Consider the following 56,420-nt stretch of genomic DNA (forward strand, 5'->3'; position numbering starts at 1 on the left):
GCCGCCGAGGTGCCGGTGGCGGCGGTCCGCCGGGCACTGCTGCTCGCCGGTGATCTCCGGGCCGTGGCGGTGGCCGCGCTGGCCGGAGGGGCCGCCGAGTTGGCCGGGTTCGGTCTGCAGGTCGGCCGCCCACTGGCGCCGATGCTCGCGCAGAGCGCCCCCTCGGTCGACGAGGCGCTCGCCGCGACCGGCACGCCGGCGGTGGTCGACGTGAAGCTCGACGGCATCCGCATCCAGGTGCACCGCTCCGGCACCGACATCGCCGTGTTCACCCGCAGCCTCGACGAGATCACCACCCGGGTGCCCGAGGTGGTCGCCGCGGTCCGTGCCCTGCCGGGTCGGGAGTTGGTCCTCGACGGCGAGGCGATCGGCCTGGACGAGACCGGCCGCCCACTGCCGTTCCAGCAGACGTCGAGCCGGGCCGCCCGACGCACCACCCCCAGCACCACCGGGCGCACACCTGTCGCTCCGGCGGTGCTCGCGGCGGCCGCCAGCACGGGCGCGACGGTGCTCACCCCGTACTTCTTCGACCTGCTGCACCTCGACGGCCAGGATCTGATCGACCTTCCCGGCCGGGAGCGGTGGGCCGCCCTCGCCGGTTCGGTGGATTCGTCGCTGCTGGTCGGCCGGATGGAGGTCGACGGCCCGGAGCAGGCCGCCGCCGCGTTCGCCGCCGCGCTCGACGCCGGGCAGGAGGGCGTGGTGGTCAAGGCGCCGGACGCCCCCTACGACGCCGGCCGGCGCGGTGCCGCCTGGGTCAAGGTGAAACCGCGGCACACCCTCGACCTGGTGGTGCTCGCCGTCGAGTGGGGCAGCGGCCGACGCAAGGGCTGGCTGTCCAACCTGCATCTGGGTGCGCGTGACGCGCGCACCGGTGACTTCGTGATGCTCGGCAAGACGTTCAAGGGGCTCACCGACGAGTTGCTGCGGTGGCAGACCGAACGGTTCCTCGGCCTCGCCGTGGAACGCGGCGACTGGGTGGTCCGGGTCCGGCCCGAGCAGGTGGTGGAGATCGCCTTCGACGGGGTGCAGACGAGTTCGCGTTATCCCGGCGGGATGGCGCTGCGGTTCGCCCGGGTGGTGCGCTACCGCGATGACAAGTCCGCCGCGGAGGCGGACACCATCGACGCGGTCCGCGCCATCCACGCCGGCCGCGTGACTGGCTGACCGGGCGAGGTCAGGCGGAAGCGGTCGGCGTCGGCTCGGCGGCCCGGTCCAGGGGAGCCGGGGTGGTGCCGATGCCGGCGGCCCGGCGAGCCTCCCGACGGGCCACCCAGCCATAGCCGAAGAGGGCCATCACCGCGAACAGCCACCACTGCACGACGTAGCCGAAGTTCTGCCAGTTGTTGGCGTGCCCGACCGGCACCGCCTTGAACACCGGATCGGCTGCCGGGGTCTGCTCGTCGAGCAGCAGATACGCACCGTAGACCGGGTAGGGAAGCTCGCCGGCCAGCCGCGACACCCCGATCCGCCGGATCTCCAGCAGCCCGTCGCGTCGGGCCACCGCGCCGGCGCCGCTCTCGGTCTCGTGAACCCGGCCGACCACCGTCACGTCGCCGGTCGGCGCGGCCGGCACCGACGGCTGGGCGGTCGCCCCACCGGGCGCCGGCGGGATCCAGCCCCGGTCCACCAGCAGCGCCGTGCCGTCGGCGAGCACCAGCGGGGTGAGCACCTCGAAACCGACCCGGCTGTCCACCGTCCGGCCGCGGACCAGCACGGTGTTCGTGGGGTCGTACCGGCCGGTGACGGTGACCCGGGTCCAGACCTTGTCCTCGGCGGGGGCCGGACCGGCCGTCCCCGCGCCGCCGGCGGGCGCGCGCAGCGCGTCGGCGAGCGGCACGGGAGCCATCCGCTGGCCCGCGTCGATCCGCTCGTTGACCTCGGTGCGCCCCCGGTAGCGGTCCAGCTGCCAGTTGCCGAGGAACACCATGACGGCGGCCGCGACCAGGGTCAGCGCGAGAGCGCCCAGCCAGCGTGGGCTCAGCAGGAACCGGTACACGGCACCGAGGCTACTCGTATGACCGGCGCCACTGACCTGGACCGGGCCGGACCGGGCCGAGGCCGACGCCCCCGGGGGCACTGCCAGGGCCGGGCCGCCCACCCCGGTTGGCGGTGCTCGCGCCTTCAGCCGGGCGGGTATCGTCACGCCGACGGATCGGCCTCGGTCGTCCCGTCGCGTACCCGCCGCCGCTCGCGAGGAGTCGATGATGACCGTCGTGCCGCGCCTGGTGCTCAGCGCGCCGTCCTCCGGGCACGGTAAGAACGCGCTGGCGATCGGGCTGCTCGCCGCCCTGGCCGAGCGAGGGGTCGACGTCGCCGGGTTCAAGCTCGGGCCGGACCACGTCGACGCCGCCTACCTCGGCCTCGCCTCCGGTCGGCCGGGCCGGGTGATCGACCCCCGACTGGTCGGCCTGGACCGGCTCGCCCCGCTGGTGGCGCACGGTGCCGCCGGTGCCGGGCTGGCCGTGGTGCAGGGCAGCATGGGGCTGTACGACTCGGTCGGTGGCCGTCCCGAGCAGGAGTCCACGGCGGCAGCGGCAGCCGCGCTGCGCAGCCCGGTGGTGCTCGTTGTCGACGTGGCCGCGATGGGTCAGTCGGTGGCGGCCCTGGTGCACGGTTTCCGCTCGTACGACGAGCAGTTGTGGCTCGGCGGGGTGATCCTCAACCGGGTGGCGTCGTCGCGACACGAGGCGATGCTGCGCGAGGCGTTGGACGACGTGGGCGTGCCGGTCTACGGCGCGCTGCGTCGACAGGACCTGCCGGCGGTGCTGCCGTCGCGGCGGCACGGGGTGGCGCCGGTGGTTGACGACTCGGCCGATGCCGTCCGTGCGGTCCGCCGGCTGGGCGAGGCCGTCGCCGCCACTGTCGACCTGGAACGGCTGCTCGGGCTGGCCCGCTCCGCTCCGCCGCTGCCGGCGCCGGCCTGGTCTCCCGAGGAGGCCCTCGGCACGTTCACACCCCCGGCGAACCGCCCACTGGTGGCGGTGGCCGGTGGGCCGGGCGGCAGCTTCAGCCACCCGGAGACCACCGAGTTGCTCCGGGCCGCCGGCGCCGAGGTCGTCGTCGTCGACCCGCTGCGCGACGAGGCGCTGCCGGTCGGCACCCGCGCGCTGGTCGTCGGCGGCGCGTTGCCCGAGGCGTACGCCGAGCAGTTGTCGGCCAACCGGCGGCTCTGCATCGCGGTGGCCGAGTTGGCGCGGACCGGGCGTCCGGTGATCGCCGAGGGCGCCGGGCTGCTCTGGCTGGCCCGGGAGTTGGACGGGCTGCCCATGTGCGGTGTCCTGGACGCGGTCGGCGTCAGCCGCGAAGGTGTGGTGGCCGGCTACCGGGAGGCGACCGCCCAGACCGACAGCGTGGTCGCCGCCACCGGCACGGTGCTGGTCGGGCACAAGGCGCACCGTGCGGTGCTCACCCCCCGCGCTGGTCAGCGCCCGGCCTGGAGCTGGGACGGCGGCGCGCCGGAGGGCTTCGTCTGGCGCAACGTGCACGCCTCGCAGCTCACCCTGCACTGGGCGAGCCATCCGGCGACGGCGGCCCGGTTGGTCGCCGCGGCGGCGGCCGACCCGACGAGCGAGGTGGTACCGGCGCAGCCGGGCGAGGTGTCGGTGTGATCGGTCAGGTGGCGGTGCGCCGGTTCCCGGCGTTGACCGTCTCCACCCCGCGTACCGAGGTGCGTCAGCTCACGGCGGCCGACGCGGCGGCGGCCGGGGAGATCTTCGCCGACAAGCTGACCCGGCGTTGGCTGCCGCTGCCCGACGACTCCGGCCCGATCGACGGGCTGGCCTGGTGCACGGATCTGGCCCGGCAGCGGCGCGACAGCGGGGAGGGCGACCACTACGCGGTGCTCCGGCGCGAGGACGACCAGGTGGTGGGCTCGCTGTGGACCCGGCGCACCGACTGGGGCGCCCGCCTCACCGAGATCTCCTACGCGATGGCGGCGCACGCGCGGGGCTTCGGCTTCGCCGCCGAGGCGGTCGACGCGGTGGCCATCGCGCTGATCCTGGAGCACGGCTTCCAGCGGGTCGAGCTGCGGGTGGCTCCCGGCAACCTGGCCTCGCGCCGGGTCGCCGAGAAGGCCGGGTTCAGCTACGAGGGTCTGCTGCGTAACGCAGGTTTCGTCAGCGGCGGCCGGGTGGATTTGGAGCTGTGGTCGTTCGTCGCCGCCGACCTGCGCTGACTCTCGCGCCGGGTCAGCCGACGATGGCGTCCGACGGTGGGGTGAACTGGCGGGTCGGGGTGCCTTTCAGGCCGTCGCGCAGGGTCTCCGAAACCGCCTTGATCGGGATCTGGGACTGCCCGTCACCGACCGCGTTGAACGGGTTGTCCGGGTCGGAGATGAAGCTCGCCGCGGCCAACTCCGGGGTGTAGCCCACGAACCAGGCCGACCGGGTGCTGTCGGTCGTACCGGTCTTGCCGGCAACCGGGCGTCCGACGGTGCCGCGCACGCTGTCGGCGGTGGACCATCCGCCGCAGCTGCCGCGCGCCGGGGTGTCTCCGGTCGGGCAGCGGGCCGCGTCGGTGGCCGCCCGCGCGGCGTCCGCGTTGACCACCTGCCGGCAGCGTGGCTTGGCCACCTCTCGTTGCAGGCCGCCCGCGGTGGCGTAGGTGGCGGGTGTGCCGTCCCGGTTCATGATCGCTTGCACCGGGATGGCCTCGCAGTAGCGGCCGTCGGCCGCGATGGCGGCGTACGCGTTCGCCATCTCCAGTGGGGTGGCGTCGGAGACACCCAGGGTGAACGCGCCCCACTTCTTCGCCTTTGCCGGGGACGCGTGGTCCCGGTCGACGTCGGTGCGCCACCGCAGCCCGAGCTGTTCGGCCAACCGGACCGCCCGGTCCGCGCCGACCTTCTCCTCCAGCCACACGAAGTACGTGTTCACCGACTTGCCGAAGCCGGACCACATGGTCTGCTGGCCGGACATGGCGCCGCTGGCGTTGGAGGGCGCCCACCCGTCGTAGACCTCGGACCGGTAGCGGTGTGGGGCGTTGAACGAGGTGGAGAGGGGCATCCCCGCGTCGAGCGCGGCCAGCATCGGGAACATCTTGAACGTCGATCCGGCCTGGTAACCGGCCAGGTCACCCCCGCCGAGCAGTGGTGCCACGGTGTTCGGGTAGTTGGCCTTCACCTTCGGCCCGGCCTCGGGGTTGGAACTCTGCGGGTTGTCGGCCAGGTCCAGCGAGTACGTCCGGTTCACCGCCATGGCCTTCACCCGCCCGGTGCCCGGCTCGGAGACCACGATGCCGTTGGCGAACGGGCTGCCGGTGGCCTCCTTGGCGCCGACGCTCTTCTCCGCCGCCTCCTGGATCTTCGGGTCGAGGCTGAGCACGATGCGGTAGCCGCCCCGGCGCAGGTTGTCCATTCGTTCCAGTCGGTTCGCCCCGAACGCGGGCTGCGCGCTCCACCAGTTCTTCAGGTAGTCGCAGGCGAAGCCCCAGCTGTTGTACTTGTCCGCCACCGCGGCGCAGTCGTGCGGTGGGGTGGTCAGCTTGAGCCGGATCGGTTCGGACTTGGCGGCGGCGGCCGAGTCGGGGGAGAGGTAGCCGAGTTGGCTCATCCGGTCCAGCACGTAGTTGCGCCGCCCGGTGGCCTCCTTCTGGTCGGAGTCGGCCGGGTCGTACTCGGAGGGGGACTTGACCAGTCCGGCGAGGGTGGCGGCCTCGACCGGGGTGAGGTCCTTCGGGGTCTTGGAGAAGAAGATCTCGCTGGCGGCGTAGATGCCGTACGCCCGGTGCCCGAAGTACGCCGAGTTCAGGTAGCGCTCCATGATCTGTTCCTTGCTCAGCTCCTTCTCCAGGTCCAGCGCCATGCGCATCTCCCTGACCTTGCGCAGGCTGGTCTGCTGGGTGGCTTCCTGGACCTCCTTGGGGGTGGTCGCGCTGTCCCGCAGGGCCATCCGGACGTACTGCATGGTGAGCGTCGAGGCGCCCTGGGAGCCGCCGGAGCGGGCGTTGGAGACGAAGGCCCGGGCCACGCCCTTCGGGTCGACGCCGTGGTGCTGGTAGAAGCGGGAGTCCTCGGCGGCGACGATCGCCTGCTGGATGTTCGGCGACATGTCCGACAGCTTGGTGTACTGCCGGTACTCCTCGTAGAACATGGTCAGCACGGTCTTGCCGTCCGGGCCGTAGACGTACGAGGTCTCGGCGGGAAGGGCGGTCTTCAGCACCCGGGTCTTCTGCTCCACGGCGTGCGCGGTGGCCTTCGCGCCGAGCCCGGTGAGGGCGACCACTGGATAGGCGACGGCGGCGATCACGATTCCGGCGATCAGCCCGGCGCGGAGGAGAGGGACGAGACGACCAGCGGCAGCAAGGGGTCGGTTGCTCACCTGGTCAAGTTATGACATTTCCGATTCGTACATGAGAAAAACTCTTAAACCGGCGAGTGGTGACGCGGCTTACGCTGAGATCGACTGTCCCACCGGCCACCTTCCCGGCAGGATCGCGGACATGTCTGATCAGCCGAGCGCTGTCGCCCCGCCCACCGGGGTCGAGCCGGACCTCGCCCACCACGGCGACGCGGAGGCCACCGTCGGCCTGATCGACCTCGCCGTCAACGTCCGTCGGGCGCGGCCTCCCGCCTGGCTGGCCGACCCGATCGCCGCGACCCTGACCGACCTGGCCCGGTATCCGGACCCGGCGCCGGCCCGGGCGGCGGTCGCCGCCCGACACCGCCGTCACCCGAACGAGGTGCTGCTCACCGCCGGCGCCGCCGAGGGTTTCGTGTTGATCGCCCAGGCGCTGCGCGGCGTGCACCGCCCCGTGGTGGTGCACCCCCAGTTCACCGAGCCGGAGGCGGCGTTGCGGGCCGCCGGACACCCGGTCGAGCGGGTGCTGCTCGACGCCGCCGACGACTTCCGGCTCGACCCGTCCCGGGTGCCCGCCGACGCCGACCTCGTGATGATCGGCAACCCGACGAACCCGACCTCCGTGCTGCACCCCGCCCAGACGGTGGCCGCGCTGGCCCGCCCCGGCCGGGTGCTGGTTGTCGACGAGGCGTTCGCCGACACCACCATCGCCGCCGGGCGCCCCGGCGAACCGGAGTCGCTGGCCGAACGCCGTGACCTGCCCGGCCTGCTCGTGGTGCGCAGCCTCACCAAGACGTGGGGTCTGGCCGGCCTGCGGATCGGCTACCTGCTCGGCACCGCGCAGCTGCTGTCCCGGCTGGCCGCCGTCCAGCCGCTCTGGGCCGTCTCCACGCCCGCGCTGGCGGCCGCGTCGGCCTGCGCCGGCACCGTCGCGGTCCAGGCCGAACGCGCGATCGCCGCCGACCTCGCCGCAGACCGCGAGCACCTGGTCGCGCGCCTCGCCGAACTGCCCGGTGTACGCGTCGTCGGTCGTCCCGCCAGCGCGTTCGTCCTGCTGCACCTGCCGGGCGCGACACCGATCCGGGCCGCCCTGCGCGAGCGCGGCTGGGCGGTACGCCGAGGCGACACGTTCCCCGGCCTCGGCCCGGACTGGCTGCGGGTGGCCGTACGCGACCGAAACACCACCGACGCGTTCATCGACGTGCTGCGCGAGACCATGGAGGCATGATGCTGGAGACCACGATCGCGGCGATCCGCGCGGCGGACGAAGCGGCCATGGCCGCCGCCCGGGAGCTGCACGGTCGGCTGACCAAGCCGGCGGGATCGCTGGGCGCGCTGGAGGAGCTTTCGGTACGCCTCGCCGGCCTGGCCGGATTGTGCCCGCCACCGCTGCCCGAGCCGGCCGCGGTGGCGATCTTCGCCGGCGACCACGGGGTGCACGCCCAGGGGGTCAGCCCCTGGCCGCAGGAGGTCACCGCGCAGATGATCGGCAATTTCCTGGCCGGTGGAGCGGTGGTCAACGCGTTCGCCCGGCAGGCCGGCGCCTCGGTCACAGTGGTCGACGTCGGCGTGGCCACCCCGCTGCCCACCGACCCGGCTGTGCTCGAACCGACGGCCGTCGACCCGGCTGTGCTCGACCCGGCCGTGCCTCGGCTGGTTGTCGCGTCCGTCCGCCGGGGCACCGGCGACCTCACAGTGACCGCCGCGCTGACCCGGGACGAGGCGTTGGCGGCGGTGCAGACCGGCATCCGGATCGCCGACGAGCTGATCGACGCCGGCGCCGGCATCCTGCTCACCGGGGACATGGGCATCGGCAACACCACCCCGGCCGCCGTGCTGATCGCCGCGTTCACCGGCGCCGACCCGCTCGACACCACCGGTCGGGGCACCGGGGTCGACGACCCGACGTACGCGCGCAAGGTGGCTGTGGTGCGGGCCGCGCTGGCCCGGCACACCCCCGACCCGGCCGACCCGCTGGGGGTGCTGGCCGCCGTCGGTGGTCTGGAGCACGCCGCCCTGGCCGGGTTGATCCTGGGGGCCGCAGCGCGCCGCACGCCGGTGCTGCTGGACGGCGTGATCGCGGTCTCGGCAGCGCTCGCCGCCGCCGCGTTCGCCCCGGACGCGGTCTGCGCCATGGTCGCCGGCCACCGCTCGGCCGAGCCCGGTGCCACTGTCGCGCTGCGCCACCTCGGCCTCGACCCGCTGATCGACCTGGGGCTGCGCCTCGGCGAGGGCACCGGCGCGCTGCTGGCGTTGCCAGTGGTCACCGGCGCGGTCCGGGTGCTGCACGAGGTGGCCACCTTCGACTCCGCCGGGGTGGCCGAAAAGTGAGCACGCGCAGCGAACGATCCGTCCGCCCCGGTGGTGCGACGTGACCTCCAACCCGTACCCCCTGGGTTTGCGGCTGCACGGGCGGCGGGTGGTCGTGGTGGGTGGCGGCGCGGTCGCCACCCGGCGGGTGCCCGCGCTGCTGGATGCCGGTGCGGACGTCCTGCTGGTGGCCCCGGAGCTGACCCCGGCGCTACGCGCGCGGGTCGACGCGGGTCGGCTGCACTGGGTGCCGCGCCGGTTCGTACCCGAGGACCTGGACGGCGCGTGGCTGGTCCACGTGGCGATCGACGACCCGATGGCGGCGGCTTCGGTGAGCGCCGTCGCCGCCGAGCGGCGGATCTTCTGCGTCCGGGCCGACGACCGGACCGCCGCCACCGCCTGGACCCCGGCGGTGACCCGGCACGGCCCGGTCACCGTGGCGGTGTTCGGAGGCGGCGACCCTCGTCGGGCGATGACAGTCCGCGACGCCATCCGCGACCTGCTCGCCGTGCGTCTGGCACCGGACGGGATCGCTGGCCGGCCCGACGCTTCCACTGGGACGACCGGCGGACGGCAGGCCGGACGGCAGGCCGGGCGGGTGGCGCTGGTCGGGGCGGGGCCGGGGGACCCGGAGCTGATCACGGTGAAGGGCTGGCGGCTGCTCACCGAGGCCGACGTGGTGGTCGCCGACCGGCTGGTGCCCGGGCTGCTGCTCGACGAGTTGCGCCCGGACGTCGAGCTGGTGGACGCCTCGAAGATCCCCTACGGCCCGTCCCGGGCCCAGGAGGAGATCAACCAGATCCTGGTCGACAGGGCCCTGGCCGGCGCCTTCGTGGTGCGGCTCAAGGGCGGTGACCCGTACGTCTTCGGGCGCGGCGGCGAGGAGTTGCTGGCCTGCGCGGCTGCCGGCGTGCCGGTCACAGTGGTGCCGGGGGTGACCAGCTCGATCGCCGCGCCGGCAGCGGCCGGCATCCCGGTCACCCATCGGGGAGTGGCGCACGAGTTCACAGTGGTCTCCGGGCACCTGGCACCCGACGCGCCGGCTTCGCTGGTGCGCTGGGACGCCCTCGCCGGTCTGCACGGCACCCTGGTGATCCTGATGGGGTTGAAGAACCTCGCCGCCATCACGGCCACCCTGATCGCCCACGGTCGGTCGCCGCAGACGCCGGCCGCGGTCGTCCAGGAAGCCACGACGGGCACCCAGCGCGTGCTGCGGTCCACGCTGGGCGAGGTCGCGGCCGACCTGCGTGCGGCCGACCTGCGCCCACCCGCCGTCGTCGTGGTGGGCGACGTGGTGGGCGCGCTCGACGGCTGACCGGCGACCTCATCGAGGTCGCTGCAATGGCGTCCCGTCCGCCGGCGGACCCGGACATCGGAGGGCGCTGGCAGGCCAAATCGTGGACGGTTCCCGTTAGCGCGTAACGGGAACTGTCCAAGATTGCCGGCTGCGGCGGTTGTCGGTGGCTGTGGCTTCCGGTCCGGGACCCGGTTGTCCTGTTCGGCCTCGGCGGCGTCGGCGCGGCCCGTAAACCGAAGCTCGCTCGACCACACCGGCGACGCCCCACTACTGTGCCTGATCCACGCCGGCAGCAGCGCTGTGCTGCCGTACGTGCACTGGACGGTGCCCACCGACCTCGGCGCCCACCTGTACGGGTGGCAACCGAGCCTGCCGTACCCGCAGTGACCGACGGGGCCGGAGCATGCGCTCCGACCCCGTCGTACGAGCTGTCGACTACTGCTTGAGCATGTTGTCCAGCAGCAGGGCACAGCGGACCAGACCGAGGTGGCTGTACGCCTGCGGGTGGTTGCCCAGGCCGCGCTCGGCGAGCGGGTCGTACTGCTCGGGGAGCAGCCCGGTCGGGCCGGCGGTCAGCACCATCTGCGCGAACAGCTCCTCGGCGTCGGTGCGGCGGCCGGTGCGCAGGTACGCCTCGATCAGCCACGCCGTGCAGATGTGGAAGCCGCCCTCACGGCCGGGCAGGCCGTCGTCCCAGTGGTAGCGGTAGACGACCGGGCCGCTGCGCAGGTCCGCCTCGATCCGCAGGACGGTGGACAGGAAGCGCGGGTCGTCACCCGGGAGCAGGCCGGAGAGGCCGATCCAGAGCGACGAGGCGTCCATGTCCTCGTCCCCGTACGCGACGCTGTACGCCTCGACGTCGGAGTGCCAGCCGTGCTCCAGCACGTTGGCGCCGATCCGGTCGCGCAGGTCCTTCCACTCGGGCCGGTCCTCGCCGCCGTGCTCGCGCATCACGTGCAGCGCGCGGTCGACTGTCATCCAGCACATCACCTTGGAGAAGACGTGGTGCCGGGGTGGCAGCCGGGCCTCCCAGATGCCGTGGTCGGGCTCGTGCCAGCGGCGGCGGACCGCCTCGACCATGTTCTCCAGGACCCGCCACTCGTCGTCGCGGACCGAACCGCGAGCGTCGGCGACGGCCGCGATCAGGTCGGCGATCGGGCCGAAGACGTCCAGCTGCAACTGGTGGTTGGCGAGGTTGCCGACCCGGACCGGCCGGGAGCCGGCGTACCCGGGCAGCGTGTCGATGACCGCCTCGGCACCCAGCTCGTAGCCGTCGATGGTGTAGAGCGGGTGCAGTCGCTCCGGGTGCCCGCCGGTGCGCTCGATGCAGCCGTCCACCCAGCGCAGCAGCGCCTCGGCCTCCTCGACGGAGCCCAGGTCGACAAGTGCGCGGGCGGTCAGCGCGGCGTCGCGCAGCCAGCAGTAGCGGTAGTCCCAGTTGCGGACGCCGCCCAGCTCCTCGGGGAGCGAGGTGGTCGCCGCGGCCAGGATCGAGCCGGTGGCTTCGTGGCAGAGCCCGCGCAGGGTGAGGGCGCTGCGCGCGACCAGGTCACGGGCGGTGGACGGCAGCCGCAGCGAGGCCACCCAGTCCTTCCACGGCTGCTCGGCGGCGGCCTGCCGCTCGTGGATCGGCACCCGGTGGTGCTCCAGGCTGTGCGTGCCGAAGCGCAGCTCCAGCACTACCTGCCCACCGGCGGCGGAGAGGTCGACGATCGCCTTGGCGGTCTCGTACCCTCCGTCGTTGCCGACCTCCCACTCCACGCCGGGGGCGTAGAGCGCGACCGGTTCGTTGGAGCCGAGCACCAGCAGGCCGTCGCCGAGCGGCTGCAACTGGACGGCCACCTGACCGAACTCGGGCCTCGGCGCGAACTCCACCTTGGCCTTGCCGCTGCCGGTCAGCACCCGGACCAGGGTCGAGTCGCCGGTGATGACCGCCGGGCTGTCGTCCGGGGTGGTTTCCCGGGCCGGCTTGTCCAGCCAGTCGGTGACGGTGAGCCCGGACCAGCGGGTCTCCACTGTCATCGTGCCGGAGCGGTAGCGCTGGCCCAGCGGGATGCCGCCACGTTCCGGGGTGATGCTGAAGTGGCCGGCCGGGCTGCCACCGACCAGGTCGGCGAAGATCGCCGCCGAATCCGGCTTGGGGTGGCAGAGCCAGCTCACCTTGGCTTCGGGGGTGAGCAGAGCGACGGTACGACCGTTTGCCAGCATGGAGTGCCGTTCGATCGGCACCGCCCGCTCACCGAACAGCCAGTGCCGCCGGGTCTCCAGCAGCAGAGCCAGCGCGCGGGCGGCCTCCAGCGGGTCGGCCACCCGGTAGCTGGCCTGGGTGTCGCCGGGGCCGATCTTGATGCCGAGGTCGGGACCGTGCAGGTGGCCGAACCCGTTCTCGTCGGTGATGTCGTCGCCGATGAACAGCACCGCGCTGGAGGCGAGCTGGGTCCGCAGCTGGTCGAGTGCGGTGCCCTTGTGGGTGGCCACCACGGACAGTTCGATGACCTCCTTGCCCTGGGTCACCGTGACGCCGTCGAAGGTGGCCGGACCGTTGCGGACCGCCTCGATGGCGGCGGCGGCGATCTGAGGGTCGACCCCACGGGTGTGCATCGCGACGCTCGCCGGTTTGCGTTCCAGCCGGATGCCCGGGTGCTGGGCGGCGATCTCACGCAGCGCGTTGCGGACCTGGGTCCGCACGGCGACCAGCTCGGGGGAGAGCCGCTCGACGAAGCCGATGTCGAACTCGGAGCCGTGACTGCCGACGAGGTGCACCTCGCTGGGCAGCCGCGAGAGTGCGGCCAGGTCGCGCAGCGCCCGACCGGAGACCACAGCCACTGTGGTCTGCGGCAGCGCGGCGAGCGCGCGGACCGCGGCGACCGACTCGGGCAGCGGTACGGCCGTGCTCGGGTCCTCCACGATCGGCGCCAGCGTGCCGTCGTAGTCGCAGGCGACCAGTAGTTGGGGGACCCGGGCGATCCGGCCGATGGCGGAACGCAACTCAGGGTCCATGACCCCGGTGGCGTTTGCCGCCCCATCGTTGACGGACGTGTTCACTCGGCCTCCGCCTCGGGAACTCCGAGCTCCGAGAGGAAAGACTTGGCCCAGTGGCCCACGTCGTGGGTACGCAGGTGACGTTGCATTGTCCGCATCCGGCGGCGTGCCTCGGTTTTCTCCACGTGCACTGCCCGGAGGAGGGCGTCCTTGACCGCGTCCGGGTCGTGCGGGTTACACAAAAATGCCTGGCGAAGCTCGGTGGCGGCACCGGCGAACTCACTGAGTACGAGCGCGCCACCCTGGTCGGCACGTGATGCTACGTATTCCTTCGCCACGAGGTTCATTCCGTCTCGCAGCGGGGTCACCATCATCACGTCGGCAGCAACGTACATCGCCGCCAGCTCAGTGCGACTGTACGACTGATGGAGGTAATGGACCGCAGGCACGCCGACCCTGCCGAACTCGCCGTTGATCCGACCGACCTCGCGCTCCACCTTCACCCGTAGTGCCTGGTAGTGCTCCACGCGCTCGCGGCTGGGCGTGGCGACCTGAACCATGACCGCGTCGGGAACTGTCAACTTTCCGTCAGCCAGCAGCTCCCGGAAGGCCTTGAGCCGCAACTCGATGCCCTTTGTGTAATCCAGCCGGTCCACGCCCAGGATTATCGTCTTCGGGTCGCCCAGCTCGGCGCGAATCTGCTTGGCCCGGGCCTGGATCGCCGGATCGGCGGCCATCCGCTCCATCTCCTGGGTGTCGATCGAGATGGGGAAGGCGCCCGCCTTCACCTGCCGACCGTCGACCTGGATCATCTGCCCCTCGTAGCGCAGCCCGAGCAGGTGCCGGGCCAGCCGGACGAAGTTCTGCGCGGCCAGCCGCTGCTGGAACCCGACCAGGTCGGCGCCGAGCAGACCGCGCAGGATCTCGGTACGGAACGGCATCTGCATGAACAGCTCGATCGGCGGGAACGGGATGTGCAGGAAGAACCCGATCCGCAGGTCCGGGCGGAGCTCACGGAGCATCGCCGGCACCAACTGGAGCTGGTAGTCCTGCACCCAGACCGTCGCGCCCTCGGCCGCCACGTCGGCTGCGGCCTCCGCGAACCGGGCGTTGACCAGGCGGTACGCCTCCCGCCACCGGCGCTTGTAGGCCGGCGTCTCCACCGCGTCGTGGTAGAGCGGCCAGATCGTCGCGTTGGACTGGCCCTCGTAGTAGCGCTCCAGTTCCTCGGCGCTGAGCGGGACCGGGTGCAGCCGGATGCCCTCCAGGTCGAACGGCTCGGGGGCGGCGCCGGTGCCACCGGCCCAGCCGACCCAGGTGCCCTTGTGTTCGGCGAGTACGGGATGCAGCGCGGTGACCAGCCCGCCAGGGCTGCGTCGCCACTGCCGGCCCTCGGGTGTGCTCACCTCGTCGACCGGCAGACGGTTCGCCACTACGACAAAGGAGCTACGGACGGTCACGATCGGCCACCTCCGGGTACTGACGGGTCCACCGCGATGAGCGTACTGAGCGTAGCTGCGGCGTCTTGTGCCCCGTGCCGGAGTCTCCTACCCGCCTCGGTGCGACCGAATCCTAAGGGTGATCTTGTCGACAGCCCGCCGGTCAGAGGTCGATGATCGGCCATTCCTTCGGCAGTACCTCGCCGAGCAGCTCCCGCCGATCCGTCATGATCGGTGTAATCGCCCGAGCCGCCTCCATCGCAGCCTGGGCCAGGTCCATGCCGCCGAGGGTTCGCGACCAGCCGCCGAGAATGGCGCACATGTCGTGCTCGACGGGCGTGACCATGACCTGCTCCAGGTCGCCGACGATGTCGAGCAGTGGCCAGCCGTCGCTGGTCACCTGGCGGTACGCGGCTGCGAGGCAGAGCGCGGGGACGATCACGCCTTGCCCCTTGTCCGCGACTTTCGCAATCTGCTCCCCGACCGCTTCCATGCCTTCCGAGTAGGCGAGGAGGCAGCCCGTGTCGAGGACGAGGCCGGCATCAGTCACGAATGGTCATCCGTCCGCGAGACGCCGCGCCCAGCAGGGCAGCTGCCTTGGATCGCAGTTCCGGGGTGATCTTCGCCTGTGCCTCGTCGAGTTGCCTGCCCGCCTCGGCGAGACCTTCATCAGTGAGCCGGAAGCCCACCTGTCGAAGTGCCCGCCGCGTGCGCTCGCCAGCCATCCGCTGACGAACGGAGTCGGTGATGAAGGCGGAGACGTTGGATTCCTCGGCCAGCCGCTCCGCCACGTCATCCGGCACGCTGATGGCGATCTTCTTGGTCATACCAGGTACGCTAGCGGGTGATACCACGGTCGGCAAGGAGGCGCGCTCGGGTACACCTGGGGCGGGGTGATGTGGGCGAAGCGCGCCGTACCTGTCAGGATTGACGATGGCGTGCGCGCGGCCGGCTCCCGGCCGGCGGCGGCGGGCGGTCCTCGCAGCCCGCGCCGCGCCGCCGATCAGCGACAGCAACCGACGGAGGTAGCCCGCACCGTGGCCCAGTACATCTACGTTCTGGAAAAGGCGCGCAAGGCGCACGGCGACAAGGTCGTGCTCGACAACGTCACGTTGAGCTTCCTGCCGGGAGCCAAGATCGGTGTGCTCGGTCCGAACGGCGCCGGTAAGTCCAGCCTGCTCAAGATCATGGCAGGGCTGGACAAGCCGAGCAACGGCGAGGCCCGACTCATGCCCGGCTACACCGTCGGCATGCTCGCTCAGGAGCCCCCGCTCAACGAGGCCAAGACCGTCCTCGGCAACGTCGAGGAGGCGGTCGCCGAGACCAAGGCCAAGCTGGAGCGGTTCAACAAGATCGCCGAGCAGATGGCCACCGACTACTCCGACGAGCTGATGGAGGAGATGGGCAAGCTCCAGGAGGAGCTGGACCACCTCGACGCCTGGGACGTCGACTCCAAGCTCGAACTGGCCATGGACGCGCTGCGCTGCCCGCCGCCGGACGCCGACGTGACCCAGCTCTCCGGTGGTGAGCGTCGCCGGGTCGCGCTCTGCAAGCTGCTGCTGGAGGCGCCCGACCTGCTGCTGCTCGACGAGCCCACCAACCACCTGGACGCCGAGAGCGTCTCCTGGCTGGAGCAGCACCTGGCGAAGTACGCCGGCACCGTCATGGCGATCACCCACGACCGGTACTTCCTCGACAACGTGGCCGGCTGGATCCTCGAGCTCGACCGCGGCCGGGCCATCGGCTACGAGGGCAACTACTCCACCTACCTGGAGAAGAAGGCCGCCCGGCTGGCCGTCGAGGGCCGCCGCGACGCCAAGATGAAGAAGCGCCTCACCGAGGAGCTGGAGTGGGTCCGCTCCAACGCCAAGGCCCGGCAGACCAAGTCCAAGGCCCGCCTGGACCGGTACGACGAGATGGCCAACGAGGCGGAGAAGACCCGCAAGCTCGACTTCGAGGAGATCCAGATCCCGCCGGGCCCGCGCCTGGGCAGCACTGTGATCGAGGCGGTCGACCTCAGCAAGGGCTTCGGCGACCGGCTGTTGATCGACAACCTGTCGTTCTCGCTGCCGCGCAACGGCATCGTCGGCATCATCGGCCCCAACGGCGTCGGCAAGACCACCCTGTTCAAGACCATCGTCGGGCTGGAGGAGCCGACCGGCGGCCAGGTCCGGGTCGGCCCCACCGTCTCGCTGTCGTACGTCGACCAGAACCGCGAGGGCCTCAACGGCGACAAGACCGTCTGGGAGGTCGTGTCCGACGGGCTGGACTACCTGATGGTGGGCAAGGTCGAGATGCCGTCGCGGGCGTACATCGCCGCGTTCGGCTTCAAGGGACCGGACCAGCAGAAGCCGACGAAGGTGCTCTCCGGCGGTGAGCGAAACCGGCTCAACCTGGCGCTGACCCTGAAGATCGGCGGCAACGTCATCCTGCTCGACGAACCGACGAACGACCTGGACGTGGAGACGCTGTCCAGCCTGGAGAACGCGCTGCTGGAGTTCCCCGGCTGCGCCGTGGTCATCTCGCACGACCGGATGTTCCTGGACCGCGTCGCCACGCACATCCTGGCCTGGGAGGGCGACGACCAGGACCCGTCCCGGTGGTTCTGGTTCGAGGGCAACTTCGAGGCGTACGAGAAGAACAAGATCGACCGTCTCGGCGCGGAGGCTGCCCGGCCGCACCGGGTGACCTACCGCAAGCTGACCCGCGACTGACCGGCCGAGAAGGTGTCTGACCGCTTCGTCTACCACTGCACCCTGCGCTGGTCCGACCTGGACGCGTATGGCCACGTCAACAACTCGCGCTTCCTCACCCTGTACGAGGAGGCGCGGGTGGCGTTGATGTTCGCCGGCGGCCGGGCCTGGGGCGTCGGGTCGTTCGCCGACGGGGTGGTGATCCGCCGGCACGAGGTCGACTACCTGCGCCCGGTCGACTACGCGCTCGGCCGGGCCACCGCGGAGGCGGCACCCACAGTGCGGATCGAGCTGTGGGTGGAGGAGATCCGGGCCTCCCGGTTCACAGTCGCCTACGAGTTGTACGACGGTGAGGTGCTGGCCAGCCGGGCCCGCTCGGTGCTGGTGCCGTTCGACCTGACCCGCCAGGTGCCCCGGCGGATCACCACCGAGGAACGGGACTTCCTGCTCACGTACGCGCCGCAGGGCGGTGTGGCGTGACCCGGCCGGGCACCGCCGAGCCGGGCCGGACGGCGGCGTCCACCCACGGTGTCGCCGGGGTGGCGGACGCGGGCGCCTTCCTGGCCAGGCTGGTCCGGTTGGATCCGGTCGCGCCGGTCCGGCTGCGGCCGGCCGGCGCACCGGGCCGGGTCGCCCTGTGGGCCCGGCTGCCGTGGCAGGTCCTGGTGGTCCGCACGGTTGCCGGTGGGCCGGCCGACGGCGTCGCGGAGGACGTCACAGTGGCGGCCGCGGAGCTGCTCGCCGAGCTGGAGCGGGGCGGTACGACCCGGCCGACCCGCCGGGACGCCCAGTGGCGGTGGCCGCTGCCGCCGACGCGGAGCCGCCAGGTGGAGGCGTTGCCAGTTGCCGAGTTGCGCCGGATCGCCGACGCGGCGGCGGGCACCCTGCGGACGGCGAGCGAGCAGGGTGTGGCCGGCCGTGCCGTCGGCCAGCGGGCCCTGCGTGACGCGTTACTCGACCACGTGGCGGTGCTGATCACCCCGGACGGGACGCCCGCCGCGCCGGTCGAGGTGCCGCAGCGGCTGGTGCAGGGGGTGGTCCGGATGGGCTTCCTCGGCGCCGCCCACGGCCCGGCGGCTGCCGAGGGCGGGGACGCCGTTCAGGTGCGGGTGGCCGGTCGTTGGGTCGGCCTGGTGGGACCGCACGGAGCGGCTTGGTTGCAGAAGGCCACGGATCTTGCCGTGACACCCCTGAGCGCTCGTCCGAACGGATGACCCCGGATCATTCTTCTGGTCAGGGGCGGTCGTTGGGGGGGTGCTTCAACCCGGCTGTCCGGGTACCGTCCATCCTCGGATCCAACGCACCGTAGGCGACTGGATCCGCTGGGGAGTGAGGTGCGCGAGCGATGCCGTGGTGGTCATGGCGCCCCGGTCCCGCCGACGGCGGCGATCCGGAAACCCGAAGCGGGATCACAGTCGATAACGCGGTCCGGATCGGGCCGCCCAGCCCTCGACAGCCGGGGGACGACTGCCCGTCCAACGAGCGGCCCGTGCTGACCGAGATGCCCGCCACCGTCGAGCCGGTGAGTCTGCGCCGGGTCTGTGACGCGCTCGATCTGCTCGACGTGCGTTATCTGGCCGACGGCGACGGCAACCTGCTGGCGATGTGGGAGCGGCACGCGGTGCTGGTCACCCTCGAAGGGCCGGAGGACGAGATCCTGGTCATGCGGGCACGTCCGCACGCCACGGTCCCGCCGGACTGGGCCGACCGGGCGTACCGGGTGGTCAACGAGTGGAACCACACCCGCCGGTTCTGCAAGGCGTACATCGGTGACCCGACCGAGCGCGGTCAGCTACCGATCTACGCCGAGCTTCAGGTGCCCCTGGGTGCCGGCACCCACGACGCGCTCCTGGTCGAGATGCTCGACTGCGGCGCGGCGGTCGCCACCAGCTTTGTGGACTGGCTGCACGACGAGGGCGCGCTGCTCTGACGCCGCTGCCGGTGGGGTGGGTCAGCCGCCGTTTGCCGGGTCGTCCTCGACGTTGACCATGAAGTACGCGGCCCGCTCCAGGTAGTCCCAGAGGGTCGCGGCGATCTCCGGCTCAAGGTCGAGCCGGTCCACGGCGCGGCGCATGTTCCGCAGCCAGGCGTCCCGTTCGGCCGCGCCGATCCGGAACGGCGCGTGGCGCATCCGCAGCCGCGGGTGCCCGCGCTGGGCGGAGTACGTGTTCGGTCCGCCCCAGTACTGCATCAGGAACAGGGTCATCCGGTCCGCGGCGGGGCCCAGGTCCTCCTCCGGGTACATGGGTCGCAGCAGGGGGTCGGTGGCGACGCCGGCGTAGAACTCGTCGACCAGCTTGCGGAAGGTGGGTTCGCCGCCGACCGCTTCGAAGAGGGTCATCGACGCACCGGGACGGTCGGATTCACCTGCGGAAGTCACCGTTCCATCCTGCCAGGTGTGTCCGGTGACGACCCGACCCGCACGGCGTGCGTCGGATCACGCCGGGTCGACAACCCCGAATGTCGGGCACCCGGCCTGCACGGGTGGAGGTCGGTTCGGCGGTCAGGTGACCGCGTGCCGGCGGTGGCCGTCACCGGCATGCGGGTCGGACGTGCCTTCCACCGGGCGGTCGCTGGCCGGGTCGCCGAGCCCGGAGGGCGGCGGATCGCCGTTGGCCAACGAGGCGGCAGTGATCGCATCGTCCACCGTCTGCCGGTCCGGCCAACGCAGCGTGGCCACCGCCATCAGCACCACCCCGGCTGCGCTCCAGACCCCCACCACGATCGGAATGGGGAACCGTTCGGCGAGCATCCCGGTGACCAGCACCGCGAGGCCCTGGATGACCTGGATGCCGGTGGCCATCACCCCGAAGGCGCGGGCTCGGAAGCCGTTGGGCAGCGCCTGGACGAACAACCCGTTGGCCATCGGCATCATGCCGGCGACCGCGAACCCGCAGAGCGCGGCGAGCAGCGCGACCACCAGCGGCGGGGGGTCGAGCAGCACCGGTACGAGCATCAACGGGGCGAGCACCGCGAGCGGCCGCATCAGCTTCAGTCGGCGAGCCGGCCCGAACAGGCGACTCACCAGCAGCCCACCGAGGATGAAACCGATCGGGTTGGCCACCATGATCGCCGCCTGTGCGGTGCCCGCGCTCACCGCGCCGCGGCTCTCCTCGTTGGCCCAGGCTGCGGCCAGACCCTCGGGAACGATCGAGAAGAGCATCGAACTGAACACCAGCACCGCGATGGCCCGCAGCACCGGTGTGCGGAAGACCATGCCGAACCCCTGCCGAGTCTCCTGCAGCAGGTGGCTGCGGTGCTCCGGGTTCATCACCGCCGGGCGGTGGCGCACACCGAGGCGGACCAGCAGCGCCGAGAGACCGAACGTGACCGCGTTGAACAGCAGCGCCGCCTCCGGGTCGACAGCGGCGACAGCGGCGCCGAAGACGTACCCCACGACCTGGGCGGCCTGCCCGACGCTGCTGTTCAGCGACAGCCCCAGCACCAGTCGGTCCCCGGTGAGCAACTGCGGGATCAGCGCGGACTTCGCCGCCTGGCTCGGCGGGTTGGCAAGCGTGGCGGCGAAGATGAGCACCAGCACCGCCTGGTACGGCAGGCCCGGAATGGCGATGAGCAGCATCAGCGCCATCCGGATGAGGTCGCATGCCACCATCACCCGTCGGAACGGGTACCGCTCCGCGAGTGCGGCGAGCACGGGACCGCCGAGCAGCCAGGGCAGGAAGCTGACCGCGAAGGCAGCCGCGGAGAGCGCGACGGACCGGGTCTGCTGATAGACGAGCAGGGTGACGGCGGCCTTCGCGACATAGTCGCCGACCCAGGACAGAGCGCCAGCCACGAACACAGCCCGGAACTCGTGCTGGCCGAAGACTTCGCGGAATGTGGCGGGGCCTTCCGCGGAAGGTCGCTCGTCAGGCACCGTCGCCTCCATCGGCCCCGGCTCGGCCACTCGTGGCAGCCCGGCCGGAAGCGCTCGTCAGATCTACGGATCAGCGAGGATGTGATCACGCTTTGGTGGGAACGCGTGCTCCGGATTCTGCCCGATCGTCTGACAACTAGCTAGGTCGAACGGGCCGTTCGTCGCCTCCCCGACTGAACGAACGGACGATACCCGAGGGGCCGGCCGGATCGCGACCCCTGAATTGCCGGACAGTGTCGGCGGTGTCAGGTGGCGCCGCCCTGACCGGTCTCACCCTCGGGCAACGGCCGGGGCGACAGGCCGGGATAGATGCGGGCCGCAGCGATCTGCGCGGTGATCCCCGAATTCTCCAGCGCCTCGGCGAGACGCCGACGCAGTTCCCGGCCCACCGCGAACTGCCCGTCCGCTGTCGTCTTCACCACGGTGCGGATGACCGCGCCGTCCACCGTCACCTGCTCGACACCCAGCACCTCAGGCGCCTCCACGATCTCCGGTGACAACTCCGGGTCCATCGCGACCGAGGCGGCCGCGGTCCGCAGCACCGCGGTGGCCTCCTCGGTGCTGTTGAAACCGATCGGCAGGTCCACCACCACGAGGGCCCAGCCCTGGCTCTTGTTGCCCACCCGGATGATCTCGCCGTTGCGGATGTACCAGAGCACGCCGCGGCCGTCGCGCACCGTGGTGACTCGCAGGCCGACCGACTCGACCACGCCCATCGCCTCGCCCAGGTCGACGTTGTCACCCACGCCGTACTGGTCCTCGATCAGCATGAACAGGCCCGCGATCAGGTCCTTCACCAGGCTCTGCGCGCCGAAGCCCAGCGCGACGCCGGCGATCCCCGCGCTGGCCAGCAGCGGTGCCAGGTCGAAGCTGAACTCCCGCAGGATCATCAGCAGCGCGATGCCGAAGACGAAAGCGGTGGTCAGGCTGCGCAGCACCGATCCGATCGCCTCGGCCCGCTGCCTCCGTCGCTCGGGCACGAACTCGGCGGGGTCGACCGCGGCGGTGGGTACCCGCTCGCGCAGCGGTCGCAGCATCGTCGGCACCGCACCGTCGGTGGTGGTCCGAACCAACCGGTCGATCGTCCGGTGCAGCGCCCAGCGGGCCACCATCGCCAACGCCAGGATCAGCAGCACCCGAAGCGGTTTGAGCAGGATCCAGTAGCTTCCCTCGGCGAACCAGGCCGACCCGGTGATCCGGTAGATCCACTCGCAGGAGGTGCTGCCCTGGCAGCTCACCGAGACGGCGTCGGACAGGGCTAGGGGCGTCACGCTGGCGGCACTCACTATGTCTTCGTACCGCAAGGGGCCCGAGCGCCCGCCGCCGACCCACCGGCCGGGGCAGGTCCGGTACCGGTGAGACCGGCGGCGGGGTGTCGCACGTCAGCGTCCGCCCAGGCTGGAGCAGCTGCCCGTCCCGGCGCGGGTGATCCGCTTACCAGAAGAGAGATTAGTACGTGCAATCCGGGGTCCGATCAGGGACTATTGGCGCAACGGACGTCGGTGATCGGCCCGGCGTCGACCGTGTGGGCCCTTGTGCCCGGCCCCGGTCGGCGGCGGTCCCCAGCAGCCGCTGAACCGGGAGGGTGAGCGCGATGCCTGACATACGACCCACGGTGGGCTCCGGCGCGCTGGTTCTCAACGCCACCTACGAGCCGCTGTGTGTCGTGTCGGTGCGTCGCGCCGCGATCCTGGTCCTCTCCGCCAAGGCGGTCTGCGTCGCCGACGGTGACGGCATCCTGCACAGCGCCCGGGACGCGCTCCCGGTGCCATCCGTGGTCCGGCTGACGCGCTTCGTCCGGGTGCCGTACCGAACGCATGTCGGGCTGTCCCGCCGGGCGATCTTCGCCCGGGACGGGTGGCGGTGCGCCTACTGCCGGGGTCCGGCCGAGACCATCGACCACGTCTTTCCGCGTAGCCGGGGTGGCCGGCACGCCTGGGAGAACGTGGTCGCCGCGTGTGCCCGGTGCAACCACACAAAGGGCGACAAGACGCCGGCCGAGATGGGGTGGCGGTTAAACGCGTTGCCGGCCGCCCCGAAGGGCACCGCCTGGCGAGTGCTGGGCCACCGCGCCCCCGATCCCCGCTGGGCCGACTGGCTGGACCTGCGGGAGCCCGAGGCAGCCGCCTGACCCCGCACGGCGTGGTCAGGCTCCGGATTGCGGGCGGATTGCCCGGCGCGCTGCGCGTTCGTGGCGGTCGACCGCTCGGCGGTGCGCGATCGCGAGTAGCCGGTCGATCTCGGGCAGCAGTTGCGGACCGGGCATGACGATGCTGGCGAAGCCGTACTGTGCGTAGCCCGGGTGCGGTACGAGGGTGTCCAGTCGAGCGAAGTCGAACTCGTGCCGGTGCTCCTCGAACGCCTTGGGCGGGAAGCCGAACAGCCGCTCGAACTCGGCCCGGCCCAGGTCCAGGTTGAGGCGGAAGACGCCGGGCCGGTCAAGCTGTGCGGCCTCGTCGAAGCCGGGCACGTCGTGCTCGACGATGGTGGCGAACGGCTGGCGGCGGTCCGGGCCGACGAAGAAGAACCGGTCGCCCCAGGCCGCCTCGGGTGATCCGTTCTCCTCGCTCGCCACGATCTGCTCGGTGCCGGGCAGTGCGGCGATCCGGTCGGCGAGCACGGCCGTGTCGACACCGGTCGGGACGTGCAGGACCGCGTCGGCGTGTTCGATGGTGGCCTGGTCCAGCGGGAAGTAGCGGTAGTCGTGCGTCCGCTGCTCGGCCGCTCCGATGCCGGACGTCGGCAGATACCGGGGAAGGTTGGTCTCCTGCTGGAGCCGGCCCTCGTAGGTGGCAGGGGCGGGCGGCCCGATGCCGAGTGCCGGGCTCGCGCCGAGGCTGCCGGCGATCACCGCGTACCGGTCGCCCAGCAGCGACGCGATGATGGCGCCGGCGCCGGCCCAGGACACCTGCGAGTCGGCCAGCGTCATCGTGCTCAGATGACGCTGGAGGTGCGTGTTGTGCGCGAAGACCAGTGTGGGCCCGCGGTGTGCCTCGGCCGATCGGATCGCGAGCAGGTTCTCGGCCATCAGCGCGTCCCGGACCGCTGCCAGGCGGGCGAAGCGTTCCTCCTGGGCCAGTGGTGCGGCGGCCGCGGCGTGGTAGCGCAGCAACGCGACAGCGGCCGTGGCGTGCACGAATGCCGCCCGCCAGCCCGCTGACTTCCCCGGCGCCCGCAGGTACAGCTCGGTCAGCAGGTCGTCGGCGAGCACCCGCAGTCGCTGGGCGTCGGTCGAGCGCCCGACCGATCGACCGGGTTCCCAGATCGCGGCCGTGTCACTCCACCGCGCCTCGTCCCCGATCAGGTCGTCGATCTCGGCAGCCCGGTCCAGGCCGAGGAACCGGCAGACCTGGGTGAGATGCCGGCGCGGGCTCGGAGCACTCTCCAGCTCGACCGGGGCGTCGAAGCCGTGGAACGTCAGGCGCTCGGCGGCCGGCCGTCCGGCGTTCCACTCCCGCATCCGCAGCAGGAGGTCGCGGTTGGCCGGGGCTGCCCCGAATCCGTGGCTGAACCCTTCGGCGAGCGCCTGGTCGAGCGTCACGGCGGCGACGCCCTGCACGAACTCGTCGGCGATCAGCCCGGCCGCCCGGTCGCTCTCCACGGCGATCGAGCGGTAGCCGCGCTCGGTCAGCGACAGAAAAGCCTCGTTGCGGAGTTGGAGGAAGGCGGACTCACCATGCGTCGGTTCGCCGAGCGCGAGCAGGTCCGGGGATACCGCCAGCAGGTCGAGAAAAGATGACATTCCATGAACCGTATCGTTGAACCAGCGGTTGAAACTCACGAGCAGCGGAGCGCGGTGGCAGCAACAAAACCTTCAAACCCAGTGGTACGCCGACCGGTCGATCTCGCGCGCGTCCACGGCCTCTCCGCGCAGGCCGTACGCAACTACGAACGAGACGGCGTCCTGCCGCCGGCCCAGCGCACCCCGAACGGCTACCGTCGCTTCACCGAGCTGCACGTCAAGGCGCTGCGTGCCTACCTCGCGTTGATCCCGGGCCACGGCCATGCGGCCAGCGGCGAGATCATGCGGGCCGTCAACCGGGGTGCGATCGACACGGCGTTGCGCACGATCGACGAGGGTCATGCCCTGCTCCAGCGCGATCGCGAAACCCTGGACGCGGTCGAGGCGGCGGTGGCGACGCTCACCGGAACGAGACCGCAACCGCAGAGCCAGAAAGCCGTGCCGATCAGCGTGTTGGCTCACCGGCTCGGTCTACAGCCAGCCACGCTGCGCAAGTGGGAGCGGGCCGGGGTGCTGCGACCGGTACGTGATCCGGTGACCCGCTACCGGCTCTACCGTGCCGACGACGTCCGGGACGCCGAACTGGCCCACCTGTTGCGCCGCGGTGGCTACCGGCTCGACCACATCGCCGGCGTGCTGCGTCGAGTGCGCGACGCTGGCGGTGCCGAACCGCTCGCCGCCTCGCTGTTCCAGTGGCGGCAACGGCTCACCGAGCGAGGCCGGGCCATGCTCACCGGGGCCGCCCGGCTCGCCGATTACGTCGACGCTGGTTCGGCAGGAGGCGTGCAGCGCTGACCTCGTCTCCTGGCTCAACAGCCACGGAGACGTCCCGCTGGCTTCCTCCGCCCTCGTCGAGGTTGAGGTGCCCAGAGCGTTGCGCCGATCAGCCCCGCAAGCGTTGATGGGCCGTAGGGTTGCCCGTGGCAAGCCCAGGCCAGAACTGACCCGTGGTTCAGATCTGTCCGCCCTCACCCGGACCGCGCCTTGACCAGTGAGGCGAAGACCACCACGTTGTCCGCGTAGCCGGTCTCGCCGCCGACCCACTGGCCGCCGCAGGTGATCAGTCGGAGGCTCGGGCGGCTGAAGTCGCCGTACACCTCGTCCACCGGCAGCCGGCCCTTGTCGAACTTCTCCACCGAGTTGACCTCGAAGACCGCCACGCGCTGGTCGGTGCGGGTGACCTCGATCTCGTCACCGGAGCGTAGCTCGCGGAGCTTGTGGAAGACCGCCGGCCCGCTGTTGGTGTCGACGTGCCCGACGATCACGGCTGGGCCGTACTGGCCCGGGGTGGGCCCCTGGTCGTACCAGCCGGCCTCCTGGGCGCGGGCCGCGTCCGGCACGGCGATCGTGCCGTCCGGGGCGATACCCACGTCGTGTACGGGCGCCCGCACGTCGATCTTCTCGATGGCGAGGCTGGTCGGTTGGCTGGCCGGCAGCACCGGGAACTTCTTCGGCGGCGGTCGCAGTCCGGCGCTGAGCCGGTCCGGCAGCAGGCTCATGCCGGTCACCTGCTCGACGCCGAGCATCGCCACGATCAGCACCATCAGCGCGGCGATGGCCAGCACCGGGAACCCGGGGCTCGTACCGAACCGGTGTCGGGCCGACGACGGCCCGGCCGGGCGCCGCGGTGGCAGCGGGCGGGCGGCCGGATCGGTGGTGGTGACGCTGGCCGACACGGCCTGCCCGGCGACCCGGCGCAGCCGTCCGGAGACGCGGGCCACCACCCGGCCGGACGCGCGCAGCGCCGGCCCGGCCCGGAGGCGGACGCGGCGGTTCGGCCGCGCACGCGCGGATCTGCGGGTCATGGGTGATCCGGCTCAGGAGCCGGCTCCCGGTCGACGTCGGCCGCCGGCCATCCCGAGCACGATCGCGGTGGCCACCAACGCCACGCCACCGAGCACCAGCAGCGAGCCGGTGCCGCGCCCGCCGGCCATCCCACCGCCACCGGTCGCCGGGCCCTTGCTGGGCGAGGCCATGTTCAGCACGGTCAGCGTGGTCGACGACGTCTGGCCGTTCTCGCAGCGCAGGTCGACCGGGTAGTCACCGGCCGGCTTGTCCCTTGCGATGGTGACCTGCGCGGTCAGGAAGCCCTTGTCCGGTTTGAGCTGAACGTGCCCGAACGCGTCGGAGTGCACGCTGGACTGCCGGTTGTTGTTGTCGTTGTCGCAGCTCGCCTTGATGCTGACCCGGCTGCCGGCCTGGGCGCTGTTCGGTGTCACTTCGACGAAGACGTTCTCGCCGGCTCGCGCCGGCGCGACCGACAACAGGACGAACGCCCCGACCAACCCCACCAGTGTCAGTGCGGACGAGAGCGCGCGGTTGATCGTGCGGATTGCCTGCATGATTTCCCCCCAACCGGCGACGACCGCCGGAACCCTCCCCTGGGCACGCGCGCTGCTTTCCCGCTGGCGGGGAGGCAAACCCGCCCCGCACCCCGCCCCGCACCCACCAACGCTCGCGATCTTGCACTTTCTGCGGTGACGAATCGGCGCTTAGCCGGCATTTCACCAACAGAAACTGCAAGATCGCGGGGAGGTGGGGTGAGGTGGGGTGGGGTCAGCGTGGGCGGGGGATGGGGCCGGTGGTGGGGAGGGGGGTGACGGGGTGCCAGTTCAGCGGGGAGGAGAGGACCATCGTGCTCGACGGTTGGCCGTACGGGGCGAGACGGTCGATGACCCCCTCGAACGCGCCGATCGAACCGGCCGCCACCTTCAGCACGCTGCACGCGTCCCCGGTGATCCGGTGGATCTCCAGGATCTCCGGCCAGTCGGCCACCGCCGGGTCGTGCAGGATGCACCGCGCGCCGTAGCAGGACATCCGGATCAGGGCGACCACGGTACGGCCGGCGCGGCTCAGGTCGACGTGGGCGTGGTAGCCGGTGATGATCCCGGCCTCCTCCAGCCGGCGGACCCGCTCCGCGACGGACGGTGGCGACAGGTGCACCCGCCGGGACAACTCGCTGAAGGAGAGCCGCGCGTCGGCCTGCAACTCGCGCAGCAGCGCCCAGTCCATGTCGTCCACGCTCAGACCTTACTTTCGTGAACCGACTTCGCCTAGTTGCCTTTGGTTTGCCAGGAGAAGCCGGCGAGAGCCGTTGATTCGGCATTCCGCAGGCCGATCCGACCGCGAGATCATGACGTCGGCTAGTCCGGGGGAGGGAGACGAGATGGTGGATCAGACGGAGCGGCGGGTGCCGAACCGCCGTGCCACGGTGCAACCGGTGACCCCCGGGCAGCGTGCCGCGCAGGCGGAGCGCACCGGCGGCGAGCCGACCCTGGAGTTCGCCGACATGGTGCCGTACGACGCGTACGTGCAGGCCAGCGCCCTGCACAAGATGCAGCACCCACTCAGCAGCGACCCGGGCGAGATGTCCTTCCTGATGGTCAGTCAGATCATGGAGCTGTACTTCGGGCTGACCTGCCACGAGCTGCGGGAGACCCAGCGGCTGATCCGCGCCGACCAGATCTGGGAGGCGTTGGCCCCGCTGGGCCGAGCCAAGCTGCACCTGGAGGGGCTCAACGCCGCCTGGCAGGGCCTGCGCTGGATGAGCCCGGCCGACTTCAACCGGTTCCGCAATCTGCTCGGCGAGGCCTCCGGCTTCCAGTCGGCGATGTACCGGCAGTTGGAGTTCCTGCTCGGGCTGCGCGACCCGACGCTGATCCGCCCGTTCCGCCGGCAGACCGAGGTGCATGCCGAACTGAGCGCCGCGCTGTCCACCCCGAGTCTCTGGGACGACGTGCTCGCGCTACTCGCCCGGCGCGGCTTCGACCTCCCCGCCGACCTGCTCGACCGGGACGTGGCCGTCGAACACGACCCGCACCCGTTGGTCGAGGCGGCCTGGGTACGGATCTACGACGACGCCAGCCCGGACAATCACCTGCGGCTGCTCGGCGAGGCGCTGAGCGCCGTCGCCGAGGAGTTCGGCGACTGGCGCTGGAACCACGTCAAGGCGGTGCAGCGGACGATGGGCGCCAAGGTCGGCAGCGGAGGCTCCGCCGGCCTGGCGTGGTTGCAGCGCAGCATGGCCCGGGTGGTCTTCCCGGAGCTGTGGTCGGCCCGCACCGCGATGTGACCGGAGAGCGAGAACAAGCAATGACGACCCCTGAAGCCGAGCCGCACCGCCTCGCCGCCGGCGAGGCGGAAGCGCATCGCCGTGACGAGGCCGACCCCGGCCACCGGCACCTGTTCCACGTGCCGCCGGCCGACGGCGGCGACCACCCCGAGTCGGCGTACCTGGCCGGCAACTCGCTCGGCCTGCAACCTCGGGCCACCCGCGACGAACTCCTGGCCGACCTGGACGCGTGGGGGCGGCTCGGCGTGGAGGGGCACCTGGAGGCGGAGCGCCCCTGGCTGCCGTACCACGAGTTGTTGACCGGGCCGGCCGCGCGACTGGTCGGCGCCCGGCCCGCGGAGGCCGTGGTGATGAACTCGCTCACCGTCAACCTGCACCTGCTGATGGTGAGTTTCTACCGACCGGCCGGCGCGCGCACCCGCATCGTCATCGAGGACGCCGCGTTCCCCTCGGACAGCTACGCCGTGCGCAGCCAGGCCCGGTTCCACGGCCTGGACCCGGACGACACAGTGGTCCGGTTGCGTCCGCGCGCGGGTGAGGACGCCCTGCGCACCGAGGACGTGACCGACTACCTGGCCGCCGAGGGCGACCGGGTGGCGCTGCTGCTGCTCGGCGGGGTCAACTACCTCACCGGTGAGCTGCTGGACATCCCGGCGATCACGGCTGCCGGCCGGGCCGCCGGCGCGGTGGTCGGTTGGGACCTGGCCCACGCGGTCGGCAACGTGCCGCTGGCCCTGCACGACTGGGACGTCGACTTCGCCGCGTGGTGCTCCTACAAGTACCTGAACTCCGGCCCGGGCGCGCTGGCGGGCGTCTTCGTGCACGAGCGCCACCTCGGCGACGAGAACCTGCCCCGGTTCGAGGGATGGTGGAGCACCGCGGCGGCCACCCGGTTCGAGATGACACCGGTGTCCCGGCCACCGGCCACCGTGGAGGCCTGGCAGATCTCCAACCCGCCGATCTTCGCGATGGGCCCGGTGCGTACCTCGCTGGAGCTGTTCGACGCGGTGGGGATGACCGCGCTGCGCGAGCGCAGCCAGCGCCTCACCGGCTGGCTGGAGTCACTGCTCGACGAGGTGACCGTCGGCCGGCCGCTGCGGGTGGTCACCCCGCGCGACCCGGCCCGCCGGGGCTGCCAGCTCTCCGTGCGCATCGGTTCCGGCAGCGCCGCCGAGCTGACCAAACGCCTACGGTACGAACACGGTGTCATCGCCGACGCCCGCGAACCCGATGTCGTGCGGTTCGCGCCGGTGCCGCTCTACTCCACGTACCTCGACTGCTGGCGTGCCGCCACCGCGCTCGCCGCGACGGTGGGGGCGACCTCATGACCGCGCGGCGTGACGAGATCGCGATCATCGGTGCCGGTCTGGCCGGTTGTCTGGCGGCCTGCTTCCTGGCCCGGCGTGGCTACCCGGTGGCCCTCTACGAGCGCCGCTCCGACCCGCGCGCCGGCACCACCGAACGCGGTCGCTCGATCAACCTGGCGCTCTCCGAGCGCGGCCTGGACGCGTTGCGCCGGATCGGGCTGGCCGAGCAGGTGATGACCGACGCGCTGCCGATGCGCGGCCGGATGATCCACCCGGTCGAGGGCGAACAGCAGTTCCAGTCGTACAGCGCGGCCGGCGACCGGGCGATCAACTCGATCAGCCGGGGTGCGCTGAACAACGCCCTGCTGGACGAGGCCGCCGCGCTGCCCGGGGTGCGGGTCGTCTTCGATCACCGGCTGGTCGGGCTCGACCCGACCGACGGCGCCCTGAGCTTCGAGACCCCGCAGGGCACGGTCGCGGCGAAGGCGTCGGTCGTGCTGGGTGCCGACGGCGCCGGCTCCGCAGTGCGCGGGCAACTGCTGGCGTACGGGCTGCTGGACGAGAGCGTGGACTTCCTCGACTACGGCTACAAGGAGCTGACGATTCCGCCGCTGGGCGGGGACTTCGCCCTGGACCCGGACGCGCTGCACATCTGGCCGCGGGGCAACTCGATGATGATCGCGCTGCCGAACCCGGACCGCTCCTTCACCTGCACGCTGTTCTGGCCCAACGACGGCGCCGGCAGCTTCGCCTCGCTGACCGGCCCGGCGGAGATCGAACGGCACTTCACCGAGCACTACCCGGACGTGGTCCCGCTGGCCCCGAACCTCGTCGACGACTACCAGCACAACCCGGTGGGCGTGCTCGGCACCGTGCGCTGCACCCCGTGGCAGGTCAACGGCAAGGTCGGCCTGCTCGGCGACGCGGCGCACGCCATCGTGCCGTTCTACGGCCAGGGCGCCAACTGCGCCTTCGAGGACGTGGTGGAACTGGACCGCTGCCTGGACGAGTGCGCCGACGACTGGTTGGCGGCGCTGCCGCTGTTCCAGCGGCGCCGACAGGAGAACGTCGAGGCCATCGCGACGATGGCGCTGACCAACTTCGTGGAGATGCGGGACAAGGTCGCCTCCCCGGTCTTCCAGACCCGGCGGCGGGTGGAGCACGCACTGGAACGGGCCCTGCCCGGCCGGTACGTTTCCCAGTACGAGCTGGTGTCGTTCTCCACCACCCCGTACGCGGAGGTTCGCCGCCGGGTGCGCCGACAGCACCGGGTGCTCGGGGCGGTCGTCGGCGGGGCCGCGCTGCTGCTGGTCGGCGCGGTCGGTGCGGCACTGAGCCGAGGGAGGCGGGCATGACCGGCAACTGGGATCCGCGGCTGATGGCCGGCCACGCGCCGAGTGGCCCGCAGCGGTTGCGTAACTTCGTCGCCGGCGAGTTCGTCGACGGCGGAAACACGTTCGCCAAGGCCAGCCCGGTCACCGGGGAGCAGGTCTTCGAGGTGGACGAGGCCTCGCAGTCCGCTGTGGACGACGCGGTGGCGGCCGCCCGGGCGGCGCTGCGGGGGCCGTGGGGCCGGATGGGGGAGCGCGAGCGCGCCGAGGTGCTGCGCCGCGTCGCCGACGAGCTGGAGCGCCGCTTCGACGACCTGGTCACCGCCGAGGTCGCCGACACCGGCAAGTCCATCGCCCAGGCCCGCACCCTGGACATTCCGCGCGGCGCTGCGAACTTCCGGGCGTTCGCGGAGATCGTGGCGACCGCCCCCACCGAGTCGTTCACGACTGTCACCCCGACCGGCGGCCGGGCGCTCAACTACGCGCTGCGCAAGCCGGTCGGTGTGGTCGCGGTCATCGTGCCGTGGAACCTGCCGCTGCTGCTGCTCACCTGGAAGGTGGCTCCGGCACTGGCCTGCGGCAACGCCGTCGTGGTCAAGCCCAGCGAGGAGACTCCCGCCTCGGCGACGGTGCTCGCCGAGGTGATGGCCGCCGCCGGCGTACCGGCCGGGGTGTTCAACCTGGTGCACGGCTTCGGGCCGGACTCGGCGGGCGAGTTCCTCACCCGCCACCCGGGCGTCGACGCGATCACGTTCACCGGCGAGTCGGCCACCGGCAGCGCGATCATGCGGGCCGCCGCCGACGGGGTGAAGGCGGTGAGCTTCGAACTCGGCGGCAAGAACGCCGGCCTGGTCTTCGCCGACGCCGACCTGGACGCCGCGGTGGCCGGCTCGGTGCGGTCCAGCTTCACCAACGGCGGGCAGGTGTGCCTCTGCACCGAGCGCATCTACGTGCAGCGCCCGGTCTTCGAGGAGTTCACCGCCCGGCTGGCGAAGCGGGCCGGCGAGCTGGCGTTCGGCTGGCCGACCGACGAGGCCACCGCCACCATGCCGCTGATCTCCCACCAGCACCGGGCGAAGGTGCTCGGCGCGTACGAGCTGGCCCGCTCCGAGGGCGCCGAGGTGCTCACCGGTGGCGGCGCGCCCACCTTCGGCGACACCCGCGACGGCGGGTCGTACGTGCAGCCGACGGTGCTCACCGGGCTCGGCCCGGACGCCCGCACCAACCGGGAGGAGATCTTCGGCCCGGTGGTGCACGTCGCGCCGTTCGACACCGAGGACGAGGCGTACGCCCTGGCCAACGGCACCGAGTACGGCCTGGCGGCGACCGTGTGGACCCGGGACGTGGGTGTCGCGCACCGGGCCGGCGCCCGGCTCGACGCCGGCATCGTCTGGGTCAACACCTGGTTCCTGCGTGACCTGCGCACCCCGTTCGGCGGGGTGAAGGCGTCCGGGATCGGTCGTGAGGGCGGCGTGCACTCGCTGAACTTCTACTCCGAACTCACAAACGTCTGCGTGGACCTGTCGTGAGCCGTAGCGAGGGAGCGGGCATGGAAGCTGACATCGAGGCCGCCAACCGGGAGTTGGCCGACGCCCGCAGCACGGGCAAGCCGTGCGCGCCGCTGCGGGGCCGGCTGCTGCCGGAGGGCGACGTCGAGGCCGCGTACCGGGTGCAGCAACTCCAGGCGCGGGCCTGGCAGGGCCGCGGCGAACGCCGGGTCGGCGCGAAGATCGGCTTGACCTCCCGGGCCGTGCAGGAGACCTTCGGGGTGTTCCAGCCGGACTTCGGCATGCTGACCGACGCCATGGCGGTCGGCGACGGGGTCGAGGTGCCCATCGACCGGCTGCTCCAGCCCCGCGTGGAGGCGGAGATCGCCTTCGTGCTCGACAAGGACCTCCCGAACCCGCAGCTCACCACTGTCGACCTGATCCGCGCGGTCGACCACGTGCTGCCGGCGATCGAGATCGTCGACTCCCGGATCGCCGCCTGGGACATCTCCATAGTGGACACCGTCGCCGACAACGCCTCCAGCGGGCTCTTCGTGCTCGGCACCACGCCACGCCGGCTCGCCGACGTGGACCTGCGACTGTGCGGGATGGTGCTGGAGCACGCCGGCGAGCCGGTCTCGGTGGGCGCGGGCGCCGCCTGCCTGGGCAATCCGCTGCACGCCCTGCAGTGGTTGGCAGGCACCCTCGCCCGCGCCGGTGACCCGCTGCGCGCCGGGGACGTGGTGCTCTCCGGGGCGCTCGGTCCGATGGTGCCGGTCACCCCGGGTGCCGCGTACGAGGCCCGGATCTCCGGGCTCGGCTCGGTGCGGACATCCTTCAGCGACAGGGGCGGCAAGTGACCACCAACGTGGCGGTGCTGGGATCGGGAAACATCGGCACCGACCTGATGATCAAGGTGTTGCGGCTCAGTGACAGCCTGCGCATGGTGGCGATGGCCGGCATCGACCCAGCCTCCGACGGCCTGGCGCGCGCTCGCCGGCTCGGCGTCGCCACCACCGCCGACGGCGTGGACGGGCTCGTCGCGCTGCCCGAGTTCGCCGACGTCGAGCTGGTGTTCGACGCCACCTCGGCCGGCGCGCACCGACGCCACGACGAGGTGTTGCGCGCTCACGGCCGCACTGTGGTCGACCTGACCCCGGCCGCGCTCGGCCCGTACGTGGTGCCGCCGGTCAACCTCGACGAGCACCTGCACCAGCCCAACGTCAACATGGTCACCTGCGGCGGGCAGGCGACAGTGCCGATCGTCGCCGCGGTACGCCGGGTCACCCCGGTGGCGTACGGGGAGATCGTCGCGTCGATCGCTTCGAAGTCCGCCGGGCCGGGCACCCGGGCCAACATCGACGAGTTCACCGAGACCACGGCCCGCGCCATCGAGGTGGTGGGCGGTGCCGAGCGGGGCAAGGCGATCATCGTGCTGAACCCGGCGGACCCGCCGCTGCTGATGCGGGACACCGTCTACTGCCTCTGCCCGGACGCCGACGCCGACACCGACGCCATCGCCGCCTCGGTCGCCGAGATGGTGGCGGCCGTGCAGGAGTACGTCCCCGGCTACCGGCTTAAGCAGGACGTGCAGTTCGACAGGGTCGAGACGTACCTGCCGACGCTCGGGCGGCGGCTCACCGCCCTGCAGGTGTCGGTCTTCCTGGAGGTCTCCGGCGCCGGGCACTACCTGCCCGCGTACGCCGGGAACCTGGACATCATGACCTCGGCCGCGCTGCGCACCGCGGAGCGGCTGGTCGCCCTGCGTTCTTCGGAGGTGGCCGCGCCATGACCGAGCTGTACATCCAGGACGTGACGCTGCGCGACGGCATGCACGCCATCGCCCACCAGTACACAGTCGACCACGTACGCACCATCGCCGCCGCGTTGGACGCCGCCGGGGTGGCCGCCATCGAGGTGGCGCACGGTGACGGCCTCGCCGGCTCCAGCGTCAACTACGGCCACGGCGCCGCCAGCGACGCGGAGTGGATCTCGGCGGCGGCCGAGATGCTGACCACTGCGAAACTGACCACCCTGCTGCTGCCGGGCATCGGCACGATCGCCGACCTGAAGGCCGCGAAGGCGCTCGGGGTGACAAGCGTCCGGATCGCCACCCACTGCACGGAGGCGGACATCTCCGCCCAGCACATCTCCTGGGCCCGGGAGAACGGCATGGACGTGGCCGGGTTCCTGATGATGTCGCACATGAATGACCCGGTCGGGTTGGCCGGGCAGGCCAAGCTCATGGAGTCGTACGGGGCGCACTGCGTCTACGTCACCGACTCCGGCGGCCGGCTGCTGATGTCCGACGTGGCGCAGCGGGTCGACGCGTACCGGCAGGTCCTCGCTCCGGAGACGCAGATCGGCATCCACGCCCACCACAACCTGTCGCTCGGGGTCGCCAACAGCGTGCTCGCCGTCGAGCACGGCCGGGTCACCGGGTCCGCGCCGGTCGGCCCCGACGCGGTGCGCGGCCGCACCGTTCGCGTCGACGCCTCCCTCGCGGGCATGGGCGCGGGCGCCGGCAACGCCCCGCTGGAGGTCTTCGTCGCGGTTGCCGAGCTGCACGGCTGGAAGCACGGGTGTGACGTGTTCGCGCTGATGGATGCCGCCGACGACATCGTCCGCCCGCTTCAGGACCGGCCGGTCCAGGTGGACCGCGAGACGCTCTCCTTGGGGTACGCCGGGGTCTACTCCAGCTTCCTGAGGCACGCCGAGCGGGCCTCCACGAAGTACGGCGTGGATGTCCGGTCGATCCTCGTCGAGCTGGGCCGCCGCCGGATGGTGGGCGGCCAGGAGGACATGATCGTGGACGTCGCACTCGACCTGGCCGACAAGGGGCAGGCTGTGAGCGCGAGGAGTGAGCCGGGTTTGCGAGCCCCGCAGGCGCGAACGGAAGGTGGCGCAGCATGATCGGCGTGGACATCACGGGGATCGCCGAGAAGTTGGGCGCGGCGGCCGACACGGCCACCGCGATCCCGCAGCTCGCCGCCGAGACCGGCCTCGACGTGGACACCGCGTACGCCGTGCAGGCCGCGCTGCTGCAACGCCGGCTGAACGCCGGTGAGCGGTTGGTCGGGCTGAAGATGGGGCTGACCAGCAGGGCGAAGATGGCCCAGGTCGGCGTGGACGAGGTGATCTGGGGGCGGCTCACCAACGCGATGCGGGTGCCCGACGGTGGCGCGGTGGACCCGGCCGCGTACATCCACCCCCGGGTCGAGCCGGAGGTGGCGTTCCTGCTGGACCGGCTGCCCGAGCCGGGCGAGCCGGTCGGCGACTTCGCCACGGCGGTCCGCGCGGTCGCCCCGGCCATCGAGTTGATCGACTCCCGGTACGCGGACTTCCGTTTCTCGCTGCCGGACGTGGTAGCGGACAACACCTCGGCCGCCGCCTTCGTGATCGGGCCGTGGGCGCCGGTGCCGGCGGGGCTGGACAACCTGGGCGTGCTGCTGGAGGTCGACGGGCGGGTGGCGCAGGTCGGCTCGACGGCGGCGATCCTCGGTGATCCGCGCCGGGCGCTCGACGAGGGCATCCGGCTGGCGGGCCGGCACGGGGTGCGGCTGGAGTCCGGCTGGGTCTTCCTGGCCGGCGCCGCCACCGCCGCTGTTCCGCTGCGTCCCGGCGCCCACGTCCGCGCCGTCGTCGAGAAGCTCGGCACGGCCTCGCTGCGGGCGTCGTCATGACCGCCCGGGTGGTGGCCGGGAAGGCCGTCCCGCGGGGGGCTTTTCCGCACGTCAAGGTCGCCGGTGGGTTCGTCTTCGTCTCCGGTACGTCGTCGCGGCGCGCGGACAACACCTTCGCCGGTGTGGAGGTGGACGGGTTCGGCACCACCAATCTCGACATCCGTGCGCAGACGCGGGCCGTCATCGAGAACGTGCGGGATCTGCTGCGTTCGGTCGGCGCGGACCTCACCGACCTGGTGCAGGTGACGACGTACCTGGTCAACATGAACGACTTCGGTGGTTACAACGAGGTGTGGGCCGAGTTCTTCGACGCCGCCGGACCGACCCGTACGACGGTGGCGGTGCACCAGTTGCCGCACCCGCACCTGCTGATCGAAATCCAGGCAGTGGCCCTTCTTCCCTCGGGAGGTCAGTCGTGAGTGAGATCGCCGAACCGTTCAGCTTTCCGGGCTGGATCGCCGACAACCAGCACCTGTTGAAGCCCCCGGTGGGCAACAAGGAGATGTTCCCCGGCGGGGACGACTTCATCGTGATGGTGGTGGGCGGGCCCAACCAGCGCACCGACTTCCACGTGGACCCGTACGAGGAGTTCTTCTACCAGGTCAAGGGCAACATGCACATCAACCTGGTCACCCCGGAGGGGCCGCGTACTGTGCACGTGCGCGAGGGGCAGATGTGGATGCTGCCGCGCAACACCCCGCACTCGCCGCAGCGGCCGGAGGCCGGCTCGATCGGCGTGGTCGTCGAGCGGGTCCGCGAGGAGGGCACGCTGGAGACGTTCCAGTGGTACTGCCCGGAGTGCGGCAGCAAGGTGCACGAGGTCGAGTTGCAGGTCCGCGACATCGCCGCCGATCTGCCCCCGGTGTTCCAGGCGTTCTACGCCGACGAGCAGGCGCGCACCTGCGCCGACTGCGGCACCCTGCACCCGGGCAAGGGCTGATGCCCGCAGGCGTGGTCGACGTGCACACGCACGTCGTACCAAAGGGTTGGCCGGACCTCGGCGCGGCGTGCGGCGGGTCCGGTTGGCCGTGGTTGCGGGTCGACTCCGAGCGTGCCGCCATGATCATGGTGGGGGAGACGGAGTTCCGCCCGGTCGGCGCGGAGTGCTGGGACGCGTCGCGCCGACTGGCCGACATGGACGCCGACGGCGTGGCCGTGCAGGTGGTCTCGCCCACCCCGGTCTTCTTCAGCTACGACCGCCCGGCCGACCAGGCGGTGAAGGTCGCCCGGATCTTCAACGACCTGACCCTGGAGGTCACCGCGGCCGGGGGTGACCGACTGGTGCCGTTCTGCCAGGTGCCGCTCCAGGACCCGGACGCCGCCTGTGCCGAGCTGGACCGCAGCCTCGCCGCCGGGCACGTGGGCGTGGAGATCGGCAACCACGTCGGCGACCGGGACCTGGACGACGCCGGCGTGGTCACCTTCCTCCAGCACTGTGCCGAGGTGGGCGCACCCGTCTTCGTCCACCCGTGGGACATGCCCGGCGGGCCGCGACTGGACCGCTGGATGGCCCGTTGGCTCACCGGCATGCCCGCCGAGACGCACCTGTCGGTGCTGGCGATGATCCTCGGCGGTGTCTTCGACCGGGTGCCCGAGACGCTGCGGATCTGTTTCGCGCACGGCGGCGGCAGTTTCCCGTTCTGGCTCGGTCGCGCCGACAACGCCTGGCACCGCCGTGGCGACCTGGTCCGGGGCGCGTCCGCCGGCCCGCCCAGCAGCTACCTCGACCGGTTCAGCGTCGACTCGGTGGTCTTCGCGCCACCCGCCCTGCGGCTGCTGGTCGACACGCTGGGGGAGGATCGGGTGCTGGTCGGCAGTGACTACCCGTACCCGCTGGGCGAACGGCCGGCCGGCGCGGTGGTCCACGACGCCGACTTCCTCAGCGACGACCAACGCGACAAGCTCCTGTCCACCAACGCCCTGCGTTTCCTTGGCCTGTTGCGTATATAAACTTTGCCTTCGTGGATATACTCCGCTCATGAAGACCGTTATAGATCTTGATGATGAACTTCTCGACCGGGCCCGTCGCGAACTCGGCACCAAGAGTAAAAAGGACACGATCCATGCGGCATTGCGGCTCGTCGCGGAGCGCAGCGAACGGATGGAGGCCATCCGGGAGCTGATTTCGATCTCCATCGAACAGGACTGGACCGGCTTGGTCGAGGACGACAAGACGCCGCGCGGCGAGCAGGACGCCGCATGACCCCACCGGCCGGGCTCTACCTAATCGACACGTCGGCCTGGAGTCGCCTCCGCCAGCCGGCGGTGGCTAAGCGGATCACGGCCATTCTCGAGGAGCGGCTCGCGGCGACCTGCGTTCCGCTTGATCTCGAGAATGGGCGAAGTGCCCGCGACTTTCGTGACGCCATGACGGTGCGGGCACGCCGGGCAGAACTGATGATCGACCTTCCGATCACTCCGGCCTTGGCGACTAGGGCGCGCGACCTGCAACTGGCGCTGACAGTCCGTGGCCACCACCGGGCGGCCAGTCCCGTCGACGTCCTGGTCGCGGCGGCCGCTGCCGAATACTCCGCGACCGTCCTGCACTACGACCGGGATTTCGATCTGATCAGTGACATCGGTGGGCCCCGCAGTGAGTGGGTGGCGCCGGCGGGCACGCTGGACTGATGGTCGGCCGCCGTGTCGGCCGCCGACATCCGCTCCCAGCGGGCAGGATGACGGGATGGCCGAGCCGCACGACCTGACCGCGTTGGAGCAGGCCGCCGCGATGACCCGCGGCGAGCTGTCCAGCGTCGAGCTGGTCGAGCATTCCCTGCGCCGGGTGGCGGCGCTCGGCGACACAGTGGGCGCGTTCGTCACCGTCACACCGGACCTCGCCCGGCAGGCCGCGCGCGCCGCCGACGCGGTGCCGAACGAGGAGCGCGGCCCGCTGCACGGCGTGCCGACAGCGATCAAGGACCTGACGCTCACCGCCGGGGTCCGCACCACCTTCGGTTCGGCAGCCTTCTTCGACTTCGTCGCGCCGGTCGACGCCGACGTGGTCCGCTTCATCAAGGCCGCCGGTCTGGTCAGCCTGGGCAAGACGACCACCTCCGAGCTGGGCTGTTCGCTCTACTCGGAGGGCCGGGTCGCTCCGCCGGCCCGCAACCCGTGGCAGCTTGCGTACACGGCGGGCGGGTCCAGTGGCGGCGCGGCGGCGGCGGTCGCGGCCGGGCTGGTCCCGGTCGCCCAGGGGTCCGACGGCGGTGGGTCGCTGCGCATCCCGGCGTCGCTCTGCGGTCTGGTCGGCTACAAGCCCAGTCGGGGCGTCGTCTCCGGGGGGCCGATCGGCTCCGGCGCGTTCGGCCTGCCCACCAACGGCCCGCTCGGGCGGACGGTCACCGACGTCGCCGCGCTGCTCGACGTCATGGCCGTTCCGGTCCCCGGCGAGCCCTACCTGCCGCCACCCGCGCCGCCCGGCGGCTACCTGGCCGTCGCGCGACGGGCCGAGCCCGGCCCGCTGCGGATCGGCCGGTTCACCACGCCGATGCTCGCCGACGAGCCGGTGCACCCCGACTGCGTGGCCGCCGTGGACCGGGCCGCCGCGCTGCTCACGGCGGCCGGCCACGAGATGGTCGAGGTGCCGCCGCCGCTGGGGCCGGCGGCGTGGCCGCTGTTCGAGATCCTCTGGTACGTCCTGGCGCTCGCCCCGGTGCCACCGCAGCGGGAGGCGGAGCTGCTGCCGTTGACCCGGCTGCTCCGGGCCCGGGGCGCCGAACTCTCCGCCGGCACCCTGACCGCCACCCTCGGGGAACTGCAGGCGCAGGTACGCCTCGGTGCCCGCCGCACCGCCGGCTGCGACCTGCTCCTCTGTCCCACCCTGGCCACCCCGCAGGCACCCGTGGGCTGGTTCACCGCCGACGCGGACCCGGCCGCCGACTTCGACAGGCAACGCCGGTTCTCGCCCTACTGCGCCATCTTCAACGTCACCGGCGATCCCTCCGTCTCCCTGCCACTGGGTACCACCACCGACGGCCTGCCCGTCGGGGTGCTGCTCACCGGCCGTTACGGCGACGACGCGCGGCTTATCGCTACCGCTGCGCAACTGGAGAACTCCAGTGACGGATGGGATCGGCACCCCGCAATCTGGCGGGCCGTCGACTCCGCTAACGTGAATGGCGACGGAGTCGGGCGGTCGGCAGCGTGATCGTCCATCCGACCCGGTTGTTCAAGGTCGTCCTTCTTCCGCCTGGGGGCGTTGGGATTGTCTGTTACCGAGACGTTGCTGGTCTTCGTCGGCATCCCGTTGGCCGCGGTGCTGGTCATCGCCGGCCTGTCGTACGCCGGTAGCCGTGGGGGTGCCACCGGCGGTGGCGGTGGCGCCAAGCGCTACCGTCCGGGCCGGCCCTTCGACTTCACTCCGGTCTGGTTCCTGGGCCGCCCGGAGCAGCTGGCCGACTCGGCCGGCACCGCGCTGACGGCGGGGGCGCAGGCGCCCGCGTTGACCAGCCACAAGCTTGAGCAGGCCAGCGTCGAGGCGCCGGCCGGTGGAACCGGAGGCGCAAGTGACCGTTGGTGAGAAGCAGACCGGGTCGGAGAATCCGCCCGAGGTGCTCGACGGGCCGTTCTCGACCCGCCAGCTGCTGCGCATCGACGAGGCCCTGCGCCTGGCCGACAAGGGCACCGGCCTGGTCTTCTCGGTCTTCGTCGGTGGTCTCGACGAGCCGATCCGCGAGCACGCCCAGCGGCTGCACCGTCAGCTCGCCGAGCCCGACAAGTCGGTGCTGATCGCCGTGTCGCCCAACCAGCGGCAGCTGGAGATCATCACCGGGCGGTACGCCCGCAAGCGCATCCCCGACACGTACGCCAAGCTGGCCGCGCTCTCCATGGTCGGCGCGTTCAGCGGCGGTGACCTGGCCGGCGGCATCATCAACGGTCTCGACCAGCTCGCCAGCCACGCCGGCAAGGGCTGACCGGCACACACGACGAAGCCCGGCCCACGATCATCGGGCCGGGCTTTCGTGTTTCCGGGTGTCTCAGCGCGGCCAGGCGCTCGGGTCCAACCTCATCGTCCACGGCTCATCCACTGTCACCGCGTCGTCCGGACCAATGGTGCCGACCAGGTCGTAGTGCACGTCCTTGATCAGGCGGTAGCGGTAGATGATCGGGCCGAAGTCGCCTCGCTCCACACGCCAGTAGTGCGGAATCCCCGCTTCGGCGTAGAGACCGGGTTTGGTGAAGCGGTCATGCCGGCGGCTCGTCGGCGACTCCACTTCGACAACGAGACTGACGCCTTGCGGTTGATGCCAACGCACACCACGTGGGGTGTTTGGCTTCAGCACCGTCACATCCGGAATCAGGTTGCCCGACGGCAGCCCCAGCCCGATCTCACGAATAATCCGCCATCCATCTGGTGCCGCAGCCCCGATAGCCGTCCGAATGCTGTCGGCCAGCTCGTGGTGATCGTCGTCGGCCGGTGGGGTCACGTGCAGGCTCCCGTCGATGATCTCGTAGCGGTTCCCATTATCGGGAAGGTTGAACAGGTCCTGCTCGCGCCACGCGCGCGCAACGGGCCGCCACTCGTCGGTCGGGTGTGCCATCACGTCCACCTCCTCCCGCCACGATAACGTTCGGGGCCGGCGCGGGCTCACACCCACGCCGGCCCCGGACCGGGCAACGCCGCTCAGGCGCTCTCGGCGTCCTTCGCGCGGGCCTTCAGCGCCCGCACCACACCGTCGCGGCCCTCGGCCACCAGTCGACGCAGCGGGGCCGGGTGCCCGTCACCGGCCAGCCACGCGTCGGTGGCCGCCACCGTGTCGTCCTCCACCAGGTAGGTCGGGTACGCCAGCTGGGCGAACTCCTGCGCCGGCTCGCTGTCCCGGGTGGCCCACACCTGCCCGACCGCCGCGAAGTACCGCTCCCGGTACGGGGCGACCAGCTCCACCTGCGCCGGGTGGGCGAAGCCCTGCAACAGCGCCCGGTGCCGCCAGTTGGGCAGCGCGTCCGGGCCGGTGAGCAGGGCCCACACGGCGGCCTTGTTCTCGGCCGTCGGCATCAACGCGTGCGCGTAAGCGGCTTCCCGCTCGCCGCTGGCCGTGCGGTCGCCGCTCAGCTCCGCCTCGATCTCGGCGGTCCCGGCGGCACCGTTCGCCACCAGCGCGGCGAGGACCGACCAGCGCAGCTCGGTGTCGACGGTCAGCCCGGCCGGCATGCCGGTGCCGTCCAGCCAACCGCGCAGCGTGGCCAGGTCTTCCGCTGAGCGGACCGCCGAGGTGAACGCACGGGCCCAGGCCAACTGGAACCCGCTGCCGGGCTCGGCGGCAGCGAGTGCGTCGCGGGCGGTACGGGCCAGGTCGGCCCAGCCGGTCGGCGCCCAGGCCGGGTCGGCGTACAGGGTGAGCGCGGTGGTCGCCTGCCGCAGGGTGGCGGTGACCAGGTTGATGTCGGTCTCCGCGGGCAGCCCGCTCAGCGTCAGCGCCACGTAGTCGCGGGCGGACAGCTCGGCGTCGCGGATCATGTCCCAGGCGGCGGTCCAGCAGAGCGCGCGGGCCAGCGACGAGTCGAAGCCACCGATGTGCTGCACCACTGTCGCCATCGAGCGCTCGTCGAGGCGCAGCTTGGTGTAACTGAGGTCGTCGTCGTTGAGCAGCAACACGTCGGCCGCCCGGACGCCGCGCAGCGCGGCAAGATCCGTGTGCTCGCCGGTCACGTCAACCTCGTACCGCTCCCGACGGACCAGCCGTCCGTCGGTCAGGTCGTACAGGCCCACGCCGATGCGGTGGGTCCGCAGCGTCGGGTACGCCGCCGGGGCCTCCTGCCGCACCAGCACCTGCTCGTACGTGCCGTCGGCCCCGATGGTCACCTCCGGACGCAGCGTGTTGACCTGCGCGGTCTCCAACCACTGCGCGGCGAACTTGCGCAGCTCCCGCCCGGATGCGGCCTCCAGCTCGGTGAGCAGGTCGTCGAAGGTGGCGTTGCCCCAGGCGTGCTTGCCGAAGTAGGCCCGCAGCCCGGCCACGAACGGCTCCTCACCCACGTACGCGACGAGCTGCTTGAGCACGCTCGCGCCCTTGGCGTAGGTGATGCCGTCGAAGTTGACCTCCACGGCCTCCATATCCGGCATCTCGGTGTAGACCGGGTGGGTGGAGGAGAGCTGGTCCTGCCGGTAGCCCCAGTTCTTCCGGATGGACAGGAAGGTCGTCCACGCCTCGGTGAACCGGGTCGCGTTGGTGTTGCACCAGTGGCTGGCCCACTCGGCGAACGACTCGTTCAGCCACAGGTCGTTCCACCAGCGCATGGTGACCAGGTCACCGAACCACATGTGGGCCAGTTCGTGCAGGATCGTGTTGGCCCGCTGCTCGTACTCGAAGTCGGTGACCTGCGAGCGGAACAGGTAGTGCGACTCGGCGTGCGTCACGCAGCCGAAGTTCTCCATCGCGCCGGCGTTGAAGTCGGGCACCCAGAGCTGGTCGTACTTCGGCAGCGGGTAACGCACGTCGAACTTCTCGTGGAAGAAGTCGAAGCCCTGCTTGGTGATCAGGAACAGGTCGTCGGAGTCCAGGTACTGTGCCATCGACGCCCGGCAGAACACCCCCAGGTCGATGCCGTCGTGTGCGTCGCGCACCTCGTGGTACGGCCCGGCGCACATCGCCGTGATGTAGGTGCTCATCCGGGGCGACTCGGTGAAGTGCAGCGTCTTGAGCGCCTCACCCGCCGGCTCCTCCCGCTGCACCGGCATGTTGGAGACCGCCCGCCAGTGCGCCGGCACTGTGACGTGCCAGGTGTAGACGCTCTTCAGGTCGGGCTGGTCGAAGCAGGCGAACACCCGCTGCGCGTCGGCCGTCTCGAACTGGCTGTAGAGGTACGTCTCGCCGTCCACCGGGTCGACCGTCCGGTGCAGACCCTGGCCGCTGTTGGAGTAACCGAAGTCGGCGTCGACCACCAGGACGTTGTCGCTGTCCAACCCGGACAGGGTCAGGCCCTTGTCGGCGGACCAGTCGGCGAGGTCGACGGGCGTGCCGTTCAGCGTCGCGGACCGCACCGACTCGGCGGCCAGCTCGATGAAGGTGCTCGCGCCCGGTTCGGAGCAGCGGAACCGGACCTCGGTCGTCGACCTGAACGTGCGGCCGTCGGCCGCCAGCACGGCGCTGGACAGGTCCAGACTGATGTCATACCCCGTCACGTTGAGCAGGCGTGCCCGCTCGGTCGCCTCGACCTGCGTCAGGTTGCGCACTCCCGGCACTGTTCGTCTCCATCCCACATGTCGCCGTACGCCCGGCGGCGCCCGTTCGCCTACCGCTCGTGACGGCTGGCCCGATTCGAGTCTTCCATGTACGGGCAGCCCGCGGTGGCCGAGGTCACGCTCTCATTCGGGTGCCGGCTGATGCGCTGCGGGGTGAGGATTCTCCTGAGACGCCGACCTGTCGGCGTCACCCGTCGTGAAGGGATCTCACAGTGACCGAACGTGTCACCGCCGACATGTGGTTCGACCCGGCCTGCCCGTGGGCGTGGATCACCTCCCGCTGGCTGCTCGAGGTCGAGCAGATCCGGGATGTGGACATCCGCTTCCACGTGATGAGCCTGGCCGTGCTCAACGACGGCCGGGACGAGCTGCCCGAGGACTACAAGGAGTTCCTGAAGACCGCGTGGGGCCCGGTGCGGGTCTGCATCGCCGCCGAGCAGCTGCACGGCAATGACGTGTTGCGCCCGCTCTACACCGCGCTCGGCACCCGGATCCACCTGCAGAAGCAGGAGCGGGGTCCGGAGCTGTACGTGGCCGCGCTCACCGAGGCCGGCCTCGACCCGGCACTGGCCGCGGCCGCCGACAGCACCGACTACGACGAGGCGCTGCGGGCCAGCCACGAGGCGGGCATGCGCCCGGTCGGGCAGGACGTGGGCACTCCGGTCGTGCACGCGCCCGGCCCGGACGGCACCCCGGTCGCGTTCTTCGGCCCGGTGATCACTCCGGCTCCGAAGGGGGAGGCCGCCGGCCGGCTCTGGGACGGCGTGCTGCTGGTCGCCGGCACCCCGGGCTTCTACGAGCTCAAGCGCACCCGCGAGCAGAGCCCGATCTTCGACTGAGCGACGACCGCCGCGCCCCCGTCCGGGCTTCGTCAGTGGCGCGGACGGGGGCGTTTCTCGTCGGGTGCCGAGGTCGGCGGAGGGTCGTGGCGTCACCGGGAGGCGGGCGGCGTCGTTTCCCTCGGTGTCCGCCGCAGCGACCCGCAGGGCCGCACGCCGCAGTTCGTGGAGGCAAATCCCGATGGCCAAGCACCGTGCGTCCGGTGACGATCAGTTGACCCGGCAGGGGGTGATCGAGACTCCCGGCGCGGACTACTGGTCCGTTGACGACTCCCGCTGGCCGACGGTCCGCCCGGACCTGCCCGCCCACCTGGTGGATCTACTCGCGCCGCCCATCGTGGTGGGCGTGGCCCGGGTCCCGGTGACCTCCCGGCTCACCCCGCCCAGGGCGGTCGACCCACTGCCGTCGTCCGCCGGCGCGGTGCCGACCGACGCGCCGGCGCTGGTGCCGTCGGGGGCAGCACCGGCCGAACCGGCTCCTCCGCCGCCGGCGCCGGCTCCTCCGCGCCCGGTGCCGACGCCGCCGCTGAGCCCGCGGCCCGTTCCCACACCGCCTCCCGACCGTCCCGTGCCGGGGCCGCCCGCGTCGCCTCGCCGCGCCCTGAACACCGGGCCGATCGGGGCCGGTCGGCGTGGCAACGGTGGGCCGCTGAGCGCGGGTAGGCACCGCCGAGGCACCTCAGACCGCGCCGGCTGACCGGCCGGGCCCCACCGGGCGCTTTCATCTGGTGGACGCCCCGCGGGTCCCCGTCGGCGGCGACACCGTCGCCGGTAGCGTCAGTGGGCATGACGGTCGTGCATCCGATCACCCGGGCCTGGGTCACCACTGGCGGCACCGGCGCGCAAAACTACGACGAGTTCGCCGACGACGCGGAGATCACCGCGATCATCGAGTCGAACCCGCACAGCGCTCTCGGCATCGAGATGCCGCACCGCGCCCCGCAGAGCCTGGGCAGGTCGTTCCTCGACGCGCTGCCGGACGCGGTGGCCCGCCTCGCCGAGGCCAAGGCCGACGGCAGTTACACCCCCGCCGAGCAGGTGGTGGTGCTCTACCGGATCAGCGCCCCCGGCGAGGAGCCGGCGTACGGGCTGTTCGCGATGGTGGACACCGACCAGATCTCCACCCGGGCAGACGAGCCGGGCCTGGTCATCCGCAACGAGGACGTCTTCATCGCCAAGGTGCGCGAGCGGGTTGCGCTGGCCGACGCGCTGGGCCACCTGCTCTCACCCGTACTCCTGCTCCAGACCGGGCGTGGTGACGAACTGCACGCCGCGCTCGCGGCGGCGACCGACACGGCCGGTGCGCCCGCCGCGACGGACACCGACCAGGCGGGTCGCACGCACGCCATCTGGCTGCTCGGCCCCGGCCCGGAGCAGGCCACGCTGACCGCTCTCGCCGGCGGCGGGGACCTGGTCGTCGCGGACGGCAACCACCGCAGCCTGGCCGCCCAGACCGGCGGGCTGCCCCGCTTCCTGGCCGTGGTCACCACCCCCGCGTCGGTGGCCATCCAGCCGTACAACCGGCTGGTCAGCGAGCTGACCACCACCCCGGCCGAGCTGCTCGACCGGCTGCGGGCCGCGGGCGCCGAGGTCGAGCCGATCGACGGCCCGGTCGAGGTCCCGGCTGCCGGCGGCACCGTGCACCTCCGCCTCGACGGCCAGGGGTACGCGGTGCGCCTGCCCGCCACCGCCTCCGCCCGCCTGGAAAACCTGGACCACGCCCTGGTCGAGCGGCTGGTGCTGCGCGACGCGCTCGGTCTGGACCCGGGCGACAAGCGGATCACCTACGTCGGCGGTGACTACCCGGCGAGCTGGCTCACCGGTGAGGTCGACGCCGGGCGGGCCGAGTTGGCCATCCTGATCGCGCCGGTGACCGTGGCGGATTTCGTCGCTGTCAACCTGGCCAGGGAGAAGATGCCCCGCAAGAGCACCTGGTTCACCCCGAAGGCGCGCGGCGGTCTGGTCGTCGCCGAGCTGCCGCGTTGAGCGTCATCCTCACGACCGTGTGACGAACCCGGCTCGGGGACGCCGCCCCTGTGACGTCCCCGAGCGCGGCCTGACAGACTGCCCGGTATGCGCGTCTACCTGGGATCCGATCACGCCGGTTTCGAGTTGAAGGTGCACCTGGCCAACCACCTGGCCATGCAGGGCTACGACGTGGTCGACGTCGGCCCGCACAACTACGACCCGGACGACGACTACCCCACGTTCTGCCTGCACACAGGCGACCAGGTGGTGGCCGACGAGACGGGCCTCGGAGTGGTCATCGGTGGCTCCGGCAACGGTGAGCAGATCGCCGCGAACAAGGTCGTCGGCGTCCGCGCCGCGTTGGCCTGGAGCGTCGAGACCGCTCAGCTGGCCCGCCAGCACAACGACGCGAACGTGGTCGCCATCGGTGCCCGCCAGCACACGCTGGACGAGGCGACCGGCATCGTCGAGGCGTTCCTGAACACGCCGTTCTCCGGCAACGAGCGGCACGCTCGTCGGATCGCCCAGGTGGCCGAGTACGAGCGGACCCGGAAGCTGCCGGACCTGCCCTGACTGGGCGGCGCTCAGCGCGGCGAGCGGGGCAGCTCCTCGCGGGGCACCCAGTTTCGCCGGACGACCACCACCCGGGCTTCCGCCTCGGCCAGGTCGTCGTCGGTGGGACGGGCCGCGTCCCGGGCCCGTAGCGCGGCGCTCAGCCCCACCTGGGACGAGCCGGAACCGACCAACCCGCGCAGCCCCCGCTCGCCGTCGCGCTCGTCGCCGCCCGTGTTCCTGCGTCGCGGCGGCGGCTCGTCACCGTCGTGCACGCCCGGCGTGCTGACCGTCGGGCCGTCCGCACCCGGTCTGGCCGGCTCGGTGTCGGAGTGGTGGCGCAGGCGTCGCCGTCGTCGGTCGGGGTCACCCATCAGCCGACCGTACCCTGGCGGGGTTCGATCCGGCACCGTCGTGGGCCGCGCGTCCCGGCCGGGGTCGGCGACCGATTTGCCGGCTGGCTACCCTCGAATCAAGGCGGTGCTGTTGCCGTCGGTCAGGGGGAGGACGAGATGGCAGACCAGACGCAGCCGTGGGCGGAGCGGACCGTGGAGGTGCCACCGCAGGCCGGCGTCGGGGTGCCGCCGCAGCGTGACGGGTTCCGCCGCGGGGTCGCTCCGGTGGGTGAGCCTCGCACTCCGCGGACGGAGCCGTTCCCGGTGGTCGAGCAGGAGCCGACCGGCACCGGTTGGCCCGGCGAACCGGTGCCCCGCCGCTCGCTCAGCTCGCGGATGGCGCAGCTGCGGCGCGGCGGTGAGTGGAGCGCCGCGGCAGGCCTTTTCGCGTTCGTGTGTTGGGGGATCTGGGCGCTGTCGGGCCAGGGTGACCTGAGCGGCCCGCTGCTGGTGCTGGTGCTCAGCCTGCTGGTGGCGGTCGGCCTGTTCGCCCTGTTCCGGCTGGTCGGCCGGGTGGTGCTGGAGCGGCAGCTGGGCCGGGTCCGGCGCAGCGCCCGAGGTGCGCACCTGGCGACGGCGGTGTTCCTCGTCGGCCTCGGGGTGGCGTGGCTCCAGCAGACCGAGTGGGTCGTCTCGGCCTGGAACTGGATCTCCTCGAACTGACCGGGCGTGCACGGGCGGGCCGGTCCAGGACCGCCCACCCGTGCACCCGGTCGTCTCCCCACCAGGCAAGGTCGCTGCTTACCCGGCCGGCCGCGGTTCATCCGTGGCCGGCCGCTCCGACCGGTACCTCGTTCGTGGGCTTGCGTGATCCCGATGGTGCGGCGGTCAGTGGGTGCCGCCGTGCCCCTCGGCGTCGGCTCGGGGCGACGCGACCCGGGCGGCCGGATCCTCGACGCCGGGCTCGCCGCCGTCCGGGGCGACCGCCCCGTCGTAGTTGTAGATCGGTCCACCATCGTCGTGCTGCTTGGTGGTCTTGATGTAGCGGTGCATCAGGCCGTCGATCTCCACCTCGACGAGTGCCTGGTTGCCGGTCTCGTGGGTGCTGCCGTCTCGGGGGCCGCCCACCAGGTGGGCAGTGGTGTTCGTGTCCATGGACGGGCCCTACCCGCCAGGCGCCAGGCGGAAACGGTCGACATCCGGCCAGCGGCGCAGGCGCGTTCGCTCAGTGCTCGGGCTTGTGCGCCCGGACCAGGATGCGCTGGGCGTGGGCCACGAACGGACCATGGTGGCGGATGTGGTCGTGCAGATCGGCGAGCCGGGCCCGGTAGCGGTCCACGGTGAAGTCCGGCACCGTCCAGATGACCTTGCGGAGGAAGTGCACCACCGCTGCCACGTCGTTGAAGGTGGTCGGCAGCGCTTCGTGCCGCAGCTCGTCGATGACCAGGCCGGCGGCTCGCGCGTCGGCGGCGGCGCGGGCCGGGCTGCGCTCGTCACTGATCTCGCGGGGACCGGTGAGGAACTGGGCCAGCTCCCGGTTCGAACCGGGGCCGATCTGCTGGGCCAGGTACCGCCCGCCGGGAGTCAGCACCCGCGCGATCTCGTCCCAGAGCACGACGTTGGGATGCCGGCTCACGACCAGGTCGAACGTCTCGTCGGGAAACGGGAACGGAGCGTCCTCGGCAACGTCGACCACCCGCACGCCGCGCGGTTCGAGCGCGCGTCGGGCCAATCGGAGGTTGGGCGGCCAGTGTTCGGTGGCCACGGTCACCGGTGGGAACGCCGGCACCTCGGAGAGCACCTCGCCGCCGCCGGTCTGGATGTCCAGTGCGGCGCGGGCCACCCTCATCTGGGCCGTCATGAGCTTCAGATAACCCCAGGACGGCCGCTGTTCGGTCGCGCGGCCGTCGAACCAGGAGAAGTCCCAACCGTCCACTGATGCGTCAGCGCCTTCGCGGAGCAGATCCTGGAAGGTCGCCGTGTCCTGCATTGCGTCAGGCTGACAGGCCGCAGTGGTGATGGCAAGCAGATGTGTCCCGTGTCGGCGCAGGGTGCACGCAATGACTCCTGTCAGTGATCTGACACCAATTCCGAACGATCTTTCGGCGAGAATTTGTCACGTGGCGGATCTCCTTCGTTTCGAGACTGATCAGGGCGTCCTCCTCGTCGAGGAGCACGCCGGCACCGATCTGGAACGAGTCGGTCTGCTCGACCGGATCCGCCCCGCCCGGCAGACGCTGGAAACGGCACTGGCCCACATCAAACCCGCGCTCGACGCGGCGCTGGGCGTGGTCCGGGGAGTGGCGGTGCGTCCCGACCAGGTGGAGGTCGAGATCGGCGTCACCCTCACCGCGGAGGCTGGTGCCGTCGTCGCCCGCACCAGCGCGCAGGGCCACCTCAAGGTCAAGCTGATCTGGACCTCGCCCGTCCCCGCTCTGCCGTCGCCGGCTGAGGACGGGGCCGCCGCGCAGGAGAACGCCGCGCATGACTGACCGCAGCACCGGCCGTCGGCCGCCGGCCGTCCTGGTCGAGTGGTTGGCGGAGCACGGATGACCGGCACCCGGTCGCTCGCCGGCCGGGTGCGGATACTCGGTGGCCACTCCTCGTCGGTCGTCGGCGCCGGCATTCAGTTGACCGGTGACCTGGTGCTGACCTGCTGGCATGTCGTCCATGACGGCACCGAGGCCAGCCCGCCCGGGGTGCTCGTCGACACACCGAGTCACCCCGGCACCCGGGTCGCCGCCGAGGTGACCTGGTCCCGGGGTGTCGGCCCGGCGGGCGACGGCGACCTGGCGGTCCTGCGCTGCGCCACACCGCTGCCGTCCGCCCCCGCCACCCTTGCCGATCGTGGCGACGACGAATTCGACGTGCGGATCGTGGGTTTTCCGGCCAACACCCCGGCGTCCGTCATGGTGCTGGCGCGGGCCGTCGGTCCGGTCGACGCGGGCACCGGATGGCGTCAACTCGACCGAATCTCCCCTGCCACTGCCGGAATCGACAGGGGGTTCAGTGGTTCCGGGGTGTACGCGCCGGACGGCGCCGTGGTGGGCATGGTGCTGGCCCGCGCGAGCGTCGGCCAGCAGTTGGTCGGCTGGATGTTGCCGGTGGGGCAGTGGCGTGCCCTGCTGCCGCCCGGCCTGCTGGCACCTGCCCTGCTGCCGTCCGGCCCGCTGGCGGCCGTCGCCCGGGCGACGCGCCGGCCGGCACCCGCGCCGCTCTCATTCGCGCAAAAGATGGCGTTGGCCCGACTGCTGGAGGAAATCCCGGTACTCCGGCACCCCGACAGCCGTCAATTGGTCATACAGTCGCTGCCATCGCACATCAGTCGGATGGTGAATCCATTCGGGCCATTGGGTCTCGACATGTTCGGCCTGATTCGGACGGGCTTAGAATACGAGGACGGGATCGCGGCTCTCTATCGCGTCCTGCTGTTGACGGAAGGGCCGGCGAGTAGGCCACTGCGGGCCTTCCGTGACCTTGCCGAGAGCCTCGGTCTGCTGACGGGTACGGAGGACAATCGGTGACGACGCCCCGGATGCCGAGCGCTCAGGTGCAGGCCATCTGCGACGCGCTGCTGTCGATGAGTTCGATCAACGACGGGAACACCCGGGCCCTCTACCTCGACGAGGTCGAGGGAGAGCTGCGCAAGCCACTGTCGGTGCCCCGGCACTCCGAGGTCCGGTACGACGTCTACCGCATCGTGCGCGCCTGCGCGCAGGAGCCCCGGGGCATGTCGACGCTGTTGCAGGTGATCGGCAACCTCCACCCGGGTGCCGGCGCGGTCACGTCCGCCCAGCAGATCTACCTCTCCTGGCTTCTCGCGCAGTTGCTCACGGACGTCCCGCCCGAGTTGGTGACCGGGGCCGTCGCGGCGGTCGCGGATCATCCACTGTCACCGGAGGACCTGCCCGGCCTGGTGGAGGCCGTCGGCTGGCAACCGGTGGGTGACTGGCAGGTCCCGGCCGCCGTGGCGCTGGCGGGCCTGGTCATCGCCGGCCTCGAGTCGGACGGCAAGCCGTTCGAGCAGTGGTTGCGGGATGCCGCGGCGGCCCTGCGGCTCACCACCGCCGACCTCGACGACATGCGCGTTGCTGCGAAGGCGCACTGGACGTCGCTACGATCCCCGCACCAGGCGGCACCGGCCGAGGCCGGTGGAGAGGAACCTGAATCCGACATGCGCAGGACGATCATCATCGAGGAGACGACGCCCCAGCGATCCCGAACTCTCATCCGGGGCGGCGTCCCACCGCGCAACCTGTACTTCACCGGCCGGGAGAAACAGCTCGTCGCGCTCGACGAGCTTCTGTCGGCACAGCACCGGGCCTCGGTGCTGCCGGAAGCGGCGCTGCGCGGTGTCGGTGGGGTCGGCAAGACCCAGCTCGCTGTCGAGTTCGCCTACCGGTACGCGGACCGTTACCAGCTGATCTGGTGGATGCCCGCCGAGGATCTCAGTGCGCTGCGTACCTCGATCGCGGCCCTCGGCGAGCGGCTCGGCCTGGCCGCGAGCGCCAGCCTGGAGCAGACCGTGCGGACGGTCCTCGACTCGCTGTCGACGAGTTCGCTCAGTTGGCTGCTGGTCTACGACAACGCCGACGACCCGCACGAGCTGGCTCCGCTCATGCCCTCGTCGAACCTCGTCGGCGAACGCGGCCACGTCCTCGTCACGTCGCGGAACATGGCCTGGTCGGCGAGCGCACTGACCCTGGACGTCGACGTGTTCACCCGAGCCGAGAGCGTGGAACTGCTGCTCAAGCGGCGTCCCGAGACCAGCCCTGACGACGCCCGCCGGCTCGCCGCCGAACTTGGCGACCTGCCACTCGCCCTGGAGCAGGCCGTCAGTTGGCTGCTCACCATGCTGTCGTCGGTCGACGAATACCTTGTCGACCTCAAGGAACACGCCCGGGAGTTGCTGGGTGAGGGGCAACCCCGGCAGTACCGGGGCACCGTGTTGACTGTGGTGTCGATGGCGCTCGCCGCGGTACGCGAGCAGAATCCCGCCGCCGCGCAGCTGATCCAGCTACTCGCCTTCCTCAGCCCCGACCCGGTCCCGATGCGCCTGCTCTGGGAAGGGCGCCGCGCCGGGTTGGACGAACCGTTGCGCACCAGCCTCCAGGAGCGCAACGACATAGCCCGGGCCATTCGGCAACTGGCGTCGCTCGGGCTCGCGAAGGCGGACAACGCCAGCCGGCACGTACAGGTGCACCGACTGGTGCAGGCGGTCATCCGGGAGGGGCTCGCCGAGCAGGGCGACGACAGCCCGCTGACGAACGCCCGCCGGCTGCTGGCCGCCGCCAACCCGGGTTTCCCCGACGACCGGAGCACCTGGCCCCGCCACGCCGACATCGCGCCACACGTCCGCGTCGCCGGTCTGATCCACGGTGACCTCGACGCCCGCCGGACGGCGATGGACCAGCTGCGCTACATCTACAACCTGGGTGACTTCGAAGGCTGTCGGGACTTCGCGGAGGAGATCCTGGCGGCCTGGGACCAGCCCGGTCCAGACGGCCAGCGCAGCGGCGATCCGCTGACCCTGCTGGCGATGCGACGGTACGCGGACGCCCTGCGGCTGCTCGCCGACCCGCGCGCGGCCGCGTTCGGCCTCGAGGCGCTGGAGCGAATGCGGACGAGCCTCGGCGAGGAACACGAGTACACCCTGGGTGCGGCGAACAGCGTCGGCGCGGATCTGCGGCGGATCGGCGACTTCGCGGGCGCTGCCGACCTGGACCGGCGCAACCTCGACGTGCACCGCCGGGTGCTCGGCGACGGGCATCCGAGCACGCTGCGGGTGATGAACTCGATGGCGATCAACCTTCGCCTGAGCGGTGACTTCGAAGGGGCGTACGAACTCAACCTCGAAGTGGCGCGGCACGCCGGTGCGGCGGCGGAGGACGGCACCTATGCGCTGGTGCTGGCCCAGGAGGCCCAGGCGCGTGATCTCTACCTCCTGGGCCGGTACGCCGACGCGCTGGAACTGCTGGACAGCTCCCTGCCGGTGCAGCGGTCGTTGCTGGGCGCGGAGCACCTCACAGTGCTGCGCGCCACCTGCATCCACATCGCCTGCCTCCGCAAGACCGGGCGGCTCGACGCCGCCGTGACCGAGGGCGCGGCCAACTACCGGCTGGTGACCCGCCGCTTCGGGACCGATCATGTGCTGGCTGCGGAGGCGGGCATGACCTGCGCCAACGCCATGCGCGCGGCGGGCGACGCGACCCAGGCGTACGCCCTGGCCTCCCAGGGGCACGCCACCTTCCGCGCCGTCTTCGGGGAGCGGCATCCGGTCACGCTCTGCGCTGCGGTCAACCTCGGGGTGATCCTGCGGGCTCGCAACTTCGACCGTGAGGCGCGGGAGTTGGGCGCGGCCACCTTGCAGGCGATGGGCGAGGCGTTGCCGCCCACCCATCCGTACCTGCTGAGCGCGCGCACCGCGCAGGCGATCAACCTGGTCCGGTCGCACCGGCTGGAGCAGGCACAGGTGCTCTCCGAGACGATCCTCGAGGATTCGCGTCGGCTGCGTGGGCCGGGGCATCCGTACACGCTCTACTGTGCGGTGAACGCGTCGGTCGATCTGATCGAGGTCGGCGAGGAGGCTCGGGGCCGCGAGCTGCTCGACGAGGCCGCCGCGGCGCTGGAGGCGTTGTTCGGGCCGGACCACCCGGAGGTGGACGCCGCGCGGGGTCAGCGGCGCATCGAGTGCGACATCGAGACCGTCGGGCTGACCTGACGCCTCGCCCACCGGCGGCCGTCGTGCCGAGCCTGGGGTTCATCCGGTGGTGATCGTCGGTCGGTGGGCGCGCTCGGCCTCCGCCACCTCCCGCCGCGCGGCGGCGTCGACGGACGCCGGGACCGGCACGGCGGCCAGCCTGCCGATCCGTCCGGCCAGGCGATCTGCCCAGAGCTGCCCGGCCGAGGTGAGACTTCCGGCCCGGGCGAGCTCGACCAGGGCGCGCTCCAACTGCGCCCGTACCACAGCGAACCGCGCGGTGGCCTGGACCGCCAGTTCCGGATGGGCCCGCAGCGCGGCCCACACCTCGGCGACGGCGGTGAACGCGTAGGTGCCGTGCAGCAGCCCGCCGATCGGACGAGGGTCAGGACGCCAGGGCGCGAAGTACCGCATCGGGTCGGCGGGTTCGTGCAGCTGGACCAGGCCGAGGACGGCGTTGAGTTTGCTGTGTTGCAGCTCGTGCACCATCGTCACGGCCAGATCCACCGGGTCGAGGTTGGCGTCGGCGGCCAACGCTCCGAAGGCGTCGGCGTGCGTGACACTGTGCCCGCGCTCGGTGCCGTCCGCCAACGGTACGAAGGTGCTGATCCCGGCGGCCACCTCGGCGGCGTGCGTCGGGGCGTACCCGACGAGCAGGTGCCAGGCGTGCCCGACGGACCGTTCCAGCTCCGCGGCCTGCGGTGTGGAGAGCCGGGCGGCGACCGGTAGCCCGAAGCAGTCGCGGTAGGGGTCCAGGTCGTCGACGCGGAGGTCGAGGGTGACCGACTGGTCGGTGAAGCGCCACCAGCGGGTGGGCGTCCACTGGCGCCCGGTCAGGTCGGCCGGCGTCACAGTTGTGGTGCCGCGTCGGCGCAACACCCCGAGGCCCGGCACCGGCACCAGGCCCGCACGCGGCGTGACCGGCACCGCCGCGTCCGACCGACCGCTGAGGGCGGCCGCCGCGAGCGCCGCGAACGGAAGGTAGTCGGGTCGGCCGGTGGCGCCGCGCCGGACCCGATCGACCGCCCAGACAGCCAGCCACGGATGATCGAGCAGCACGTCCGCGGCGGCCGGGTCGAGGCGGTGGGCGTGGGCGAGCAGGTGCGCCGACGCCGCCAGGGCGTCGTCGGTGTCGGCGAGGCTCTTGAGGACGAGCATCGTGCGGTTGCGTTGCGCGCGCCGCAGAGCGCGGATGGCAGCCGGGCCAGCTTGGCCGTCGGCCAGGCGGGTGAACTCCGAGCGGGTCAGCTGGAGTCGGCGCCGGGGTCGAGGAAGCTGTTCCAGCCGGCCAGCGTCGTCTGCCGGGGACTCTTCAGTGTCGCGAC

56 protein-coding genes (2 of these 56 cut by a window edge) are annotated in these 56,420 nt (G+C 71.7%); 36 read left to right on the top strand and 20 right to left on the bottom strand.

What is annotated here, in order from left to right; genetic code table 11:
• On the top strand, window positions 1–1,167 hold the 3' portion of the coding sequence (locus tag PSH03_RS07010; protein WP_238688621.1) for an ATP-dependent DNA ligase. 426 nt of this gene lie to the left of the window's left edge; the window shows 1,167 of its 1,593 coding nt (coding positions 427–1,593); its start codon lies off the left edge, out of view; its stop codon occupies window positions 1,165–1,167.
• A 10-nt stretch (window positions 1,168–1,177) separates the two neighbouring features.
• Here the strand turns inward: PSH03_RS07010 and PSH03_RS07015 are convergent, their stop codons facing one another.
• Window positions 1,178–1,999 carry an SURF1 family cytochrome oxidase biogenesis protein gene (locus tag PSH03_RS07015; RefSeq protein WP_112622584.1) on the bottom strand — a complete coding sequence of 274 codons (822 nt, stop codon included), beginning with the start codon at window positions 1,997–1,999 and terminating at the stop codon, window positions 1,178–1,180.
• A gap of 208 nt (window positions 2,000–2,207) precedes the next feature.
• Here PSH03_RS07015 and PSH03_RS07020 point away from each other — a divergent pair, with 208 nt between their 5' ends.
• Window positions 2,208–3,611 carry a cobyrinic acid a,c-diamide synthase CobB gene (locus PSH03_RS07020; protein ID WP_238688591.1) on the top strand — a complete coding sequence of 468 codons (1,404 nt, stop codon included), beginning with the start codon at window positions 2,208–2,210 and terminating at the stop codon, window positions 3,609–3,611.
• Window positions 3,608–4,177, top strand: coding sequence for a GNAT family N-acetyltransferase (locus tag PSH03_RS07025; RefSeq protein WP_091405515.1), 570 nt, complete (start codon window positions 3,608–3,610; stop codon window positions 4,175–4,177). Before PSH03_RS07020 ends, PSH03_RS07025 begins: the two co-directional genes overlap by 4 nt.
• A 13-nt stretch (window positions 4,178–4,190) precedes the next feature.
• Here the strand turns inward: PSH03_RS07025 and PSH03_RS07030 are convergent, their stop codons facing one another.
• Window positions 4,191–6,320, bottom strand: coding sequence for a transglycosylase domain-containing protein (locus PSH03_RS07030; protein WP_210786145.1), 2,130 nt, complete (start codon window positions 6,318–6,320; stop codon window positions 4,191–4,193).
• Window positions 6,321–6,441: 121 nt separating this feature from the next.
• Between PSH03_RS07030 and cobC the strand changes: the two genes are divergently transcribed.
• The 3 genes from cobC to cobA are packed head-to-tail and all read left to right on the top strand — an operon-like array spanning window position 6,442 to window position 9,924.
• Window positions 6,442–7,527, top strand: a complete 1,086-nt coding sequence (gene cobC / locus PSH03_RS07035) for an Rv2231c family histidinol phosphate aminotransferase CobC (protein ID WP_210786146.1) — start codon at window positions 6,442–6,444, stop codon at window positions 7,525–7,527.
• On the top strand, window positions 7,527–8,630 hold the full coding sequence (gene cobT / locus PSH03_RS07040; protein ID WP_238688622.1) for a nicotinate-nucleotide--dimethylbenzimidazole phosphoribosyltransferase: 1,104 nt from the start codon (window positions 7,527–7,529) through the stop codon (window positions 8,628–8,630). The genes cobC and cobT overlap by 1 nt, the downstream gene beginning before the upstream one ends.
• 40 nt (window positions 8,631–8,670) lie before the next feature.
• Window positions 8,671–9,924 (top strand): uroporphyrinogen-III C-methyltransferase, encoded by a 1,254-nt coding sequence (gene cobA / locus PSH03_RS07045; RefSeq protein ID WP_238688592.1) that lies wholly within the window; start codon window positions 8,671–8,673, stop codon window positions 9,922–9,924.
• Between the two features lie 417 nt (window positions 9,925–10,341).
• On the opposite strand, the gene otsB is transcribed toward cobA, so the two are convergent.
• The 4 genes from otsB to PSH03_RS07065 form a co-directional block, all read right to left on the bottom strand.
• A complete protein-coding gene (gene otsB, locus PSH03_RS07050) occupies window positions 10,342–12,906 on the bottom strand; it encodes a trehalose-phosphatase (protein WP_210786158.1) in 2,565 nt (854 codons plus the stop codon).
• Between the two features lie 41 nt (window positions 12,907–12,947).
• Window positions 12,948–14,348 (bottom strand): alpha,alpha-trehalose-phosphate synthase (UDP-forming), encoded by a 1,401-nt coding sequence (locus tag PSH03_RS07055; protein WP_124817234.1) that lies wholly within the window; start codon window positions 14,346–14,348, stop codon window positions 12,948–12,950.
• 142 nt (window positions 14,349–14,490) lie between these two features.
• Window positions 14,491–14,877, bottom strand: coding sequence for a PIN domain-containing protein (locus tag PSH03_RS07060; RefSeq protein WP_210786149.1), 387 nt, complete (start codon window positions 14,875–14,877; stop codon window positions 14,491–14,493).
• On the bottom strand, window positions 14,870–15,154 hold the full coding sequence (locus PSH03_RS07065) for a hypothetical protein (protein WP_210786150.1): 285 nt from the start codon (window positions 15,152–15,154) through the stop codon (window positions 14,870–14,872). Before PSH03_RS07065 ends, PSH03_RS07060 begins: the two co-directional genes overlap by 8 nt.
• A 210-nt stretch (window positions 15,155–15,364) precedes the next feature.
• Here PSH03_RS07065 and ettA point away from each other — a divergent pair, with 210 nt between their 5' ends.
• The 4 genes from ettA (at window position 15,365) to PSH03_RS07085 (ending at window position 18,950) form a co-directional block, all read left to right on the top strand.
• Entirely contained in the window at window positions 15,365–17,041 is a 1,677-nt protein-coding gene (ettA, locus tag PSH03_RS07070; protein ID WP_210786151.1) for an energy-dependent translational throttle protein EttA, read from the top strand.
• 12 nt (window positions 17,042–17,053) lie between these two features.
• Window positions 17,054–17,500, top strand: a complete 447-nt coding sequence (locus PSH03_RS07075) for an acyl-CoA thioesterase (protein ID WP_112584127.1) — start codon at window positions 17,054–17,056, stop codon at window positions 17,498–17,500.
• Entirely contained in the window at window positions 17,497–18,234 is a 738-nt protein-coding gene (locus tag PSH03_RS07080; RefSeq protein WP_210786152.1) for a DUF8185 domain-containing protein, read from the top strand. Before PSH03_RS07075 ends, PSH03_RS07080 begins: the two co-directional genes overlap by 4 nt.
• Window positions 18,235–18,365: 131 nt before the next feature.
• A complete protein-coding gene (locus PSH03_RS07085; protein ID WP_112676053.1) occupies window positions 18,366–18,950 on the top strand; it encodes a type III secretion system chaperone family protein in 585 nt (194 codons plus the stop codon).
• Between the two features lie 21 nt (window positions 18,951–18,971).
• Here the strand turns inward: PSH03_RS07085 and PSH03_RS07090 are convergent, their stop codons facing one another.
• The 3 genes from PSH03_RS07090 to PSH03_RS07100 form a co-directional block, all read right to left on the bottom strand.
• Complete coding sequence (locus PSH03_RS07090; RefSeq protein ID WP_307850661.1) at window positions 18,972–19,400, bottom strand: globin; 429 nt, start codon at window positions 19,398–19,400, stop codon at window positions 18,972–18,974.
• Window positions 19,401–19,523: 123 nt separating this feature from the next.
• Window positions 19,524–20,909: an MFS transporter gene (locus PSH03_RS07095; protein WP_238688593.1), complete on the bottom strand. Its 1,386-nt coding sequence runs from the start codon at window positions 20,907–20,909 to the stop codon at window positions 19,524–19,526.
• A gap of 233 nt (window positions 20,910–21,142) precedes the next feature.
• Window positions 21,143–22,201, bottom strand: coding sequence for a mechanosensitive ion channel family protein (locus tag PSH03_RS07100; protein ID WP_372494713.1), 1,059 nt, complete (start codon window positions 22,199–22,201; stop codon window positions 21,143–21,145).
• A gap of 290 nt (window positions 22,202–22,491) precedes the next feature.
• Between PSH03_RS07100 and PSH03_RS07105 the strand changes: the two genes are divergently transcribed.
• The gene (locus PSH03_RS07105; RefSeq protein ID WP_203150542.1) at window positions 22,492–23,028 is read left to right on the top strand and encodes an HNH endonuclease; all 537 of its coding nucleotides are present in this window, start codon (window positions 22,492–22,494) and stop codon (window positions 23,026–23,028) included.
• A gap of 15 nt (window positions 23,029–23,043) precedes the next feature.
• Here PSH03_RS07105 and PSH03_RS07110 read toward each other — a convergent pair whose 3' ends face one another.
• Window positions 23,044–24,639, bottom strand: a complete 1,596-nt coding sequence (locus PSH03_RS07110; RefSeq protein ID WP_238688594.1) for a DUF6194 family protein — start codon at window positions 24,637–24,639, stop codon at window positions 23,044–23,046.
• A gap of 81 nt (window positions 24,640–24,720) precedes the next feature.
• Between PSH03_RS07110 and PSH03_RS07115 the strand changes: the two genes are divergently transcribed.
• Window positions 24,721–25,434, top strand: coding sequence for a MerR family transcriptional regulator (locus PSH03_RS07115; protein WP_238688595.1), 714 nt, complete (start codon window positions 24,721–24,723; stop codon window positions 25,432–25,434).
• A gap of 173 nt (window positions 25,435–25,607) precedes the next feature.
• Here the strand turns inward: PSH03_RS07115 and PSH03_RS07120 are convergent, their stop codons facing one another.
• From PSH03_RS07120 to PSH03_RS07130, 3 genes are all read right to left on the bottom strand, one after another.
• The gene (locus tag PSH03_RS07120) at window positions 25,608–26,444 is read right to left on the bottom strand and encodes a class F sortase (RefSeq protein ID WP_210787613.1); all 837 of its coding nucleotides are present in this window, start codon (window positions 26,442–26,444) and stop codon (window positions 25,608–25,610) included.
• Between the two features lie 12 nt (window positions 26,445–26,456).
• Window positions 26,457–26,981, bottom strand: coding sequence for a hypothetical protein (locus PSH03_RS07125; RefSeq protein WP_210787614.1), 525 nt, complete (start codon window positions 26,979–26,981; stop codon window positions 26,457–26,459).
• 214 nt (window positions 26,982–27,195) lie between these two features.
• Entirely contained in the window at window positions 27,196–27,660 is a 465-nt protein-coding gene (locus PSH03_RS07130; RefSeq protein ID WP_238688596.1) for an Lrp/AsnC family transcriptional regulator, read from the bottom strand.
• Between the two features lie 148 nt (window positions 27,661–27,808).
• Between PSH03_RS07130 and PSH03_RS07135 the strand changes: the two genes are divergently transcribed.
• The 16 genes from PSH03_RS07135 to PSH03_RS07210 are packed head-to-tail and all read left to right on the top strand — an operon-like array spanning window position 27,809 to window position 41,432.
• Complete coding sequence (locus PSH03_RS07135) at window positions 27,809–28,711, top strand: tryptophan 2,3-dioxygenase (RefSeq protein ID WP_238688625.1); 903 nt, start codon at window positions 27,809–27,811, stop codon at window positions 28,709–28,711.
• A gap of 20 nt (window positions 28,712–28,731) precedes the next feature.
• Window positions 28,732–30,039 (top strand): kynureninase, encoded by a 1,308-nt coding sequence (gene kynU, locus PSH03_RS07140; protein WP_238688597.1) that lies wholly within the window; start codon window positions 28,732–28,734, stop codon window positions 30,037–30,039.
• The gene (locus PSH03_RS07145; RefSeq protein ID WP_238688598.1) at window positions 30,036–31,373 is read left to right on the top strand and encodes an FAD-dependent oxidoreductase; all 1,338 of its coding nucleotides are present in this window, start codon (window positions 30,036–30,038) and stop codon (window positions 31,371–31,373) included. The genes kynU and PSH03_RS07145 overlap by 4 nt, the downstream gene beginning before the upstream one ends.
• A 23-nt stretch (window positions 31,374–31,396) precedes the next feature.
• On the top strand, window positions 31,397–32,878 hold the full coding sequence (locus PSH03_RS07150; RefSeq protein WP_238688626.1) for a 2-hydroxymuconic semialdehyde dehydrogenase: 1,482 nt from the start codon (window positions 31,397–31,399) through the stop codon (window positions 32,876–32,878).
• A 20-nt stretch (window positions 32,879–32,898) separates the two neighbouring features.
• Window positions 32,899–33,696 carry a 2-keto-4-pentenoate hydratase gene (locus PSH03_RS07155; RefSeq protein ID WP_210786064.1) on the top strand — a complete coding sequence of 266 codons (798 nt, stop codon included), beginning with the start codon at window positions 32,899–32,901 and terminating at the stop codon, window positions 33,694–33,696.
• The gene (locus tag PSH03_RS07160) at window positions 33,693–34,628 is read left to right on the top strand and encodes an acetaldehyde dehydrogenase (acetylating) (RefSeq protein WP_238688599.1); all 936 of its coding nucleotides are present in this window, start codon (window positions 33,693–33,695) and stop codon (window positions 34,626–34,628) included. Before PSH03_RS07155 ends, PSH03_RS07160 begins: the two co-directional genes overlap by 4 nt.
• A complete protein-coding gene (gene dmpG / locus PSH03_RS07165; RefSeq protein ID WP_238688600.1) occupies window positions 34,625–35,749 on the top strand; it encodes a 4-hydroxy-2-oxovalerate aldolase in 1,125 nt (374 codons plus the stop codon). The genes PSH03_RS07160 and dmpG overlap by 4 nt, the downstream gene beginning before the upstream one ends.
• Window positions 35,746–36,519: a 2-keto-4-pentenoate hydratase gene (locus PSH03_RS07170; protein ID WP_210786062.1), complete on the top strand. Its 774-nt coding sequence runs from the start codon at window positions 35,746–35,748 to the stop codon at window positions 36,517–36,519. Before dmpG ends, PSH03_RS07170 begins: the two co-directional genes overlap by 4 nt.
• Window positions 36,516–36,938: a RidA family protein gene (locus tag PSH03_RS07175; RefSeq protein ID WP_210786061.1), complete on the top strand. Its 423-nt coding sequence runs from the start codon at window positions 36,516–36,518 to the stop codon at window positions 36,936–36,938. Before PSH03_RS07170 ends, PSH03_RS07175 begins: the two co-directional genes overlap by 4 nt.
• The gene (locus tag PSH03_RS07180) at window positions 36,935–37,459 is read left to right on the top strand and encodes a 3-hydroxyanthranilate 3,4-dioxygenase (RefSeq protein ID WP_238688601.1); all 525 of its coding nucleotides are present in this window, start codon (window positions 36,935–36,937) and stop codon (window positions 37,457–37,459) included. Before PSH03_RS07175 ends, PSH03_RS07180 begins: the two co-directional genes overlap by 4 nt.
• A complete protein-coding gene (locus PSH03_RS07185; RefSeq protein WP_238688602.1) occupies window positions 37,459–38,469 on the top strand; it encodes an amidohydrolase family protein in 1,011 nt (336 codons plus the stop codon). The genes PSH03_RS07180 and PSH03_RS07185 overlap by 1 nt, the downstream gene beginning before the upstream one ends.
• A gap of 28 nt (window positions 38,470–38,497) precedes the next feature.
• Window positions 38,498–38,722, top strand: coding sequence for a type II toxin-antitoxin system VapB family antitoxin (locus PSH03_RS07190; RefSeq protein ID WP_210786058.1), 225 nt, complete (start codon window positions 38,498–38,500; stop codon window positions 38,720–38,722).
• Window positions 38,719–39,147, top strand: a complete 429-nt coding sequence (locus tag PSH03_RS07195) for a PIN domain-containing protein (protein WP_210786057.1) — start codon at window positions 38,719–38,721, stop codon at window positions 39,145–39,147. The genes PSH03_RS07190 and PSH03_RS07195 overlap by 4 nt, the downstream gene beginning before the upstream one ends.
• Before the next feature lie 55 nt (window positions 39,148–39,202).
• The gene (locus PSH03_RS07200; RefSeq protein WP_238688603.1) at window positions 39,203–40,666 is read left to right on the top strand and encodes an amidase; all 1,464 of its coding nucleotides are present in this window, start codon (window positions 39,203–39,205) and stop codon (window positions 40,664–40,666) included.
• A gap of 57 nt (window positions 40,667–40,723) precedes the next feature.
• The gene (gene ctaJ / locus PSH03_RS07205; RefSeq protein WP_428842198.1) at window positions 40,724–41,038 is read left to right on the top strand and encodes an aa3-type cytochrome oxidase subunit CtaJ; all 315 of its coding nucleotides are present in this window, start codon (window positions 40,724–40,726) and stop codon (window positions 41,036–41,038) included.
• A complete protein-coding gene (locus PSH03_RS07210; RefSeq protein ID WP_091405419.1) occupies window positions 41,025–41,432 on the top strand; it encodes a DUF5130 family protein in 408 nt (135 codons plus the stop codon). The genes ctaJ and PSH03_RS07210 overlap by 14 nt, the downstream gene beginning before the upstream one ends.
• 63 nt (window positions 41,433–41,495) lie before the next feature.
• Here PSH03_RS07210 and PSH03_RS07215 read toward each other — a convergent pair whose 3' ends face one another.
• Together PSH03_RS07215 and pepN are read right to left on the bottom strand one after the other, a co-directional pair.
• Window positions 41,496–42,059 (bottom strand): Uma2 family endonuclease, encoded by a 564-nt coding sequence (locus tag PSH03_RS07215; RefSeq protein WP_210786055.1) that lies wholly within the window; start codon window positions 42,057–42,059, stop codon window positions 41,496–41,498.
• 83 nt (window positions 42,060–42,142) lie between these two features.
• Window positions 42,143–44,692, bottom strand: a complete 2,550-nt coding sequence (pepN, locus tag PSH03_RS07220; protein ID WP_210786054.1) for an aminopeptidase N — start codon at window positions 44,690–44,692, stop codon at window positions 42,143–42,145.
• Between the two features lie 221 nt (window positions 44,693–44,913).
• On the opposite strand from pepN, the gene PSH03_RS07225 reads away from it, so the two are divergent.
• The 4 genes from PSH03_RS07225 (at window position 44,914) to PSH03_RS07240 (ending at window position 48,081) form a co-directional block, all read left to right on the top strand.
• Complete coding sequence (locus tag PSH03_RS07225; RefSeq protein ID WP_210786053.1) at window positions 44,914–45,540, top strand: mycothiol-dependent nitroreductase Rv2466c family protein; 627 nt, start codon at window positions 44,914–44,916, stop codon at window positions 45,538–45,540.
• 181 nt (window positions 45,541–45,721) lie between these two features.
• Window positions 45,722–46,237, top strand: a complete 516-nt coding sequence (locus tag PSH03_RS07230; RefSeq protein ID WP_210786052.1) for a hypothetical protein — start codon at window positions 45,722–45,724, stop codon at window positions 46,235–46,237.
• An 89-nt stretch (window positions 46,238–46,326) separates the two neighbouring features.
• Window positions 46,327–47,526 (top strand): DUF1015 family protein, encoded by a 1,200-nt coding sequence (locus PSH03_RS07235; protein WP_145789636.1) that lies wholly within the window; start codon window positions 46,327–46,329, stop codon window positions 47,524–47,526.
• Window positions 47,527–47,613: 87 nt separating this feature from the next.
• On the top strand, window positions 47,614–48,081 hold the full coding sequence (locus tag PSH03_RS07240) for a ribose-5-phosphate isomerase (protein WP_210786051.1): 468 nt from the start codon (window positions 47,614–47,616) through the stop codon (window positions 48,079–48,081).
• 11 nt (window positions 48,082–48,092) lie between these two features.
• Here PSH03_RS07240 and PSH03_RS07245 read toward each other — a convergent pair whose 3' ends face one another.
• A complete protein-coding gene (locus PSH03_RS07245) occupies window positions 48,093–48,434 on the bottom strand; it encodes a hypothetical protein (RefSeq protein ID WP_210786050.1) in 342 nt (113 codons plus the stop codon).
• Between the two features lie 138 nt (window positions 48,435–48,572).
• On the opposite strand from PSH03_RS07245, the gene PSH03_RS07250 reads away from it, so the two are divergent.
• The gene (locus PSH03_RS07250) at window positions 48,573–49,118 is read left to right on the top strand and encodes a hypothetical protein (protein WP_112623012.1); all 546 of its coding nucleotides are present in this window, start codon (window positions 48,573–48,575) and stop codon (window positions 49,116–49,118) included.
• A 165-nt stretch (window positions 49,119–49,283) separates the two neighbouring features.
• On the opposite strand, the gene PSH03_RS07255 is transcribed toward PSH03_RS07250, so the two are convergent.
• Both PSH03_RS07255 and PSH03_RS07260 read right to left on the bottom strand, forming a co-directional pair.
• Window positions 49,284–49,550, bottom strand: a complete 267-nt coding sequence (locus PSH03_RS07255; protein ID WP_238688604.1) for a hypothetical protein — start codon at window positions 49,548–49,550, stop codon at window positions 49,284–49,286.
• 70 nt (window positions 49,551–49,620) lie between these two features.
• A complete protein-coding gene (locus tag PSH03_RS07260) occupies window positions 49,621–50,385 on the bottom strand; it encodes a class I SAM-dependent methyltransferase (RefSeq protein WP_238688605.1) in 765 nt (254 codons plus the stop codon).
• A gap of 130 nt (window positions 50,386–50,515) precedes the next feature.
• On the opposite strand from PSH03_RS07260, the gene PSH03_RS07265 reads away from it, so the two are divergent.
• From PSH03_RS07265 to fxsT, 3 genes are read left to right on the top strand one after another with little or no spacing between them, the layout of a single operon-like run.
• Window positions 50,516–50,887: a CU044_2847 family protein gene (locus PSH03_RS07265; RefSeq protein ID WP_238688606.1), complete on the top strand. Its 372-nt coding sequence runs from the start codon at window positions 50,516–50,518 to the stop codon at window positions 50,885–50,887.
• Between the two features lie 57 nt (window positions 50,888–50,944).
• Entirely contained in the window at window positions 50,945–51,919 is a 975-nt protein-coding gene (locus PSH03_RS07270) for a trypsin-like peptidase domain-containing protein (protein WP_210786046.1), read from the top strand.
• Window positions 51,916–55,116 carry an FxSxx-COOH system tetratricopeptide repeat protein gene (fxsT, locus tag PSH03_RS07275; RefSeq protein WP_238688607.1) on the top strand — a complete coding sequence of 1,067 codons (3,201 nt, stop codon included), beginning with the start codon at window positions 51,916–51,918 and terminating at the stop codon, window positions 55,114–55,116. Before PSH03_RS07270 ends, fxsT begins: the two co-directional genes overlap by 4 nt.
• A 39-nt stretch (window positions 55,117–55,155) precedes the next feature.
• Here fxsT and PSH03_RS07280 read toward each other — a convergent pair whose 3' ends face one another.
• Window positions 55,156–56,253 carry an aKG-HExxH-type peptide beta-hydroxylase gene (locus tag PSH03_RS07280; protein ID WP_238688608.1) on the bottom strand — a complete coding sequence of 366 codons (1,098 nt, stop codon included), beginning with the start codon at window positions 56,251–56,253 and terminating at the stop codon, window positions 55,156–55,158.
• An 86-nt stretch (window positions 56,254–56,339) separates the two neighbouring features.
• Window positions 56,340–56,420, bottom strand: partial view of a hypothetical protein gene (locus PSH03_RS07285; RefSeq protein ID WP_146765853.1) — the 3' end only. Its footprint extends 114 nt past the window's final position; the window shows 81 of its 195 coding nt (coding positions 115–195); its start codon lies beyond the right edge, outside the window; its stop codon occupies window positions 56,340–56,342.

The organism is Micromonospora salmantinae, from assembly GCF_022230905.1.
GTDB lineage: Bacteria > Actinomycetota > Actinomycetes > Mycobacteriales > Micromonosporaceae > Micromonospora > Micromonospora salmantinae.

Coding starts and splice junctions, on each gene's coding strand:
- PSH03_RS07255 (WP_238688604.1), bottom strand. CDS start 49,550: ATGGACACGAACACCACTGCCCACCTGGTGGGCGGCCCCCGAGACGGC.
- PSH03_RS07065 (WP_210786150.1), bottom strand. CDS start 15,154: ATGACCAAGAAGATCGCCATCAGCGTGCCGGATGACGTGGCGGAGCGG.
- PSH03_RS07150 (WP_238688626.1), top strand. CDS start 31,397: ATGGCCGGCCACGCGCCGAGTGGCCCGCAGCGGTTGCGTAACTTCGTC.
- PSH03_RS07085 (WP_112676053.1), top strand. CDS start 18,366: ATGCCGTGGTGGTCATGGCGCCCCGGTCCCGCCGACGGCGGCGATCCG.
- PSH03_RS07195 (WP_210786057.1), top strand. CDS start 38,719: ATGACCCCACCGGCCGGGCTCTACCTAATCGACACGTCGGCCTGGAGT.
- PSH03_RS07260 (WP_238688605.1), bottom strand. CDS start 50,385: ATGCAGGACACGGCGACCTTCCAGGATCTGCTCCGCGAAGGCGCTGAC.
- cobT (WP_238688622.1), top strand. CDS start 7,527: ATGCTGGAGACCACGATCGCGGCGATCCGCGCGGCGGACGAAGCGGCC.
- PSH03_RS07230 (WP_210786052.1), top strand. CDS start 45,722: ATGGCCAAGCACCGTGCGTCCGGTGACGATCAGTTGACCCGGCAGGGG.
- dmpG (WP_238688600.1), top strand. CDS start 34,625: ATGACCGAGCTGTACATCCAGGACGTGACGCTGCGCGACGGCATGCAC.
- PSH03_RS07020 (WP_238688591.1), top strand. CDS start 2,208: ATGACCGTCGTGCCGCGCCTGGTGCTCAGCGCGCCGTCCTCCGGGCAC.
- PSH03_RS07110 (WP_238688594.1), bottom strand. CDS start 24,639: ATGTCATCTTTTCTCGACCTGCTGGCGGTATCCCCGGACCTGCTCGCG.
- kynU (WP_238688597.1), top strand. CDS start 28,732: ATGACGACCCCTGAAGCCGAGCCGCACCGCCTCGCCGCCGGCGAGGCG.
- PSH03_RS07105 (WP_203150542.1), top strand. CDS start 22,492: ATGCCTGACATACGACCCACGGTGGGCTCCGGCGCGCTGGTTCTCAAC.
- PSH03_RS07155 (WP_210786064.1), top strand. CDS start 32,899: ATGGAAGCTGACATCGAGGCCGCCAACCGGGAGTTGGCCGACGCCCGC.
- PSH03_RS07095 (WP_238688593.1), bottom strand. CDS start 20,909: ATGGAGGCGACGGTGCCTGACGAGCGACCTTCCGCGGAAGGCCCCGCC.
- PSH03_RS07125 (WP_210787614.1), bottom strand. CDS start 26,981: ATGCAGGCAATCCGCACGATCAACCGCGCGCTCTCGTCCGCACTGACA.
- PSH03_RS07235 (WP_145789636.1), top strand. CDS start 46,327: ATGACGGTCGTGCATCCGATCACCCGGGCCTGGGTCACCACTGGCGGC.
- PSH03_RS07245 (WP_210786050.1), bottom strand. CDS start 48,434: ATGGGTGACCCCGACCGACGACGGCGACGCCTGCGCCACCACTCCGAC.
- PSH03_RS07280 (WP_238688608.1), bottom strand. CDS start 56,253: ATGCTCGTCCTCAAGAGCCTCGCCGACACCGACGACGCCCTGGCGGCG.
- PSH03_RS07145 (WP_238688598.1), top strand. CDS start 30,036: ATGACCGCGCGGCGTGACGAGATCGCGATCATCGGTGCCGGTCTGGCC.
- PSH03_RS07215 (WP_210786055.1), bottom strand. CDS start 42,059: ATGGCACACCCGACCGACGAGTGGCGGCCCGTTGCGCGCGCGTGGCGC.
- PSH03_RS07170 (WP_210786062.1), top strand. CDS start 35,746: ATGATCGGCGTGGACATCACGGGGATCGCCGAGAAGTTGGGCGCGGCG.
- cobC (WP_210786146.1), top strand. CDS start 6,442: ATGTCTGATCAGCCGAGCGCTGTCGCCCCGCCCACCGGGGTCGAGCCG.
- PSH03_RS07200 (WP_238688603.1), top strand. CDS start 39,203: ATGGCCGAGCCGCACGACCTGACCGCGTTGGAGCAGGCCGCCGCGATG.
- PSH03_RS07250 (WP_112623012.1), top strand. CDS start 48,573: ATGGCAGACCAGACGCAGCCGTGGGCGGAGCGGACCGTGGAGGTGCCA.
- PSH03_RS07240 (WP_210786051.1), top strand. CDS start 47,614: ATGCGCGTCTACCTGGGATCCGATCACGCCGGTTTCGAGTTGAAGGTG.
- PSH03_RS07175 (WP_210786061.1), top strand. CDS start 36,516: ATGACCGCCCGGGTGGTGGCCGGGAAGGCCGTCCCGCGGGGGGCTTTT.
- PSH03_RS07190 (WP_210786058.1), top strand. CDS start 38,498: ATGAAGACCGTTATAGATCTTGATGATGAACTTCTCGACCGGGCCCGT.
- PSH03_RS07120 (WP_210787613.1), bottom strand. CDS start 26,444: ATGACCCGCAGATCCGCGCGTGCGCGGCCGAACCGCCGCGTCCGCCTC.
- otsB (WP_210786158.1), bottom strand. CDS start 12,906: ATGGACCCTGAGTTGCGTTCCGCCATCGGCCGGATCGCCCGGGTCCCC.
- PSH03_RS07270 (WP_210786046.1), top strand. CDS start 50,945: ATGACCGGCACCCGGTCGCTCGCCGGCCGGGTGCGGATACTCGGTGGC.
- PSH03_RS07185 (WP_238688602.1), top strand. CDS start 37,459: ATGCCCGCAGGCGTGGTCGACGTGCACACGCACGTCGTACCAAAGGGT.